Source organism: Cellulosimicrobium sp. NPDC057127, assembly GCF_042670945.1.
Classification (GTDB): domain Bacteria; phylum Actinomycetota; class Actinomycetes; order Actinomycetales; family Cellulomonadaceae; genus Cellulosimicrobium.
Window position 1 is genome coordinate 286,709 of sequence record NZ_JBHUUP010000003.1, and the last position, 41,051, is coordinate 327,759.

At 74.6% G+C, this 41,051-nt stretch carries 41 protein-coding genes (1 of these 41 cut by a window edge); 25 read left to right on the top strand and 16 right to left on the bottom strand.

Features of this window, described 5'->3' with window-relative positions; all coding sequences use genetic code 11:
• The 5 genes in view from ACFTZA_RS04820 to ACFTZA_RS04840 are tightly spaced (each overlapping or abutting the next) and all read right to left on the bottom strand, a layout consistent with a single transcriptional unit that may run on beyond the window.
• Positions 1 to 217, bottom strand: partial view of a DUF58 domain-containing protein gene (locus tag ACFTZA_RS04820; RefSeq protein ID WP_378191341.1) — the start only. Its footprint begins 1,169 nt before the window's first position; only the first 217 of its 1,386 coding nucleotides appear in the window; the start codon lies at positions 215 to 217; its stop codon lies off the left edge, out of view.
• The gene (locus ACFTZA_RS04825; protein WP_378191342.1) at positions 214 to 1,227 is read right to left on the bottom strand and encodes an AAA family ATPase; all 1,014 of its coding nucleotides are present in this window, start codon (positions 1,225 to 1,227) and stop codon (positions 214 to 216) included. The genes ACFTZA_RS04820 and ACFTZA_RS04825 overlap by 4 nt, the downstream gene beginning before the upstream one ends.
• The gene (locus ACFTZA_RS04830) at positions 1,224 to 1,760 is read right to left on the bottom strand and encodes a hypothetical protein (RefSeq protein WP_378191343.1); all 537 of its coding nucleotides are present in this window, start codon (positions 1,758 to 1,760) and stop codon (positions 1,224 to 1,226) included. Before ACFTZA_RS04830 ends, ACFTZA_RS04825 begins: the two co-directional genes overlap by 4 nt.
• Positions 1,757 to 2,488, bottom strand: coding sequence for a DUF4129 domain-containing protein (locus tag ACFTZA_RS04835; protein ID WP_378191345.1), 732 nt, complete (start codon positions 2,486 to 2,488; stop codon positions 1,757 to 1,759). The genes ACFTZA_RS04830 and ACFTZA_RS04835 overlap by 4 nt, the downstream gene beginning before the upstream one ends.
• Complete coding sequence (locus tag ACFTZA_RS04840) at positions 2,485 to 3,648, bottom strand: DUF3866 family protein (protein ID WP_378191347.1); 1,164 nt, start codon at positions 3,646 to 3,648, stop codon at positions 2,485 to 2,487. The genes ACFTZA_RS04835 and ACFTZA_RS04840 overlap by 4 nt, the downstream gene beginning before the upstream one ends.
• Positions 3,649 to 3,683: 35 nt before the next feature.
• On the opposite strand from ACFTZA_RS04840, the gene ACFTZA_RS04845 reads away from it, so the two are divergent.
• The 10 genes from ACFTZA_RS04845 (at position 3,684) to ACFTZA_RS04890 (ending at position 15,716) form a co-directional block, all read left to right on the top strand.
• The gene (locus tag ACFTZA_RS04845; protein ID WP_378191349.1) at positions 3,684 to 4,727 is read left to right on the top strand and encodes a helix-turn-helix transcriptional regulator; all 1,044 of its coding nucleotides are present in this window, start codon (positions 3,684 to 3,686) and stop codon (positions 4,725 to 4,727) included.
• A complete protein-coding gene (locus ACFTZA_RS04850; RefSeq protein WP_378191351.1) occupies positions 4,720 to 5,697 on the top strand; it encodes a helix-turn-helix transcriptional regulator in 978 nt (325 codons plus the stop codon). The genes ACFTZA_RS04845 and ACFTZA_RS04850 overlap by 8 nt, the downstream gene beginning before the upstream one ends.
• A gap of 39 nt (positions 5,698 to 5,736) precedes the next feature.
• Entirely contained in the window at positions 5,737 to 6,063 is a 327-nt protein-coding gene (locus ACFTZA_RS04855; RefSeq protein ID WP_378191353.1) for a hypothetical protein, read from the top strand.
• Between the two features lie 113 nt (positions 6,064 to 6,176).
• Positions 6,177 to 6,482 (top strand): Sec-independent protein translocase subunit TatA, encoded by a 306-nt coding sequence (gene tatA, locus ACFTZA_RS04860; RefSeq protein WP_378191355.1) that lies wholly within the window; start codon positions 6,177 to 6,179, stop codon positions 6,480 to 6,482.
• A gap of 3 nt (positions 6,483 to 6,485) precedes the next feature.
• Positions 6,486 to 7,262 carry a twin-arginine translocase subunit TatC gene (gene tatC / locus ACFTZA_RS04865; protein WP_378191357.1) on the top strand — a complete coding sequence of 259 codons (777 nt, stop codon included), beginning with the start codon at positions 6,486 to 6,488 and terminating at the stop codon, positions 7,260 to 7,262.
• A 43-nt stretch (positions 7,263 to 7,305) separates the two neighbouring features.
• Positions 7,306 to 8,349: a diacylglycerol/lipid kinase family protein gene (locus tag ACFTZA_RS04870; RefSeq protein ID WP_378191359.1), complete on the top strand. Its 1,044-nt coding sequence runs from the start codon at positions 7,306 to 7,308 to the stop codon at positions 8,347 to 8,349.
• Positions 8,350 to 8,384: 35 nt separating this feature from the next.
• Positions 8,385 to 11,312, top strand: coding sequence for a DEAD/DEAH box helicase (locus tag ACFTZA_RS04875; protein WP_378191361.1), 2,928 nt, complete (start codon positions 8,385 to 8,387; stop codon positions 11,310 to 11,312).
• Positions 11,313 to 11,370: 58 nt separating this feature from the next.
• A complete protein-coding gene (locus ACFTZA_RS04880; protein ID WP_378191363.1) occupies positions 11,371 to 13,011 on the top strand; it encodes an amidohydrolase in 1,641 nt (546 codons plus the stop codon).
• Positions 13,012 to 13,353: 342 nt separating this feature from the next.
• On the top strand, positions 13,354 to 14,931 hold the full coding sequence (gene lnt / locus ACFTZA_RS04885; protein WP_378191365.1) for an apolipoprotein N-acyltransferase: 1,578 nt from the start codon (positions 13,354 to 13,356) through the stop codon (positions 14,929 to 14,931).
• Positions 14,928 to 15,716: a polyprenol monophosphomannose synthase gene (locus ACFTZA_RS04890; RefSeq protein ID WP_378191367.1), complete on the top strand. Its 789-nt coding sequence runs from the start codon at positions 14,928 to 14,930 to the stop codon at positions 15,714 to 15,716. The genes lnt and ACFTZA_RS04890 overlap by 4 nt, the downstream gene beginning before the upstream one ends.
• A 109-nt stretch (positions 15,717 to 15,825) precedes the next feature.
• On the opposite strand, the gene ACFTZA_RS04895 is transcribed toward ACFTZA_RS04890, so the two are convergent.
• Entirely contained in the window at positions 15,826 to 16,170 is a 345-nt protein-coding gene (locus ACFTZA_RS04895) for an RNA polymerase-binding protein RbpA (RefSeq protein ID WP_069387551.1), read from the bottom strand.
• Positions 16,171 to 16,542: 372 nt separating this feature from the next.
• On the opposite strand from ACFTZA_RS04895, the gene ACFTZA_RS04900 reads away from it, so the two are divergent.
• The 9 genes from ACFTZA_RS04900 (at position 16,543) to ACFTZA_RS04940 (ending at position 25,898) form a co-directional block, all read left to right on the top strand.
• Positions 16,543 to 17,739, top strand: coding sequence for an LLM class flavin-dependent oxidoreductase (locus ACFTZA_RS04900; RefSeq protein WP_378191369.1), 1,197 nt, complete (start codon positions 16,543 to 16,545; stop codon positions 17,737 to 17,739).
• 57 nt (positions 17,740 to 17,796) lie between these two features.
• Positions 17,797 to 18,435, top strand: coding sequence for an FMN reductase (locus ACFTZA_RS04905; RefSeq protein ID WP_378191371.1), 639 nt, complete (start codon positions 17,797 to 17,799; stop codon positions 18,433 to 18,435).
• A gap of 102 nt (positions 18,436 to 18,537) precedes the next feature.
• Positions 18,538 to 19,215, top strand: a complete 678-nt coding sequence (locus ACFTZA_RS04910; protein ID WP_378191373.1) for an SHOCT domain-containing protein — start codon at positions 18,538 to 18,540, stop codon at positions 19,213 to 19,215.
• 97 nt (positions 19,216 to 19,312) lie between these two features.
• On the top strand, positions 19,313 to 20,332 hold the full coding sequence (locus ACFTZA_RS04915; protein WP_378191376.1) for an LLM class flavin-dependent oxidoreductase: 1,020 nt from the start codon (positions 19,313 to 19,315) through the stop codon (positions 20,330 to 20,332).
• Between the two features lie 149 nt (positions 20,333 to 20,481).
• Entirely contained in the window at positions 20,482 to 21,999 is a 1,518-nt protein-coding gene (gene putP / locus ACFTZA_RS04920) for a sodium/proline symporter PutP (RefSeq protein ID WP_378191378.1), read from the top strand.
• A 41-nt stretch (positions 22,000 to 22,040) separates the two neighbouring features.
• A complete protein-coding gene (locus tag ACFTZA_RS04925) occupies positions 22,041 to 22,556 on the top strand; it encodes a helix-turn-helix transcriptional regulator (RefSeq protein ID WP_378191381.1) in 516 nt (171 codons plus the stop codon).
• A 5-nt stretch (positions 22,557 to 22,561) separates the two neighbouring features.
• Entirely contained in the window at positions 22,562 to 22,972 is a 411-nt protein-coding gene (locus ACFTZA_RS04930) for a VOC family protein (RefSeq protein WP_378191383.1), read from the top strand.
• Between the two features lie 186 nt (positions 22,973 to 23,158).
• Positions 23,159 to 25,567, top strand: coding sequence for an ATP-binding cassette domain-containing protein (locus tag ACFTZA_RS04935; RefSeq protein WP_378191385.1), 2,409 nt, complete (start codon positions 23,159 to 23,161; stop codon positions 25,565 to 25,567).
• A gap of 175 nt (positions 25,568 to 25,742) precedes the next feature.
• On the top strand, positions 25,743 to 25,898 hold the full coding sequence (locus tag ACFTZA_RS04940; RefSeq protein WP_378191387.1) for a hypothetical protein: 156 nt from the start codon (positions 25,743 to 25,745) through the stop codon (positions 25,896 to 25,898).
• A 516-nt stretch (positions 25,899 to 26,414) separates the two neighbouring features.
• Here the strand turns inward: ACFTZA_RS04940 and ACFTZA_RS04945 are convergent.
• Positions 26,415 to 26,816 carry a four-helix bundle copper-binding protein gene (locus ACFTZA_RS04945; protein ID WP_378191389.1) on the bottom strand — a complete coding sequence of 134 codons (402 nt, stop codon included), beginning with the start codon at positions 26,814 to 26,816 and terminating at the stop codon, positions 26,415 to 26,417.
• A gap of 113 nt (positions 26,817 to 26,929) precedes the next feature.
• The gene (locus ACFTZA_RS04950) at positions 26,930 to 27,373 is read right to left on the bottom strand and encodes a MarR family winged helix-turn-helix transcriptional regulator (protein WP_378191391.1); all 444 of its coding nucleotides are present in this window, start codon (positions 27,371 to 27,373) and stop codon (positions 26,930 to 26,932) included.
• 60 nt (positions 27,374 to 27,433) lie between these two features.
• Between ACFTZA_RS04950 and ACFTZA_RS04955 the strand changes: the two genes are divergently transcribed.
• The 5 genes from ACFTZA_RS04955 to ACFTZA_RS04975 all read left to right on the top strand — a co-directional run bounded on the left by ACFTZA_RS04955 (position 27,434) and on the right by ACFTZA_RS04975 (position 32,765).
• The gene (locus ACFTZA_RS04955) at positions 27,434 to 27,808 is read left to right on the top strand and encodes a VOC family protein (protein ID WP_378191393.1); all 375 of its coding nucleotides are present in this window, start codon (positions 27,434 to 27,436) and stop codon (positions 27,806 to 27,808) included.
• A gap of 82 nt (positions 27,809 to 27,890) precedes the next feature.
• Positions 27,891 to 28,094 carry a hypothetical protein gene (locus ACFTZA_RS04960; RefSeq protein ID WP_378191395.1) on the top strand — a complete coding sequence of 68 codons (204 nt, stop codon included), beginning with the start codon at positions 27,891 to 27,893 and terminating at the stop codon, positions 28,092 to 28,094.
• Between the two features lie 811 nt (positions 28,095 to 28,905).
• On the top strand, positions 28,906 to 29,988 hold the full coding sequence (locus ACFTZA_RS04965; protein ID WP_378191397.1) for a tyrosine-type recombinase/integrase: 1,083 nt from the start codon (positions 28,906 to 28,908) through the stop codon (positions 29,986 to 29,988).
• A 10-nt stretch (positions 29,989 to 29,998) separates the two neighbouring features.
• A complete protein-coding gene (locus ACFTZA_RS04970) occupies positions 29,999 to 31,429 on the top strand; it encodes a PQQ-binding-like beta-propeller repeat protein (protein WP_378191399.1) in 1,431 nt (476 codons plus the stop codon).
• Positions 31,430 to 31,511: 82 nt separating this feature from the next.
• Entirely contained in the window at positions 31,512 to 32,765 is a 1,254-nt protein-coding gene (locus tag ACFTZA_RS04975) for a phosphatidylserine/phosphatidylglycerophosphate/cardiolipin synthase family protein (RefSeq protein WP_378191401.1), read from the top strand.
• Between the two features lie 54 nt (positions 32,766 to 32,819).
• Here ACFTZA_RS04975 and ACFTZA_RS04980 read toward each other — a convergent pair whose 3' ends face one another.
• From ACFTZA_RS04980 to ACFTZA_RS05015, 8 genes are all read right to left on the bottom strand, one after another.
• Complete coding sequence (locus ACFTZA_RS04980; RefSeq protein WP_378191403.1) at positions 32,820 to 33,407, bottom strand: MerR family transcriptional regulator; 588 nt, start codon at positions 33,405 to 33,407, stop codon at positions 32,820 to 32,822.
• Positions 33,408 to 33,505: 98 nt separating this feature from the next.
• Positions 33,506 to 33,979: a bifunctional nuclease family protein gene (locus ACFTZA_RS04985; protein ID WP_378191437.1), complete on the bottom strand. Its 474-nt coding sequence runs from the start codon at positions 33,977 to 33,979 to the stop codon at positions 33,506 to 33,508.
• A gap of 91 nt (positions 33,980 to 34,070) precedes the next feature.
• Entirely contained in the window at positions 34,071 to 34,826 is a 756-nt protein-coding gene (locus ACFTZA_RS04990; RefSeq protein ID WP_378191407.1) for a MerR family transcriptional regulator, read from the bottom strand.
• Between the two features lie 2 nt (positions 34,827 to 34,828).
• Complete coding sequence (locus ACFTZA_RS04995; RefSeq protein WP_378191409.1) at positions 34,829 to 35,311, bottom strand: FHA domain-containing protein; 483 nt, start codon at positions 35,309 to 35,311, stop codon at positions 34,829 to 34,831.
• 195 nt (positions 35,312 to 35,506) lie between these two features.
• Positions 35,507 to 36,757, bottom strand: a complete 1,251-nt coding sequence (locus ACFTZA_RS05000) for a DUF881 domain-containing protein (RefSeq protein ID WP_378191411.1) — start codon at positions 36,755 to 36,757, stop codon at positions 35,507 to 35,509.
• A 2-nt stretch (positions 36,758 to 36,759) separates the two neighbouring features.
• A complete protein-coding gene (locus tag ACFTZA_RS05005; protein WP_075828780.1) occupies positions 36,760 to 37,092 on the bottom strand; it encodes a small basic family protein in 333 nt (110 codons plus the stop codon).
• Positions 37,089 to 38,039: a DUF881 domain-containing protein gene (locus tag ACFTZA_RS05010; protein WP_378191415.1), complete on the bottom strand. Its 951-nt coding sequence runs from the start codon at positions 38,037 to 38,039 to the stop codon at positions 37,089 to 37,091. The genes ACFTZA_RS05005 and ACFTZA_RS05010 overlap by 4 nt, the downstream gene beginning before the upstream one ends.
• A complete protein-coding gene (locus ACFTZA_RS05015) occupies positions 38,036 to 38,686 on the bottom strand; it encodes a CDP-alcohol phosphatidyltransferase family protein (protein WP_378191439.1) in 651 nt (216 codons plus the stop codon). Before ACFTZA_RS05015 ends, ACFTZA_RS05010 begins: the two co-directional genes overlap by 4 nt.
• Positions 38,687 to 39,098: 412 nt before the next feature.
• On the opposite strand from ACFTZA_RS05015, the gene ACFTZA_RS05020 reads away from it, so the two are divergent.
• Positions 39,099 to 41,003, top strand: coding sequence for a DEAD/DEAH box helicase (locus ACFTZA_RS05020; protein WP_378191417.1), 1,905 nt, complete (start codon positions 39,099 to 39,101; stop codon positions 41,001 to 41,003).
• Positions 41,004 to 41,051: the final 48 nt, after the last annotated feature.

Sequence of the window (41,051 nt, forward strand, 5' to 3'; positions counted from 1 at the left end):
GCGGCGCGTCGGGGTCGTCGTGCACCTCGGCGGTGACGGGGGCCTCCGGGCGGTGGGTCCATCCCCAGGTGGCGCTGATCAGCGCCGGGACGCCGAGGAGGGCGACGTCGGCTCGGCCGAGGACGAGCCCGACGGCGAGCAGGAGGACGCCGGTGGCGGCGCCGGCCGCGAGCGCCGTGGTGGTGCCCCACGGGGTGGGTGGTGCGGGGGTGCTCATCCGGGGGTGCCGGTGCTGACGGTGGCGGGTCCGGGGACGGTGCTGAGGAGGGTGCGGACGACGGTCTCGGGGTGCAGGTCGGCGGCCCAGGCGGCGGGTGTGGGGGTGAGGCGGTGGGCGAGGACGGGGACGGCGACGCGCTTGACGTCCTCGGGGAGGACGTGGTCGCGGCCGTCGAGGACGGCGACGCTGCGGGCGAGGAGGGCGAGGTTCTGGGAGCCGCGGGGTGAGGCGCCGACCTCGAGGGCGTCGTGGGTGCGGGTGGCGGCGGCGAGGTCGACGCAGTAGCCGAGGACGTCGGGGTCGATGTCGACGGCTTCGACGCCGGCTTGCATGGCGAGGACGGTGGTGGGGTCGACGACCTGGTCGACGGTGGGTTCGTCGTGGCGGCGGGCGATGCGGCGGGCGAGGACGTCGCGTTCGTCGTCGCGGTGGGGGTAGCCGACGGAGAGTCGGACCATGAACCGGTCGAGCTGTGCTTCGGGGAGCGGGTAGGTGCCTTCGTACTCGACGGGGTTGGAGGTGGCGACGACGTGGAAGGGGCGGGGGAGGCGGTGGGTGCGTCCGTCGACGGTGACCTGGCGTTCGGCCATGGCTTCGAGGAGGGCTGACTGGGTCTTGGGTGCGGTGCGGTTGATCTCGTCGGCGAGGAAGAGGCCGGTGAAGACGGGGCCGGGCCGGTACTCGAAGGTGCGGGTGGCGGGGTCGAACACGGTGGAGCCGGTGATGTCGGAGGGCAGGAGGTCGGGGGTGCACTGGAGGCGGGCGAAGTCGAGGCCGAGGGCGCGGGCGAGGCTGCGGGCGGCGAGGGTCTTGGCGAGTCCGGGGACGTCCTCGAGGAGCACGTGGCCGCCGGCGAGGACGGTCGCGAGGGCGAGGGTGAGGGGTTCGCGCATGCCGACGACGGCGGTGGCGACCTCGTCGAGGATGCGACGGCCGTGCTGGGCGACGTCGGTGACGGGCAGGGGGTGCGCGTCTCGGGGGTCGTCGTGGCTCGGGCTCTGGGTCACCGGGTGGTCCCTTCGTGGGGTGGCTGGGTGGCGAGGCGTTCGACGGCGTCGATCCAGGTGTGGAGCTCGTGCTGCGTGGGGAGGCGGCCGTGGGTCGCGTGCGTGTGCAGGCCGTGGGCGACGTGGTGGCCGAGGAGCGGTGCGGCGCGTCGGGCGACGTCGGGGTCGGCGAGGTCGCCGGGGTTCCCGTGGTGTGCGAGGTGGCGTTCGGCGAGGTCGCGGACGCGGCGGGTGGCGCGGCCGTTGGCGCGGCCGTCCTTGCCGACGACGCCCCAGCCGAGCTCGGCGACGTCGCGGCGGGCGCCGTGGCGTTCGGGGTCGGGCAGGTCGGGCCAGGTGTGGTCGGGGGCGTTCGCGGTGCCGAACCACAGGAGGACGGCGCTGAGGCCGGCTGCGCCGAGGGCGAGGGCGTGCGCGGGGGAGGCGCCGACGGTGACGAGTCCTGCGGTGGCGAGCACGACGAGGGTCGCGGCCGGGGCGGCGCGGCGCACGGGTGCGGGCAGGTGGGTGCGGGCGGGCGGGCGACGGCTCATGCGTCGTCGCCCGTGGGGTGGTCGACGGCGGGGTCGACGGTGAGGTCGGCGGCCAGGCGGCGCAGCGCGTCGCGTGCGGCGTCGACGTCGGTGGTGGTGACGGCGGCGCGGGCGAACCGTGCGCGCTGGTACAGGCGGCGCAGGGTGGTGACGGCGTCGGGGTCGGCGGGGGTGCGGCCCAGGAGGGCGACGGTGAACTCGGTGGGCGTCTGGGCGGGGTCGCGGAGCGTCCCGGCGCGCGCTGCGGCGTCCTCGAGGGCGACCCAGGCGGCGACGACGGCGTCGCGCGGTGGGACGCGCGGGGTGAGGTGGCGTTCGGCGTGGTGGACGGCGTCGCGCAGCCGGGCGGTGGTGTCGTCGGGTGCGTGCACGGCGGTGCCGGGGGCGGTGGTGGCGGGAGCGGCGCCCTGGGTGCCGCGGCGCGCGGCGGTGACGAGGGCGCGGGTGAGGAGCAGCACGAGGACGAGGAGGCCGAGGCCGGTGAGGGCGAGCAGGACGTCACCGATGCCGACGCCGCCGGGGTCGGTCGGGGCGAGCGTCTCCGTCGGGGCGGTGGTGGCGACGACGGGCTCGGGCGGGGGGAGGGGGTCGGTGGGGCTGGTGAGGCGCCCGAGCCAGCCGGGAGTGCTCCACGTCCAGGGGGGTGCGGTCGCGGCGGCGGCGAGGACCGCGGTGGTGAGGGCGACGACGAGGACGAGCCGTCGCCGTGCCCCCTGGTCCGTGGTCATGCCCGGGCGAGGCGCTCGGCGTGGACGCCGGCGGCGGCGGCCGTGAGGAACGCGGCGGGGTCGTCGTCGAGCCCACGGCCCATGGTCGACAGGCGCACGGGCGCGGCGCGCAGCGCGTCCAGCAGGGACGCGTCGACGGGGACGTCGACACGGTGGTGGCGCCCGGTGGGCGTGGTGAGGGCGGAGGCCTGCCGGTCGACGAGGTCCGTGAGGGCCGTGCCCCACCCCGGGAGGGCCTCGACGTCGGGCACCGGCTGTGGGGCGACGACGTCCGCGGCGGTGAGGGCGACGCGCCCGTACGCCGTCAGGGAGTGGTGGGACACGCCGCGGTGGCGGTCGCGCGGGTCGGCGCCGGAGACGCGCAGGGACGCGACGGGGCGGCCGCGCAGGACGGCGGCCGCGTTGAGGGCCTCGCCCGCGGCGACGCCGGAGTAGCCCCACCGGGTGCCCGTGCCGAGGTTGCCGGGCCCCTGGGCGACGACCACGAGGTCCGCACCGAGGACGTGGCGCGCGGCGAGGAGGCCGGTGTGCACGGTGACCGCCTCGAGGTCGCCGCCGAACGCCTGGCCGACGGTGACGCACGCGTCGACCCAGCCGGTCTCCCGCAGGGTCGCGACGGTCCGGGAGAACGCGGCGGGCAGGGCGCCCCCGTCGGTCATGACGTACGCGACACGGGGCGCGGGACGGCCCGCGAGCGCCGCGGCGTGGCGGGCGCCGGCGACGACGGCGGGCAGGGCGGAGTGGAGGTCGGCGACGACGACGGGCAGGCCGTGGAGGTCGTCGGCGTAGCGCAGGGTGTCGTGGTGGGGGGACTCCTGCTCGTCGACGCCGAGGACGAGGGCCTGCAGGGGGGTGTAGCGGGCCTTGACGAGGTGGCCGGGTCCGGGGGCGGGGTCGGGAGGCAGGGGTGTGCCGGGGGCGGCGGGGCCGACGACGAGGGCGTAGCCGCCGGTGCCGAGGCCGCGGGCGAGCGCGGAGACGTTGAGCAGGACGCCGTCTCCGGGGGCGGGGGTGCCGACGAGTTCGGTGTAGGCGAGGGCGCGCACGGTGGTGTCGTCGGTGCGTCCGGGCAGGGGTTCGTGGAGGTCGACGGTGAGCTCCTGCGCGCCGGGCCAGGCCCGTCCGTCCGACACCACTGTCCCGGTCCGCCACGTGATCACGCCGCTCACCCTATCGAGCGCTAGCGTGGTGCCCGATGTCCGAAGCCCTGTCCTCCCGTAGCGCGTCGCAGGTGGCGCCGTCGAACCCTGCTGCCCGGTTGCTGAACCTCGTCATCGCGCTGGTGAACACGAACGCGTCGATGACGAAGCAGCAGATCCGCAGGAGCGTGGCGGGGTATGGCGACGCGCCGTCGCCGGACGCGTTCGAGCGCATGTTCGAGCGGGACAAGGACACGTTGCGGGACCTGGGGATCCCGATCGTCACGGTCGACGCGGGCGGGCACGCGGACGAGGTGGGGTACCGCATCGACCAGGACGCGTACGCGTTGCCGCCGGTGGACCTGACGCCCGCGGAGCTGGGGGTGCTGGCGCTGGCGGCGCAGTTCTGGCAGGACAAGACGTTGCGGACGGACATCTCGCGGGCGTTGACGAAGCTGCGTGCGGCCGGTGCGGGGGAGACCGCGATGGACGCGGTGACGGGTCTGGTGCCGCGGGTGCGGGCGGTGGGTGACGCGTACGGGCCGCTGCTGGACGCGATCTCGGAGCGGCGGGTGGTGTCGTTCACGTACCGGGCGGCGAGCACGGGCGAGGTGCGCCCGCGCCGGGTGCAGCCGTGGCGGATCGCGGCGCGGCGGGGCGGGTGGTACCTGGTGGGGTTCGACGTGGACCGGCAGGCGCCGCGGTCGTACCGGTTGAGCCGGGTGGAGGGGCGTGTGCGGGCGACGGGTCCGCGGGACGCGTTCGAGGTGCCGGTCGACGTGGACGTGGACGCGTTCCTGGGCGGGCGGGGCGCGGCCGGGGTGGCGCGCCTGGCGGTCGTGCCCGAGCGGGCGGCGGCGCTGCGGGCGCGCGGCACGGTCGTGGGCTCGGTGCCGGCGGGGGCGGCGGCCGGGTCGAGCGGTGCGGGGCGCGACGTGCTCGAGGTCCCGTTCTCGGTGCGGGCCGCTCTCGCGGAGGAGGTCGTCGGGTACGGCGACGCGGTGCTCGTGCTGGGACCGCCGGAGCTGCGCGACGTCGTGGTGCGGCGTCTGCGGGAGGCCGCCGCGGTCGGCGGGGCGGGGGAGGAGGGCCGTGGCTGAGCGTGCGGACGACCGGCTGGTGCGCCTGCTGGGCATCGTCGCCTACCTCGACGGCGCGGGACCGGTGCCGGTGGACGAGCTCGCCCGCCACTTCGGCGTCAGCGAGCGCCAGGTCCTCGACGACGTCGACGCCCTGTGGGTGTCGGGCACGCCGGGGTACTGGCCGGACGACCTCATCGACTTCGACGCCGACTCGATCGAGCGGGGCGTGGTGCGCCTGACGGAGGCGCGCGGCATGACGCGGCCCCTGCGGCTGGGCACCCGGGAGGCGGTCGCGCTCGTCGCGGCGCTGCGGGCCATGCGGGAGACGGCGGCGGTGCAGGCCGACCCGGGCCGGGCGGGGGTCGTGGAGTCGGCGCTGCGCAAGCTCACCGACGCCACCGGCGAGGCGGCGGCCGCGCTTGACGTGCGCCTGGCGCCCGAGGGCGACCCGCGCGTCGTCGCGGCGATCTCGAGCGCCCTGGCGGCCGGGCACCGCCTGCGCATCCGGTACGTCACCGCCGTGGACGAGGAGTCCGTGCGGGAGGTCGACCCCGTGAGCCTGCACACCCAGGACGAGCACGCGTACCTGCTCGCGTGGTGCCACCGCTCCCAGGGGCGGCGCACGTTCCGCGTCGACCGCGTCCTGGACGCGGTCGAGCTCGGCGTCCCCGTCGAGGGGCACGACGTCGACCCCGACGTCGACTTCGCCCCGGCCGGGGACGCGCCGACGGCCACGATCGTGCTCGCGAGCCCGGCGCGCGCCGTCGCGGAGCAGGTGCCGGTCGAGTCGGTGCGGGACCTGCCGGACGGGTCGTTCGAGGTACGGCTGCGCGTGACCAACCCGGTGTGGCTGCGCCGCCTGCTGCTCGCGCGCGCCCCTCACGTGCTGTCCGTCGAGCCCGCGTCCGTCGCCGACGACGTCCGCGAGGTCGCGAGGGCCGCGCTCGCCGCCTACGCCGACCTGCCCGCCGACCTCCCGGACGCGTGACCCCGCGCCCGCAGCGCCGGAGTCGCTAGGGTGAGCGGCATGTGGTTCTGGGTGTGGACGCTCCTCGTCGCCGGCACGCTCGTGGGCGCGTTCCTCCTCGGCCGGCGCCTGTGGCGCTCGGTGCGCGAGCTCGGCCGCGAGCTGTCGCGCGCGTCGCAGGTCGCGAGCGAGCTCGGCGCGAAGGCCGAGGAGCTCTCCCGCCGCCTCGAGGCCCAGCAGCCGTCGACCGCACCCACCCTGTTCGACGACCCCGTCGAGCTGCGCCACCGCGTCCACGCGCTGCGCGCCGACCACGCCGACCGCCGCGACGAGCGGCGCCGCCGCGACGAGCAGGTGTGGGCCCGGTGGCGCCGGTTCAACGCCTGACCCGCCCGCACGCGCCGAGGCCGCACCCGACGTCCCCACCGCGCCCGGGCGGTCACCTATGATGGGGTGAGAACACCGTCGTCACTGTCGCCAACGAGTAGTAGGTTCCCCTCGTGAACATCCTCCGTCACCCCGCGACGATCGTCGTGCTCATCCTCCTGGTCGTGCTGCTGTTCGGCTCGCGCCGCCTGCCGGACCTCGCACGCAGCGTCGGGCAGTCGCTCAAGATCTTCAAGAAGGAGGTCAAGGAGCTGCGCGACGACGACGACACCCCTCAGAACGGGACGACCAGCTCCACCACGGCGACCGGGACCACCAGCGGCACCACGGCGACAGGCAGCGCCACGACCGGTGGCGCCACGAACGTGTCGGGGAGCACGGCGTCGTCCACCCAGGACGGCACCGGCCCGAAGGTCTAGTCGGTGTCACGCTCGTCCCGTGACCCCGAGGGACGGATGCCGCTGCGCGAGCACCTCGTCGAGGTCCGCAAGCGCCTCGTCCTGTCGGCGATCGGCATCGTGCTCGGCGCCGTCGTCGGGTGGATCGTCTACGACAGCGTCTTCACCGTCCTGCAGGAGCCGCTCCTCGAGGCCGCGGCACGCCGCGACGCGCTGATCGGCCTCAACTTCGACGGGGTCGCCACCGCCGTCGACATGAAGGTCAAGGTCTCCCTCTTCCTCGGGGTGCTGCTGTCGAGCCCGTGGTGGCTCTACCAGCTGTTCGCGTTCATCACCCCGGGCCTGACCAGCGTCGAGAAGCGCTACGCGTTCGGCTTCATCGCGGCCGCGGTGCCGCTCTTCCTCGCCGGCATCGCCCTCGCCTGGTACCTGCTGCCGCGCGCCGTCGCGCTGCTCAACGAGTTCGTCCCCGCCGGCACGTCCAACCTCATCGGCGCCCAGATGTACCTCGGGTTCGTCATGCGGCTCATGCTCGCGTTCGGCATCGCGTTCCTCGTCCCCGTCATCATGGTCGCGCTCAACATGATGGGCGTCGTGCGCGCCTCCACCTGGATCGCGGGGTGGCGCTGGGCCGTCCTCGTGTCGTTCCTGTTCGCCGCGATCATGACGCCCACCCCGGACGTGCTCACCATGTTCTGGGTCGCGCTGCCCATCTGCGCGCTCTACTTCGCCGCCTACGGACTGTCGGTCCTGCACGACCGCCGCGTCGACAAGCGCGACGCCGCACGGCTCGCCTTGTGACCGCCGCGCCCCCCGCGCGCCCACCGCGGCGCGTGGACCTCCCGTGAGCACCGTCGGGCTCGTCGTCAACCCCACCGCAGGCCACGGGCGTGGCGCCGCCGCCGGCGGACGCACCGCCGACGCCCTGCACGCCGCCGGGCACGACGTCCTGCACCTCGGCGCCCCCAGCCACCCCCTCGCCCAGGAGGCCGCCGACGCCGCCGTGCGCGGCGGGAGCGTCGACGCCCTCGTCGTCGTCGGCGGCGACGGCATGGTCCACCTCGGCGTCAACGCCGTCACCGGCACCGGGGTCCCGCTCGGCGTCGTCGCCGTCGGCACCGGCAACGACTTCGCCCACGCCGCCGGCCTGCCCACCGGCGCCGCCACCCCGTGCGTCGACGCCCTCCTCGACGCCGTCACCCGCTCCCGCGTGCGACACCTCGACGCCGTCCGCGTCACCGGACCCCACCTGCCCGCGCCCCGCTGGTACGCCGGCGTGCTGTCCGCGGGCGTCGACGCCGCCGTCAACGCCCACGCCAACGCCGCCGCCTGGCCCCGCGGCCGCGCCCGCTACGCCCGCTCCGCGCTGCGCGAGATCGCCCGCTACCGCCCCTACGGGTACCGCGTCACCCTCCACGGCGCGACCGCCCCCGACGGCGACCCCCCGCCCGACGTCGTCGCCGGCGTCCCCCTGCAGGCCGAGGACGCGCCCACGCCCGGACCCGGCACCGCACCCCTCGTGTGGCAGTCCCCGGGCGCGCTCGTCGCCGTCGCCAACGGCCCCCGCATCGGCGGCGGCATCCGCATCGCCCCCGACGCCGCACTCGACGACGGCCTGCTCGACGTCGTCCTCGCCGGCCCCCTCACCCGGTGGCACGCGGCCACCACCTTCCCCGGCATGTACGCCGGGCGGCACCTGCACCGTCCCGGCGTCGGCACCCTGCGCGCCCGCGCCGTGACGATCGAGGCCACCGACGCCGGCGCACCGCCACCGCACGCCTTCGCCGACGGCGAGCACCTCGGCCCCATGCCGCTGCGCGCCGAGGTGGTCCCCGGCGCCCTCACCGTGCTCCACCCCGACGGCAACCCCGGCGGCGCGGCGCGCTGACCGGCGAGGCGGGCCACGAAACGTAGGCTGACCCCATGACGGCCGCCGACACGCCCGCCGACTCGCCCGCCGCCAGGTACGCGGCGTCCCGCGCCCGCCAGGCCGCGACCCGCACCCGCCTCGCCGAGTTCCGCCGCGTCCTGGACTTCCCCCTCGACGACTTCCAGGAACGCGCCTGCCAGGCCCTGGAGGAAGGACGCGGCGTCCTCGTCGCCGCCCCCACCGGCGCCGGCAAGACCGTCGTCGGCGAGTTCGCCGTCCACCTCGCCCTCGCCACCGGCCGCAAGGCGTTCTACACCACCCCCATCAAGGCGCTGTCCAACCAGAAGTACGCCGACCTCGCGCGCCGCCACGGCGCCGACCACGTCGGCCTCCTCACCGGCGACACCTCCATCAACGCCGACGCGCCCGTCGTCGTCATGACGACCGAGGTGCTGCGCAACATGCTCTACGGCGGCTCCACCGCGCTCGACGGCCTCGGGTACGTCGTCATGGACGAGGTGCACTACCTCGCCGACCGCTTCCGCGGACCGGTGTGGGAAGAGGTCATCATCCACCTGTCCGACGACGTCCAGCTCGTGTCCCTGTCCGCGACCGTGTCGAACGCCGAGGAGTTCGGCGACTGGCTCGAGATGGTCCGCGGCGACACCACCGTCGTCGTCAGCGAGCGCCGCCCCGTCCCGCTGTGGCAGCACGTCCTCGTCGCGGCCGGCGGGTCCCGCGCGGAGCGCGAGCCCGGCCGCCCGGGCCTGGGTGCCGAGCTGCTCGACCTGTACGCCGGGCACGTCGACCCCACCGACCCGGGCGTGAACCCGCCCATCAACCCGGACCTGCTGGCCGCGTTCCGCGCCGCGCCACGCACGGGCACGTCCGGTCCGGGCGGGCGGGGACGCGGCCCGGGCGACCGGGGGTACCGCGGCCGGGGCGGGCGCCGCCCGGGGCCGGACCGGTCGGGGTTCTCCCGCCGCACGCCGTCCCGGTTCTCCGTGGTGGACGCCCTCGACGCCGACGGGCTGCTGCCCGCGATCTACTTCATCTTCTCGCGCGCCGGGTGCGAGGGCGCCGTGACGCAGTGCCTGACGGCAGGGCTGCGCCTGACGACGCCCGAGGAGGAGGCGGAGATCCGGCGGGTCGCGGAGGAGCGCACCGCCGCGATCCCGTCCGAGGACCTCGACGTGCTCGGGTACTGGACGTGGAGCGAGTCGCTGGCGCGGGGCGTCGCCGCGCACCACGCCGGGATGCTGCCGGTGTTCAAGGAGACCGTCGAGGAGCTGTTCTGCCGGGGCCTGATCAAGGCCGTGTTCGCCACGGAGACCCTCGCGCTGGGCATCAACATGCCCGCGCGGTCCGTCGTGCTCGAGCGGCTCGTGAAGTGGGACGGGTCCGCGCACGTCGACGTCACCCCCGGGGAGTACACCCAGCTCACCGGGCGTGCCGGGCGGCGCGGCATCGACGTCGAGGGGCACGCCGTCGTCGTGGACCACGCCGGCCTCGACCCGGTGCACCTCGCCGGCCTGGCGTCCAAGCGCCTGTACCCGCTGCGCTCGAGCTTCCGGCCCACGTACAACATGGCGGTCAACCTCGTCGCGCAGGTGGGGCGCGAGCGGGCGCGCGACGTGCTGGAGACGTCGTTCGCGCAGTTCCAGGCCGACCGCGGCGTCGTCGGGCTCGCGAAGCAGGCGCAGGCGCACGCCGAGGCCCTCGAGGGGTACGCGCAGGCCATGACGTGCGACCTGGGCGACTTCGGCGAGTACGCCGCCCTGCGCCGCCGCATCGCGAACCGCGAGGCCGACCTGTCCCGCGCGGCGAGCCGGTCGCGGCGCGCCGAGACGGTGGCGGCGTTCGAGCGGCTGCGGCCCGGCGACGTCGTCGAGGTGCCGTCCGGGCGCCGCGCCGGGTACGTCGTCGTGCTGGACCCGGGGGAGGGCGCCGGGTTCGACGGCCCCCGCCCGACCGTGCTCACGCAGGACCGCGCCGTGAAGAAGCTCACCGTGGCCGACGCGCCCGGCGGGGTGCGCACGGTCGCGCGCGTCCGGATCCCCAAGACGTTCAACCCGCGCGTGCCCGCCCACCGGCGCGACCTCGCGTCGTCGTTGCGCAACGCGCTCGGCGCGCTCGAGGAGCCGGGCACGCGCCCCGGCCGGGGGCCGCGCGGCCGGTCCGCGGCCGCCGACGACGCCGAGCTCGCGCGCCTGCGCGCGCAGCTGCGCGCCCACCCCTGCCACGGCTGCCCCGACCGGGAGGACCACGCCCGGTGGGCCGAGCGGTGGCAGCGGCTGAAGAAGGAGCACGACCGGCTCGTGGGCCGCGTCGAGGGCCGCACCGGGTCGATCGCGAAGCTGTTCGACCGCACGTGCGACGTCCTGCTCACCCTCGGCTACCTCGAGCACCCCGCCGACGACGGCTCCGAGGGCGGGGCCGGCAGGGCCGGCGGCGACGGCACGGAGCTGCGCGTCACGGACGACGGGCGGTGGCTGCGCCGCCTGTACGCGGAGAACGACCTGCTGCTCGCCGAGTGCCTGCGCCGCGGCGTGTGGGACGACCTCGACGCCCCCGCGCTGGCCGCCGTGGTGTCCACGTGCGTGTACTCCGGGCGCCGCGACGACCCGGCCGAGCCGTACGTGCCCGGCGGCCCGCACGGGCTGCTCGCGCGCGCGCTCGACGCGACGGTGCGCGTGTGGTCCGAGGTGGACGACCTCGAGAGCGAGCACCGTCTCGACGCCACCGGGGAGCTCGACCTGGGCCTGGTGGCCGCCGTGCACCGCTGGGCCGTGGGACGCAGCCTCGACGCCGTGCTGCGCGGCTCGGAGATCGCCGCCGGCGACTTCGTGCGCTGGTGCAAGCAGGTCATCGACGTGCTCGACCAGCTCGCGACCGCCGCCCCCACCCCGGCGCTGCGCCGCACGGCGAACCAGGCGATCGACCGGCTGCGCCGCGGCGTCGTCGCATACTCCAGCCTCTGAGGAATGGACCGGGCGCGGCGGTACGAACCCCGCGAATGTGGCGGTATCGTGAAGGATCGTGACCTCAACCCTCTACCGCGGCGGCGTCGTGCACTCCGCGGCGGACCCGTTCGCCGAAGCACTCCTCGTCGACGACGGCGTCATCGCCTGGATCGGCGCCAACGACACCGCCGACGGGCTCGCCGCCCGCGCCGACCGGGTGATCGACCTCGAGGGCGCGCTCGTGGCGCCCGGCTTCGTCGACGCGCACGTGCACCTGTTCGAGGTCGGCCTCGCCCTGGCGGGTGTCGACCTGTCCGCGAGCGCCGGCGTGACGTCGCTGGAGGCCGCGCTGGGCGCGGTGGCGCGGGCCGCTGCGGCGGCGGGCGGCGACGACGTCGTGCTGGCGTTCGGGTGGGACGAGCGGGCGTGGCCGGAGGGTCGCCCGCCGACGGCTCAGGAGCTGGACGCCGCCGCGGGCGGGCGGCCGGTGTACGCGGCGCGGGTGGACGTGCACTCGGCGGTGGTGTCGTCGGCGTTGGCGCGTCGTGCGGGCCTGGAGGGCCTGGCGGGGTGGCACGCGTCGGGGTGGGTGGTCGGTGCGGCGCACCACGCGGCGCGGGACGTGGCGCGGGAGGTGGCGCCGGCGCGGCGCACGGCGCTGTACCGGTCGGCGCTGGCTGCGGCGGCGGCGCAGGGCATCGTGTCGGTGCACGAGATGAGTGCGCCGCACATCGACACGCGGGCGGGTCTGCGCGAGGTGCTGGACCTCACGCGGGACGCGGCGGGCGGGCTGGCGCACGTCGTGGCGTACCGGGGGGAGCTGTGCGCGACGGGTGACGACGCGCGTGCCCTGGTGGCGGACGTGCCGGGTCTGACGGGGATCGGCGGCGACCTGAACGTCGACGGGTCGATCGGGTCGCGCACGGCGGCGATGCGTCAGCCGTACCGGGACGCGCCGGTGCCGGGGGAGCGGGGGGAGCTGTACCTGACGGCGGAGCAGCTCAGCGCCCACATGGCGGCGGTCGCGGCGGCGGGCACGCAGGGCGGGTTCCACGTGATCGGCGACCGCGCGATGGACGAGCTCGTGCGTGCCCTGGAGGTCGCGGCGCAGGAGCACGGGGCGTCGGTGGTGCGCGCGGCGCGGCACCGGGTCGAGCACGCGCTGTTCGTGGACGCCACGGCGCTGGCGACGATGCTGCTGTACGGGGTGAGCCTGAGCGTCCAGCCGGCGTTCGACGCGGCGTGGGGCGGCCCTGACGGGACGTACGCCGCGCGGGTGGGTCGGACGCGCGCGGAGGGGCTGAGCCCGTTCGCGGACCTGGCGGGCGCGGGCGTGCCGCTGGCGTTCGGGTCGGACGCCCCGGTGACGCGGCTGGACCCGTGGGCGGGGGTGCTGGCCGCGATGTCGCACGTGGACCCGGACCAGCGCATCTCGGCGCGGGCGGCGTTCCGGGCGCACACGCGCGGCGGGTGGCGCATCGCGGGCCTGGACCACACGGGTGCGGGGCAGCTGCGCGTGGGTGCCCCGGCGCACCTGGCGGTGTGGCGGGCGCAGCACCTGGCGGTGCAGGGGCCGCTGGGGCGGGCGACGTCGTCGTGGAGCACCGACGCGCGGGCGGGCACGCCGCTGCTGCCCGAGCTGGGCGGCGACGCGCCGCGCCCGCAGTGCCTGCAGACGGTGCGGGACGGGATCGTCCTGTTCGACACGTTCGACTGATTTCTGCGGGTTGACAGCGCGGGCTGCGCGAGTAGGTTCGACAGCGTGTTCCGGCCCCGGCGGCCGCAGGGGGAACCAGCCACCATCGACGGGCCCTCGGCGTGCCCGCGTCGGGCGTCTGGCGGGCTCGCGCGCTCGATAGAAAACGTGTCTCGCCGGTGGCGGCGTGGCACGGGCCGAAGGGCGCGCGGGCCCGCTGCACCTGGGTGCCCGCGCAGGTCGGTGGCGTAGGGTGCACCCGTGCCCGCCCCCGCACCTCTGACCGACCCGGCCCCGCGGCCGGCCTCGTCGCCCCACCGGCCCTCGACGGGACGTGGCGGGTCGCGTGCGCACTGGCGGCCGGTGTCGCTGCTGAGCGCCGTGGCGGGCGGCCTGGTGACGGACGCGGCGTTCCCCGACCGCGGGTGGTGGCCCGCGGCGTTCGTCGGTGTCGCGCTGCTGCTGTGCGCCCTGCGGCGCGACGACGCCCGGTGGGGCGCGCTCGTCGGGCTCGCGTGGGGTCTGGCGTTCTTCCTGCCCCACCTGTACTGGGCGAACGAGGCGACCGACACGGTGCCGTGGCTGGCGCTGTCGGTGATGGAGGCGTGCTTCGTCGCCGCCCTCGGCGCCGGATGGGTGTGGGCGCGCCGCTGGCCGTGGCTGCGCGGACGCCCCGCGGCGCAGGGTGTCGCGTTCGCGGTGCTGTTCGTCGCCGCGGAGCAGGCGCGCACCGAGGTGCCGTTCGGCGGGTTCCCGTGGGGGCGGCTCGCGTTCTCCCAGGCGGGCTCCCCGCTGGGTCGTGCGGCGTGGCTCGGCGGCGAGGTCCTCGTGTCCCTGCTCGTCGCGCTCGTCGGGTCGCTCCTGGCCGTCGCGGCCGCCGCGCTGTGGCGGACCCGCGGGCGCGCGGCCCGGGTGCGACGCGCGCTCCCGGCGCTGGCCGCCGCGGCCGTGCTCGTCGCCGCGCCGCTGCTCGTGCCGCTGGACGACCGCGCGCAGGCCGGGACGCTCGAGGTGGGGGCCGTGCAGGGCGACGTCGCCGAGCCCGGGCTCGGGTCGTTCGCGAACCGCGCCGAGGTGCTGAACAACCACCTCGACGGCACGCTCGCGCTGCTCGACCAGGTCGAGCCCGGTGAGCTCGACGTCGTGCTGTGGCCCGAGAACGGCTCGGACCTCGACCCGCAGGAGGTGCCCGACGTCGCCGCCGCGATCGACGACGCGGCGCGCGAGGTCGGCGCGCCGGTCCTCGTCGGCGCGCAGGAGTACCCCGCGACCGGCGGGCGGTACAACGTGGCGCTGCTGTGGGAGCCCGGCGTCGGCGTCGTCGACCGGTACGCCAAGCAGCACCCCGCACCGTTCGGGGAGTACATGCCGATGCGGTCCTTCCTGCGGCTCTTCTCCGCCCAGGTGGACCGCGTGACGATCGACATGATCCCCGGCACCGGGACCGGCGTCGTGGAGCTCGACGCCGACCGCCTGGGCCGCACCGTCCCCCTCGGTGTCGTCATCTGCTTCGAGGTCGCCTACGAGGAGCTCGTGCGCGACGCCGTGACGTCCGGCGCGGAGGTCCTCGTCGTCCCGACCAACAACGCGTCCTTCGGGTACACGGCCGAGTCCACGCAGCAGCTCGCGATGTCGCGGCTGCGCGCCGTCACCACGGGCCGCGCCACCGTGCAGGTCTCCACCGTCGGGGTCAGCGGCGTCATCGCCCCCGACGGCGAGGTCCTGCAGAGCACCGGCCTGTTCACCGCCGACCAGCTCGTCGCGTCCCTGCCGCTGCGCACCGACCTCACGCCCGCGGTGCGGGCCGGCGCCGCGCCCGCGGTCGTCGTCGGGGTGCTCGCCGTCGCGCTGCTGGCCGTCGGCGTCGTCGCCGGCGTCCGCGAGCGCCGCGGCCGGGCGGCCGGTTCGGGGGCCCGCACCGTGGACGGGGAGCAGGGGTGAGCGTCGCACCCGGGCGGGTCCTCGTCGTCGTTCCCACGTACGACGAGGCGCTGACACTGCCGGGCACGCTCGAGCGGTTGCGGGCGGCCGTGCCGGACGCCGACGTGCTCGTGGTCGACGACGCGTCGCCGGACGGCACCGGCGACCTGGCCGACGCCGTGGCGGCGAGCGACCCGGCGGTGCACGTGCTGCACCGCACGGGCAAGGACGGGCTCGGCGCGGCGTACGTCGCGGGGTTCGGCTGGGCGCTGGGGCGCGGGTACGACGTCGTGGTGGAGATGGACGCGGACGGCTCGCACCAGCCGGAGCAGCTGCCGCGGCTCCTGGCGGCGCTCGCCGTGCCGGGGCCGGGCGGCGTGCTGCCCGTCCTGGTCATCGGGTCGCGGTGGGTGCCGGGCGGGCAGGTGGAGAACTGGCCGTGGCACCGCGAGCTCCTCTCGCGCGGCGGCAACGCGTACGTGCGGTTCGCGCTGGGGCTGCGCCTGGGGGACGCGACGGCGGGCTTCCGCGCCTACCGGGCGAGCGCGCTGCGGGCCCTGGACCTCGCGACGGTCGCGTCCCACGGGTACTGCTTCCAGGTCGACATGGCGTGGCGCGTCGCGCGCGCGGGGGGCGGCGTGGTGGAGGTGCCGATCACGTTCGTCGAGCGCACGGCGGGCCGGTCGAAGATGAGCCGGGCGATCGTGACCGAGGCGTTGTGGAGGGTCACGGCGTGGGGCGTGCGGCGCCGGGTGGAGCAGGTGCGCGCGCTCGGGTGCCCGCGGCCGCGCGCCCGGGTGCGCTAGGGCTCCGAGGCCCGTGGTGCCGTGGTGCCGGTCCCCGGTGACGACGACGGCCCGGCCCCCGGGGAGGGGGCCGGGCCGTCGCGAGGGCCGCGGGCTGTCGCGGCCGGGGTCAGGCGCTGCGGCGCAGCTTGCCGGCGCGCAGCAGGTCGAGGCGCTCGTCGAGCAGCTCCTCGAGCTCGGAGATGGTGCGGCGCTCGAGCAGCATGTCCCAGTGGGTGCGGGCGGGCTTGCCGGCCTTGGGCTCGGGGCGCTCGGCGTCGCGCAGGAGCGCCTCGGCGCCGCAGCGGCACTCCCACACCGGGGGGACCTCGGCGTCGGTCGAGAACGGCAAGATGATGGTGTGGCCGTTGGGGCAGTCGTAGTGCGCCTGGAAGCGGGGCGCGAAGTCGACGCCCTCGTCCGACTCCATGCTCTTCGCACCGATGCTCATGCCACGCAGCGAACGGTCGGCCATGGTGTCCTCCAGAGGATCGTCGGGGTCGTGGGGGCGCCCCGAGGGGTGCGAGGGTGCCCGGTCTACGAGTACGCAACGCCTGGTCGTGATGGGGTGTTCCGACGCGGGGTGAAGGTCCCGTGAACGTGACGGCGCGCACCGCTGGTGGGTCCGCGCACCGTCCGCCGGGTCCGCCACGGTGCGTCGCGGACCTCAGGCTCCCGGGTTTCGGGGGTGCACGCAAATCGTCGGGGCGTGAGATCCGCCGCTGCGCCCGGCGCGCCACGGCGTGCGGGAACAATCCCCGGGGGTGCACGGTTGACGGCCCTGTACATGCAAACGCATGAACATCGGTACAGGCATCGCACCGGCCCGAGACACTGGGAGCACACCATGCAGTTCGGCATCTTCACCGTCGGCGACGTCACGACGGACCCCACGACGGGCCGGACCCCGGACGACACCGAGCGCGTGCGCGCGATGCTCACCATCGCCCGGCACGCCGACGAGGCCGGCCTGGACGTCTTCGCCACGGGGGAGCACCACAACCCGCCGTTCGTGCCGTCCTCGCCCACGACGATGCTCGGCTACCTCGCCGGTGTGACGAAGAACATCGTCCTGTCGACGTCCACGACGCTCATCACGACCAACGACCCGGTGCGCCTCGCCGAGGAGTACGCGATGCTCCAGGTGATCTCCGGCGGCCGGATGGACCTCATGATGGGCCGCGGCAACACCGGCCCCGTGTACCCGTGGTTCGGGCAGGACATCCGCAACGGCATCCCGCTCGCGGTCGAGAACTACGCGCTGCTGCGCCGCCTGTGGACCGAGGACGTCGTGGACTGGGAAGGCACGTTCCGCACCCCGCTGCAGGGCTTCACCTCCACGCCGCGCCCCCTCGACGGCGTGCCGCCGTTCGTGTGGCACGGCTCGATCCGCAGCCCCGAGATCGCCGAGCAGGCCGCCTACTACGGCGACGGGTTCTTCCACAACAACATCTTCTGGCCCATGAGCCACACGAAGCAGATGGTGCAGTTCTACCGCCAGCGCTTCGAGCACCACGGCCACGGCCCCGCGGACACCGCGATCGTCGGCCTCGGCGGCCAGGTGTTCATGCGCAAGGACTCCCAGAAGGCGTGGGACGAGTTCCGGCCCTACTTCGACAACGCGCCCGTGTACGGGCACGGCCCGTCCATGGAGGACTTCACGCGCGAGACGCCGCTGACGGTCGGGTCGCCGCAGCAGGTCATCGACCGGTACGGCGCGATGCGCGAGCACGTCGGGGACTACCAGCGCCAGCTGTTCCTCATCGACCACGCCGGCCTGCCGCTCAAGACGGTCCTCGAGCAGATCGACCTCCTCGCGGGCGAGGTCGTGCCGGTCCTGCGCCGCGAGGCCGAGGCCGCGCGCCCCGCGCACGTCCCGGCCGGCCCGCCGAGCCACGCCGAGCGCGTCGCCGCAGCCCGTGCCGCCGGCACCGCACCGGCCGGCCACGTCGGCCCGGCCGAGGACCGCTGGACCGGGCGCACCGCCGAGGACGACCCGGCCGAGCCGGAGCCCGCCCGCGCCGGCGCGTCGTTCGGCCTCTGAGGCCACACGACCCACCCACCCACGCACACCTCTCGAGCAGCACCCGCAGGAGCACCCATGACCGGAACCACCCGCACCGCGGACCGCAGCCTCGTCGTCGTCTCGGCAGGCCTGTCCAAGCCGTCGTCCACCCGTCTCCTCGCCGACCGCCTCGCCGAGGCCACCGTCCGCGGCATCGAGGAGCACGGGCTGGCCGTCGACGTCGAGACCGTCGAGCTGCGCGACCACGCGCACGCCGTCGTCGACGCGATGCTCACCGGGTTCCCCACCGGCGACCTCGCCGGCGTCCTGGAGCGCCTGTACGCGGCCGACGGGATCGTCGTCGCGACCCCGCTGTTCACCACCACCTACTCGGGGCTGCTGAAGTCGTTCGTCGACGTGCTCGACAAGGACGCGCTCACCGGCACGCCGGTGCTGCTCGGCGCGACCGGCGGCACCTCCCGCCACTCGCTCGCGCTCGAGTACTCGCTGCGGCCCCTGTTCACCTACCTGCGGGCCGACGTCGCCACGACGTCCGTGTTCGCCGCGACCGACGACTGGGCCGCCGGCGAGAGCGACGCCGGGGGCGGGCTGCCGCGCCGCATCGACCGCGCCGGGCGCGAGCTCGCCGCCATGGTCGCCCGGCGCGAGAGCACCGGCCCGGCCGACCCGTTCGCCGCCACCCCGGACTTCGAGAGCCTCCTCGGCGGCCTCTGAGCCGGCCACGCACGCCCCGGGTACCGGCCGACGCCCTTGCGGCCGGTGACCGGGGCGGCGAGGATGCGAGCACGCACCCGCCGCCGCACCCGGGAGGCCCCCGTGGACGCCACCGCAGCACCCGACGACGCACCGGCGCCCGCGCCCGGGGCTCCCCGGCGCCGCACGGCCGGCGTCGCGCCCCACCGCGAGCCCCGCGCCGACGCGCCCGACCGGTTCGCCGCGACACCCCGGTACCCGGCGATGTTCCACGTCGCCGGCGGCCGCCTCGTGTGGGACGGCACCCGGCTGCGGCACGTGCGCGGCGACGGCACCCTCGCCGCGACCGCCGGACGGCCCGTCGTCACGGTCACCGGCCCCGGCCCCGCCGGACCCACGGTCGTCGTCACGTGGCCCACCGGGCACCACACCCCTCCCGCCGCGAGCGCCCGCCCGTCACGCGCCGTCCTGCTCGACCGGTCCGCCGACCGGTTCCGGCAGTTCGCCCGGGCGCTCGCGGACACCCACCCGGGCGCGCTCGTGCTCGACGACCGCACCGTCGCGTCCGCGCGGGTGCCGCGCCTGCGCCCCGGCACGCCCGGCAGCGCCGCCCGGCCCGGTGTCTTCGCCCGCGCGGTGTGGCGCGGACCCACCGACCCCGGCGAGACCACGAGCCGGCGACCGGGGACGAGCGGGGGAGCGGACCTCGTCGACCGGCTCGAGCGCCTCGCCGCCCTGCACCGCGACGGCGCGCTCACCGACGACGAGTACGCGCGCGCCAAGGCCCACCTGCTCGGCTGAGCCCGCCGGTGCCGGCCGCGCGTCGCACCTGTTCGTCGGTGGGCGGCCGCGTCGCCGTACAGGAACACCAGGCCCTGGTCCCGGTGTTGCCGCCACCGTGAAGACCATCGGGTTCCTGTCCTTCGGCCACTGGGCGCCCTCGCCCGGCTCGCAGGTGCGCGACGCGCACGACGCGCTGCACCAGTCGATCGAGCTCGCCGTCGCCGCGGAGGAGCTCGGTGCCGACGGCGCCTACTACCGGGTGCACCACTTCGCCCGCCAGCTCGCGTCCCCGTTCCCGCTGCTCGCCGCGGTCGCCGCCCGCACGCACCGCATCGAGATCGGCACCGGCGTCATCGACATGCGCTACGAGAACCCGCTGTACATGGCCGAGGACGCGGGCGCCGCCGACCTCATCTCCGGCGGGCGCCTCCAGCTCGGCATCTCGCGCGGGTCACCCGAGCAGGTGGTCGGCGGGTACCGGCACTTCGGGCACGACCCGCTGCCGGGGGAGAGCGACGCCGACATGGCGCGCCGGCACACCGCCCGGTTCCTCGAGGTCGTCGAGGGCGAGGCGTTCGCCGAGCCCAACCCGCGGCCCATGTTCCCCAACCCTCCGGGGCTGCTGCGCGTCGAGCCGCACTCGCCCGGCCTGCGCGAACGCCTCTGGTGGGGCGCCGGCACCCGCGCCACCGCCGAGTGGACCGCCCACCAGGGCATGAACCTCATGAGCTCCACCCTGCTGTCCGAGGACACCGGAGTCCCGTTCCACGTGCTCCAGGCCGAGCAGATCCAGCGCTTCCGCGACACGTGGGCCACCCAGGGACACGCCTTCGAGCCCCGCGTGTCCGTGTCCCGCGCGATCTTCCCGATCGTCTCCGACCTCGACCGCGCCTACTTCGGTCGCGAGACCGCCGACACCGACCAGGTCGGCGTCCTCGAAGGCGTCCGCGCCCGCTTTGGCAAGACCTACGCCGGCGAACCCGACCACCTCGCCGACGAGCTCGCGCAGGACGAGGCCGTCGCCGCCGCCGACACCCTCCTGCTCACCGTCCCCAACATGCTCGGCGTCGACTACAACGCCCACGTGCTCGAGTCCGTGCTGCGCCACGTCGCCCCCGCCCTCGGCTGGCGCTGAGCACCCCACCGGCACCCCACCGGCACCCCACCGACACCCCACCGACACCCCACCGCACCACGCCGCACGCCCGCCCACCGGGCGCGCCCGGCGCCGCCGTGTAGCGTGCACAGGAGAACTGCTGCCGACGCCGCCCGCAGGAGGTCGCCATGTCGGACCGGGGCTACCAGCTCGCCGCCATCGTCATCTACCTCCTCGCGATGCTCGGCATCGGCTACTACGCCTACCGCCGCACCAAGAACCTCGACGGGTACATGCTCGCCAACCGCGGCCTGCGCCCCAGCGTCGCCGCGCTGTCCGCCAACGCCTCCGACATGTCCGGCTGGCTCCTGCTCGGCCTGCCCGGCGCCATCTACGCCGCCGGCCTCATCGAGGCCTGGATCGCCATCGGCCTCATCGTCGGCGCCTGGCTCAACTGGCGCTTCGTCGCCCCACGCCTGCGCGCCTACTCCGAGATCTCCTCCAACGCCATCACCATCCCCAGCTTCTTCTCCAAGCGGCTCAAGGGCAACAGCCGCCCCCTGCGCATCGCCGCCGCGCTCGTCATCCTCGTGTTCTTCACCTTCTACGTCTCCAGCGGCATGGTCGCCGCCGGGAAGTTCTTCGAGTCCTCCTTCGGCTGGCCCTACCTCACCGGCCTCCTCGTCGTCGGCGCCATCACCCTCGGCTACACCCTCTTCGGCGGCTTCCTCGGCGCCACCCTCACCGATGTCGCCCAAGGCCTCCTCATGCTCACCGCCCTCATCGCCGTCCCCGTCGTCGCCGTCACCACCCTCGGCGGCATCGGCACCGTCGTCGACCAGGCCCAGGCCGCCAACCACGACGCGTTCAACCTCTTCACCGGACTCGACGACGGCGCAGCGCTCTGGGCCGTCACCCTCGTGTCCACCGCCGCCTGGGGCCTCGGCTACTTCGGCCAACCCCACATCATCGTCCGCTTCATGGCCCTGCGCTCACCCCGCGAAGCCACCGTCGCCCGCCGCATCAGCCTCGCCTGGATGCTCCTCACCGCCACCGGCGCCGTCGCCACCGCCCTCATCGGCATCGCCTACTTCGCCGACGACCCCGCCCTGCCCCTCGGCGACCCCGAGACCGTCTTCCTCGTCCTCAGCCAGATCCTCTTCCACCCCTTCATCGCCGGACTCGTCCTCGCCGCCGTCCTCGCCGCCATCATGTCCACCATGTCCAGCCAGCTCGTCGTGTGCTCCTCCGCCCTCGTCGAAGACCTGTACAACATCGCCGGCCGCCGCTCCTCGGAGAAGACCGAGCTCCTCCTCGGACGCGCCGGCGTCCTCGCCGTCGCCGTCGTCGCCGCCGTCCTCGCCCTCGACGACGACTCCGCCATCCTCGACCTCGTCGCCTTCGCCTGGGCCGGGTTCGGCGCCGCCTTCGGCCCCGTCGTCCTCCTCAGCCTCTACTGGCGACGCCTCACCCCCGCCGGCGCCCTCGCCGGACTCGTCACCGGCGCCGTCACCGTCCTCGTCTGGGGCAACGTCCCGGCGCTCGCGGACGCGATGTACGAGATCGTGCCCGGCTTCCTGCTGAACCTGCTCGTCGCCGTCGTGGTCAGCCGGGCGACCGCACGCCCCGACCCGGAGATCGACGCCGAGTTCGACCGGATGGAGGCCGAGCTCGCCCGTCCCGGCGCACCCACCGGTTCGGCATGAGGCCTGGGCGTGCGACGTCGGACCTGGCAGCATCGGACGACATGGCGGGCGGCGGCACCACGGCGGGGGAGAGCGGCACGGTCGAGGGTCCGGCCCGGGACGCTGCGGCGCCGGGCGCCCTGTCGTCGCAGCGGCTGCGCGACCTCGCGCTGCTGCGCCGGGTCCGGGACCGCATGGACCGCGAGTACGCCCAGCCGCTCGACGTCGAGGCGCTGGCCCGAGGCGTGCACATGTCGGCCGGTCACCTCAGCCGCCAGTTCAAGGCCGCCTACGGCGAGTCGCCGTACTCCTACCTCATGACGCGGCGCATCGAGCGGGCGATGGCGCTCCTGCGCCGTGGCGACCTGTCCGTCACCGACGTCTGCTTCGCCGTCGGCTGCCAGTCGCTGGGCACGTTCAGCACCCGTTTCACCGAGCTCGTCGGCATGCCGCCGAGCGAGTACGGGCGCCGGGCCCGGACCGCGCGAGCCGGCGAGCTGCCGTCGTGCGTGACCAAGCAGGCCACGCGACCGGTCAGGAATCGAGAAGCGCCGGCCGTGGGCGTCCACCTAGCGTGAACGGCATGGACATCACCATCCACACCACGTTCCTCCCGCACACCGACCCCGAGGCGTCGCTGGCCTTCTACCGCGACCTCCTCGGCCTCGAGCTGACCATGGACGTCGGCGAGGGCGCGATGCGCTGGCTGACGTTCGTCGCGCCGTCCCAGCGCGACGTGCGGCTCGTCCTCACCCCGCCCGCCGCCGACCCCGGTGTCACCGACGCCGAGCGCCGCGCCGTCCTCGAGCTCATGGCCAAGGGCGCCTACCAGTCGATCATCCTCGCGACGAAGGACCTCGACGACACGTTCGAGCGGCTCCAGGCCGCCGACGCCGAGGTCGTCTCCGAACCGACGGAGCAGCCCTGGGGCGTGCGGGACTGCGCGTTCCGCGACCCCGCGGGCAACATGGTGCGCATCGACGAGGTCCGGTGACGCCCGTGTGCGTCACCGGCAGACCGCCCCCCGCCGAGCCGGCCGACGGTGCGATCATGAGCCCCACGGGTGGTTCGCCGATGAGTTCACGACCCGCCGCCGGTCGACCCGCAAGGACCGACGGCCCCGCGCCACGGACCGGGCGCCCCGGCGCCCCCGCACCCACCAGCCGAAGGAGTCGCCAGGGTGACCGCCACGCAGACCTCGAGCACCGCCACGCCGTCGCAGGCGCGCCCGGAGCCCGCCGCTGACACGCACGACGTCATCCGCGTCCACGGCGCGCGCGAGAACAACCTGAAGGACGTCAGCGTCGAGATCCCCAAGCGGCGCCTGACCGTGTTCACCGGCGTGTCCGGCTCGGGCAAGAGCTCGCTGGTGTTCGACACCATCGCCGCCGAGTCCCAGCGCATGATCAACGAGACCTACAGCGCGTTCCTCCAAGGATTCATGCCGTCGCTCGAACGACCCGACGTCGACGTGCTCGAGGGCCTGACGACCGCGATCGTCGTCGACCAGGAACGCCTGGGCGCCAACCCGCGCTCCACCGTCGGCACCGTCACCGACGCCAACGCCATCCTGCGCGTGCTGTTCAGCCGCTTCGGCGACCCGCAGATCGGACCGCCCCCCGCGTTCTCCTTCAACATCCCCGCACGCAAGGCCAGCGGCGTCATGACGTCCGCCACCGGGGAGAAGACGATCGTGCGCGAGGCGATCTACCACGGCGGCATGTGCCCCCGCTGCGAAGGGCGCGGCAGCGTGTCCGACCTCGACCTCACCGCGATCTACGACGAGTCGAAGTCGCTGCTCGACGGCGCCATCACCGTCCCCGGGTACACCGCCGACGGCTGGATGGTCGCCACGTTCGTCGAGTCCGGGTTCTTCCCGCCCGACAAGCCCGTCCGCGAGTTCACCGACCGCCAGCTCCACGACCTGCTGTACAAGGAGCCGACGAAGATCAAGGCCAAGGGCATCAACGTCACCTACGAAGGCCTGATCCCCAAGATCCAAAAGGCGATGTTCTCCAAGGACGTCGACTCCCTGCAGCCGCACGTGCGCGCCTTCGTCGAACGCGCCGCCACGTTCGCCACCTGCCCCGACTGCGGCGGCACCCGCCTGTCGGAGTCCGCGCGCTCCTCCCGGATCCGCGGCGTCAACATCGCCGACCTGTGCGCCATGCAGATCACCGACCTCGCCGCCTGGATCCGCGAGATCCGGACCAACCCCGACGACCCCTCGATCGTCCCCGTCGTCCAGGCGCTCGACGACAACCTCGCCTCCTTCGTCGAGCTCGGCCTCGGCTACCTCAGCCTCGACCGACCGTCCGGCACCCTGTCCGGGGGAGAAGCACAACGCATCAAGATGCTGCGCCACCTCGGGTCCTCCCTGACCGACGTCACCTACGTCTTCGACGAACCGACCATCGGCCTGCACCCGCACGACATCGACCGCATGAACGACCTCCTCGTGCGCCTGCGCGACAAGGGCAACACCGTCCTCGTCGTCGAGCACAAGCCCGAGGCCATCGTCGTCGCCGACCACGTCGTCGACCTCGGACCCGGCGCCGGCACCGCCGGGGGAGAGGTCACCTACCAGGGCACCGTCGACGGCCTGCGCACCAGCGGCACCGTCACCGGACGCCACCTCGACGACCGCGCGTCCCTCCGGACCAGCGTGCGCCAGCCCTCCGGGACCCTCGAGGTCCGCGGCGCCTCCTCGCACAACCTCCAGGACGTCGACGTCGACGTACCCCTCGGCGTCCTCGTCGTCATCACCGGCGTCGCCGGCTCCGGCAAGAGCTCCCTCGTCGAAGGATCGATCTCCCGACGCGACGACGTCGTCACCATCGACCAGAGCGCCGTCAAAGGCTCACGACGCAGCAACCCCGCCACCTACACCGGCCTGCTCGACCCGATCCGCAAGGCGTTCGCCAAGGCCAACGGCGTCAAGCCCGCCCTGTTCAGCGCCAACTCCGAAGGCGCGTGCCCCACCTGCAAGGGCGCCGGCGTCATCTACACCGAGCTCGGCTTCATGGAGACCGTCTCCACACCCTGCGAGGAGTGCGGCGGCACCCGGTTCCAGGCCGAGGTGCTCGACTACCGCCTCGGCGACCTCAACATCGCCCAGGTCCTCGACCTGCCCGTCGCCAAGGCCCGCACGTTCTTCGCCGACGGCCCCGCCAGGACACCCGCCGCCGCCGCGATCCTCGCCCGGCTCGACGACGTCGGCCTCGGCTACGTCAGCCTCGGCCAACCCCTCACCACCCTGTCCGGGGGAGAGCGCCAACGCCTCAAGCTCGCCACCCACCTGGGGGAGAAGGGCGGCGTGCTCGTCCTCGACGAACCCACCACCGGCCTCCACCTCGCCGACGTCTCCAACCTCCTCGGCCTCCTCGACCGCATCGTCGACTCCGGCAAGTCCGTCATCGTCATCGAGCACCACCAGGCCGTCATGGCCCACGCCGACTGGATCATCGACCTCGGCCCCGGCGCCGGGCACGACGGCGGACGCGTCGTCTTCGAAGGCCCACCCGCGGACCTCGTGGCCGCCCGCTCCACCCTCACCGGCAAGCACCTCGCGGCGTACGTCGGGGCGTGAACGACAGGGTGTGGGACGCACACGGCGCGTCCGTGCCGGATGGAGATCGGCGCGATGCGGACGCCGGGCGAGCGGGCGAACTCGGACCGTGGCTCATCGCCGCCGTGTCCCTGCTGCTCCTCGCCGTGGGGAGCCTCGCCGTGGCCGCAGTCGTTCGCGTCCCGTCCCGTCGTGGGTGTTCCTCGGCGCGCTCGGCCTCGTCGCGCTGTTCGCCGTCACGTCGGGAGTCCTCGCGTTCCTGGACTCGCGCGCTGGCGGACGTTCCTTCTTCCGCTCGCTGTGGGAATCGGTCCGAGCGATCCTCGGGTTCTTCTTCTCCTTCACCGTCTGACCTCGGGCATCGCAGTCGTTTCTCGGCGCACGAGCAGACGGCGGATCGCAACCCCACGGACGGGCGGCGAGGACCGCGCCCGCGAGAAGCCGGCGGCGCACCTGACGACCGGTGCGGCGCGAACACGGCGCATACTGACTCCTGGCGCACGACCCGACCGCGCCGGCCGGTTCCGAGCGAGGAGAGATTGCCGTGACGCGAATGGCTCGAGGCTCGAGGACGAGGACATTCGGGCTGAACCTACCCGTCGGCCCGGGCCAGAGCGACGTCCCTCGGCTCCTCGAGCATGTCGCCTCCACGCTCCGGGACATGAACGTGAAGGACGAGGACGTCCTCGGCATCGCGTTCCAGTACGGGGAGGTGGACGAGGAGGGGGAACTGTTGCCCGGTTTCATCGTCACCGTCACGGATACCGCAGAGCTCTCCTGAGACCGCTGGAGCTCTCCTGAGTTCGGCGAGCGACCTCGCCGACGACGACGCGCAGGAACTGACGGCGGGGGAGCGCCCGGAGCGCCGTCAGGCGATCGACGCGAGCAGCGCCCGGCACGCCTCCTCGCACTCCCGGCACGCCTCCGCGCACACCCGGCAGTGCTCGTGCATCCCGGCGTGCTGCTCGCACTCCGCAGCACACGCACCGCAGGCCACCACGCACGCCTGCAGCTGCCCCCGCGTGACCGCCGCGTCGTAGCCGGTGTGCCGCGACAGCACCGCCAGCGTCGTCGCGCAGATGTCCGCACAGTTCAGGTCCGTCGTGATGCACCGACGCAGGTCGGCCACCATGTCCTCCGCCAGGCACGCGTCCGCGCACGCCGTACACGTCTGAGCGCACGCCGCCAACGCCTCCAGCGCACGCGTCAGCAGATCGTGGTCCAGGTCGACGTCGCCCGGGTACGAACGAAGCATCGCGTCAGCCTTCATCAGGGAACCTCCAGGGCTCGGCGGCGCCCGCTGCACCGCGTGTCCCTCGACGCTACGAGCGACCCCGCCCGGTCGCACCCGCGGCCCGCTGCCACCGCCACACCCGCACCGCGTCAGCCCCCCGCACCCTCCAACGCCTGAGCGCACTCCACCAGGTCGCGCCGCAGACGGTCCAGACCAGCGGGGGAGAGGCGATCGACCATCGCCCGCTCCACCCGCGCCACCGCGGCGCTCGCGGACTCCAGAGCGGCACGACCGGCCGGGGTGAGCTCGGTCGGCAGCGCACGACCGTGGGGGGCGCTCGCCGGCCGCGTGAGCAGACCGCGCTCCTCGAGACCCCGCAGCAGAGCGTGCATGGACTGCCGGGTGACGAACGCGGCGCGCGCCAGCTCCGCACCGGACAGGCCCGGCCGGTGCCCCAGGATCTCCAGGCACGCGTACTGGGGGACCGTCAGCGACAGGGGCCGCAGCGCCGCGTCCATCGCGGTCCGCAGCGCCGCGGCGGTCCGCTTGAGCGCGTAGCCGACCGAGCTGTCGAGCTGCACCTGCACGTACATGTCAGAAGTCTGACATAGTCTCCGGATGTCAGCGTTCTGACATCTAAAGGAGGAGAGAACATGCCCACCGTCACCGGACCCGACTTCGTCGCCCTGCAGGTGCGCGACGTCGCAGCGTCGGCCGCGTTCTACGAGCAACACCTCGGCCTGAGCCGCGCCGCGGCGAGCCCGCCCGGCGCCGTCGTCTTCGACACCACGCCCATCGCGTTCGCCGTGCGCGAGCCGCTGCCAGGTGTCGACCTGGACTCCGTCACGCCGCGGCCCGGCGCCGGCGTCGCCCTGTGGCTGCACGCCGACGACGCCCGAGGGCTCCACGACGACCTGGTCGCCGCCGGCGTGCCGGTCCTGGCCGCACCCGTCGACGGGCCGTTCGGACGCACGTTCACGTTCGGCGACCCGGACGGCTACGCCGTCACCGTCCACGACCGCGCCTGAGCACGGAGCCACCGGATCCGTGCGCCACGCGGTCACGGGTCCGGTGGCTCAGCCGACGGGTGCGCTGTGCCAGTCTGGGGGCATGTCGCACGAGAGACAGGACTTCTTCACGCCCGGCAGCACCGGACAGCTCGTCGCCGCGTCCATCGTCGCGCTCTGCGGCGCGTTCCTGCTCACGACCGCCGTCGTCGACGCGAACACCCTGCGCGCCGTGGTCGCCGGCCTGCAGACCGCCGCCGGGACCTACCTCGTCGTCTGGCACCTGCGACGGAGGAACGGTCGGTAGCACGCGCCTTACGGACCGTTCAAGGCGCGCCGATAATGTACATTATGTCATTACGCGCTCCGGAAGCGCCTCGCGCGCATCACGGCGACGCGGCGCTCCCTCCCCTCCGACATGACCGTTCGCGGGCATCCGACGGCACCTGGGCGCACCGGGTGGCGAGCCTGGGCGCACGGGACGCCCGACGGCACCGCCGCCGGCGGCGTGCAGCGCCCGCGCGCTGACCGGCACCTCGACGACAGGCCGCCGGACACCGGACGGTCAGCAACGACACGCTCGGCGCTCAGCACGTCGAACGGCAGACCGCGCCGCATCCTGCGTGCGACGCTCGGCGTCCTCGTCATGCTGCCGACCGTCGCCGTGTGCGTCGTCGCGGCGCTCGTGACCGGGCTCGTCGTGGCGACGGCCGCAGCGGGCACCTGGGCCTGGCGCACGCTGTCCCCCGCGGCGCGCCGCGTCCTTCGCCGGGACGCACGAGACCGCCGGGAGCTACGCACCTCCGGGTCCTCGACGGTCGGGCACGTCGCGGCACGCGTGTCCCGCCGGACCGGTCGCACCTCCACCACGTAGACTCGCAGAACCGGACATAGGCACCAAACCATTGTGTTTAGGTCAACAGCGTTGTGAGATGCGCGATCGACACCGCGGCACGACGCGACGGCCACACACGGCTCGACTCCTCGTGCGACGCCGCTCCCCTGCTGTCCGCGACGGTCGCCGACGACCTCGCGCACCCGCTCTGACCTGCGGTGTCGGTGCCGACTCCTAGGCTCACGGTGTCCGGGCCGGGTCGGTCGAGAGGAGAGAGCACGAGATGGTCGCGCCGCCGCACCTCGAGCGCATCACCGTCGGCGAGGCCGCCGACCGCTACCTCGCGTCGGTCGCCACCCAGACCCTGCGCGGCGTCCTGTCGCCGACGACGCAGCGCAGCTATGACCGTGACGTGCGTGAGTTCGCGCGCCTCGTCGGTCCCGTGCGCGTCCTGGACGACATCACGGGCGACGACGTCGACGACGTGCTCGTGCGCTACCAGGTCACGCCCGACCGCCGGTACACCGACGCCGCTCGCAAGCCGGGCGGCGCGGGCCGGTCCGCGGCCACCGCGAACCGCTTCCGCCAGTCCGTGACGCGCTTCTTCGCCCACGCCGCGCGCGCCGGCTGGGTGCAGGCCGACCCGATGCAGTGGGCCGCTCCCCCGGCTCGACTGCGCGACGGGCTGCGCGTCGCGCGCACCGCGCTGTCCGCGGGCTCGGCGGCCTCGCTGCTCGCCGCCACCACGGCCGACGCCCCACCGGACGCCGCCGCACGCCGCGACCACGACCTGCGCCTGCGCGACACCCTCGTCGTCGCGCTGCTGCTCGTCCTCGGGCCACGCGTCTCCGAGCTCGTGCGGGCCGACGTGGACGACTTCTCCCGCGAACCCGGCGAGACGCGGTGGCGCATCCACGGCAAGGGCGGTCAGGTGCGCACGGTCGCCCTCTCTCCCCCGCTCGCGAACGCCCTCGAGGACTACCTCGCGCGCCTGCGACCCGTCCTGCTCGCCCGCCGCCCCGACGACCCGGACTCCGGGCGCGCCCTGCTGCTGTCCTGGCGCGGACGGCGCGTCGACGCCCAGGCGGTGCGGAGCCTGCTGCGCCGCTGCGTGGACCGCATGCCGGCCCAGTACCGGCGCGAGGCCACACCGCACGCCCTGCGCCACACCACCGCGACCCTGCTCGCGGCCGACGGGTGGGACGTGAAGGTCGTCGCCGAGCTGCTGGGGCACGCGTCCATCGCCACGACGGGCGTCTACCTGGACCGCATCGAGGGCGAGCTCGCCGCGGCGATCCGGTCGCACCCCCTCAGCGGCGCCCTGTCCGGCGGCGCACCACCCCACGGCCTCAGCACGGCGGAGTAGTGTGCCCCGCATGGGCGCGGACCGGCGCGACGGCACGCTGCGGCGGGTCGAGCTCGTCGAGACCGACGAGCTCGAGACCGACGACGCCGCCGTCGCGAGCACCCCTCTCGCACCAGGGGCCGCACCACGTGAGGCGCGGACCGGCCGCACCCGACGACGCACCGTCACGGTGCTGGTCTGCGTCGCGGCGCTCGCGGTCACGTTCGTCGTGAGCAGCCTGTGGCAGGGGTGGTCGGACCGGACCGCGCTGCTCGGCTCGACGGGAGGGGTCTCGTCGCTGGCCACGCCGCCGGCGGCCCGGTGGACCGTGACCGCGACCGGACCGGACGCGTGGGCGGTCGGCGAGGCGCTCGTCGTGCTGCACGACGACGGTCTCGCGGCGTTCTCCCCGCGCGACGGTGCTGCGCTGTGGACCGTCGGCCTCGGCGCAGGGGCTCGCTGCGGCACGACGGACACCGACGCGGCGCCCCGGGCGTCCGGGCTCGTGTGCCTCACCGGCGCCGGTAACGACCCCGTGGCCGTGGCGGTCGGCGAGGACGGGACGGTGTCGTCCCGCACGGCACTGGGCTCCGACCTGGGGCAGGCCACGGTCGTCCCGGGCGGGGTGCTGCGCTGGCACCGGGCGGGCGGCGCGCTGTCCGTCGCGGTGCAGGACGCGGGCGACGGGTCGGTGCTGTGGCGGTCGACGGTGGCGCCGGACGACGTGGCGGTCGAGGGACTGTGCCGGCCGCAGGTGTCCGGCACCGCGGCGGCGACCGTCGAGCACGGCCTGGTGGTGGTGCGCGGGTGCCGGGTGAGTGCGGTGTTCGCTCCGGACGGGTCCCGGCTGGACGACCCGGACGAGCCGGTGACGGTGCAGGTGCTGCCCGCCGGGGACGGCCGGTTCCTGCGCACCACGACCGCGTCGTCGTCGGGCGCGGTCGAGGTGACGCAGCTCGTCGCCTCCGACGGCACCGTCGAGCGCATCGTGCCCGGCAGGCCGCTCGTCCCGCTCGCGACGGACGGCACCGCCGACCCGACACGGTTGCTGTCCGTGCCGAGCGGGGTGCAGGCGCTCGACCCGTCGGGGACCGAACGATGGACGCTGAGCGGCACCGTGTCCCGGGTGCTCGTGGTCGCGGCGGGCACGGCCGTGCTCGACCTCGGCTACGTCGTGCAGGGCGTCGACCTCGCGTCGGGCCGCGTCACGTGGTCGTTCGCGCGCGAGAGCCTCGGCACGGTCGACACGGTCGCGGGGGCGTTCACCGACGGCGACGTCGCGACGCTCGCCCTGTCCACCCTCGACGACGACGGCCCCGGCCGGCTCGTCACGCTCGACCTCGACGACGGCGACGTCCTGTGGGACGAGCCGTACGCCGGTGACCCGACCGGGCTGCGCGCGCTCGGCGGGCACCTGGTCCACGTCGACCCGGTCGCCGGACGGATGGTCGTTCTCGGCTGAGGCGGCTGTGGCGACGCAGGTCACGCGCGCGGGACCGCCGCGTCTCCCTGGCGCGACGCACGCCTGCCGCTACGGTGAGCACGTGCGAATCTTCACCGACGAGTCGTGGCGCGCGGCGCGTCGCCTGCTGGTGCGCGGGTGCGTGGCGGCTGCCGCCGTCCCGGTGACCCTCGCGGGAGCGCTCGTCGTCGCGGACGCCGTCCGCCGCCGCCGCAACACCGTCGAGGCGACGTTCCCACGCTCGCAGCCGGACGCCGTCGAGGTCGCCGGAACCACGACCACGGTGTACACGTTCGGCGAGGACGTGTACCGGTCGATGCTCGCCGCGATCCGCGGGGCCCGGCGCTACGTCCTGCTGGAGACGTACATCTGGAAGAGCGACGAGGTCGGCGCCGAGTTCAAGCAGGCGCTGATCGACGCGAGCGAGCGGGGTGTCGAGGTCTTCGTCATCTACGACGGCTTCGCGAACCTCGTCGTCCCGCACTCCTTCTTCGACTTCCCGGACGCCGTCCACGTCATCCGCTACCCCGTCTTCCGTCCGGGCGTGCTGTTCCTCAACGTGCGCAAGTCCGGACGCGACCACCGCAAGATCCTCGTGGTCGACGACGAGGTCGGCTTCGTCGGCGGCTACAACATCGGGTCCCTGTACGCCACGCAGTGGCGCGACACGCACGTGCGGCTCGAGGGCCCGAGCGTGTGGGAGCTGCGTAACGCGTTCGTCGACTTCTGGAACACGAACCGGGCACCCGACCAGCCGGTGCTGGCCGACCCGGGCTCCGTCCACTGGGAGCCGCGGCTGCGCGCGGCACGGAACGCGCCGGCGCACCTGGTGTTCCCGATCCGCAACATCTACCTCGACGCGATCGACCGTGCCAGCTCGCACGTGCTCATCACCCAGGCCTACTTCATCCCCGACCGTGAGATCCTTGCGGCGCTCCTCGCGGCGGCAGCGCGGGGCGTCGACGTGCGCGTCCTGGTCCCGGAACGGTCGAACCACGTGCTCGCCGACTGGCTCTCGCGCGGCCTGTACGAGGCGCTGCTGCGGGGCGGCGTGCGCATCCACCTGTTCAAGAGCGCGATGGTGCACGCCAAGACGGCGACGATCGACGGACGCTGGACCACGATCGGCACCGCGAACATCGACCGCCTGTCGCTGACCGGGAACTACGAGGTCAACCTCGAGATCACCGACCCGCAGGTGGCCGAGCAGATGGAGAAGGTGTTCGAGGTCGACCTGACGAACTCCCGCGAGCTCACGCTCGAGGAGTGGGACTCGCGGCACGTCGCGGCCAAGCTGGGCGAGGTCATCCTCTCCCCGCTGTGGCCGCTGCTGTGACGGTCGCTCAGCGCTCCCCCGCTCGGACGAGGCAGGCCTGCGGTCGCTGAGGCCTCAGCTCGCGGAGCGTGCGCGGCGCCGCTGGGCGAGCTCGTCGCCCGGTCCGGTGTCGACGTCGGTCTCGTCGTCGAGCGACTCGGTGGGCAGCTCGGACAGGGTGCCCTCGACCTCGCGCCACACGCGTCCGACAGCGATGCCGAAGACGCCCTGCCCGCCCTGGACGAGGTCGACGACCTCGTCGGGCGACGTGCACTCGTACACGCTGGCCCCGTCGCTCATCAAGGTGATCTGCGCCAGGTCCTCGACGCCGCGCTCGCGCAGGTGCGCAACGGCGGTGCGGATCTGCTGCAGGGAGACGCCGGTGTCGAGCAGGCGCTTGACGACCTTGAGCACGAGGATGTCGCGGAAGCTGTAGAGGCGGTGGGAGCCGGATCCGCTCGCCGGTCGCACGGTCGGCTCGACGAGCCCGGTGCGGGCCCAGTAGTCGAGCTGGCGGTAGGTGATGCCGGCCGCGCGGCACGCCGTCGGCCCGCGGTACCCGGTGCTCAGGTCCTGCTCCGTGATGTCCTCCCCGAAGAGGAGGCCCTGCGCACCCTGCGGGATCGCCCCGGAGCCGACGCTCGCCTCACCGCTGCTGTTCACTGTGGCCTCCTGGGATCATGTCGTCGTCCACGCTATGGGCGCCGGAGGGGGTCGTCAACGACCGACGGCCGGACGCGTCGCGCGTGTCGCGGGCGTGGTCACTCGTCGGTGGTGAAGTCCTCCGGTGTCACGTTCTCGAGGAAGTCGCGGAACCGCTCGACCTCTTCCTGCTGGGCCACGTCCACGACCTCGACGCCCGCCGTGGCGACGACCTCGGCCGAGCACAGGACCGGGCTGCCGGTGCGGACGGCGACGGCGATGGCGTCGGACGCGCGCGAGTCGAGGCGGCGGCCGTTGCTGAGGACGAGCTCGGCGAAGAACACGCCGCCGTCGAGCGCGACGATCTCGGCACGCTCGAGACGCACGCCGACCGCGTCGAGCACGTCGCGCAGCAGGTCGTGCGTCATGGGGCGGGGTGTGGGGAGCCCGGCCTGCGCCATGGCGATGGCGCTCGCCTCGCGCGGGCCGATGACGATGGGCACGACGAGGTCGGAGGCGCCGTCGAGCAGCAGCACCACGATCTCCTGGTCGCGCTGCTGCTGACGTACGCCCAGGACCTCCACGGGCACCATCGGCACGTCCTCGCTCACCCGTCCACGGTACGCCGGGCCGCGTCGTCCGGCAGCGGCTGGAGCGCCCTCGCCGGGGCCGCCCCGTGGCGCCTCACCGCGTGAGGTCGTCGACGCCCTGACGCACGAACACGGTGTGCAGGCGTGCGCACAGCTCGCCGATCTCGGTCGCGAGCGTGTCGGCGTGCGCGCGTGCCGAGGCGGTCTGCTGGCTGCGCCAGGGTGCGACGACCTGCTGCACGAGGCTCACGTGCCGGTCGGCCGCGGTGCGCAGCGTGCGCAGGTGACGGGGCTCGATGCCGTGCTCGGCGAGGCCGGCGGCGAGGACGACGACGTCGAGCGCGTGGGCGTCGAGCTGGCCGCCGGTCGTCGGCCGCAGCACGCCGGCCTCCACGAGCCCGTCGACGAGCGAGCGGTCGACCCCGCCCGCCGCGGCGAGGGCCTCCACGGTGTAGCGGCGGCGCGCCGAGGCGGCACCGGCGTCACCGTCCGCGGTCGCGAGGCGTGGCACGGGCGCCTCGGTCTCGGTGCCGGTGTCGAGGGCGGCGAGGCGGTCCTTGATGACCTTCAGGGGCAGGTAGTGGTCGCGCTGCTCGACGAGCACGTACCGCAGCCGCTCGACGTCCGCGGGACTGTACTGCCGGTACCCCGCGGGGGTTCGCACGGTCTCGATCAGCCCCTGCTCCTCCAGGAACCGCAGCTTGGAGTGGCTGACGTGGGGGAACTCCGTGCGCAGAGCGCGCAGCACGTCCGAGATGCGCATGGTCGCGCGCCGGGAGATGCCCTGCGGCCACGGCTCCGGGCCGTCCCCCTCCCCGGGCTCGGGGACGTGGGCGGCGCTCGTCGGCATGCTCACGGCTGCGGGGCCGGGCCGTCCGTCGCGGGGCCGGCGTACGGGCTGGCGTGGAACGTGAGCCGGTACTTGCCGATCTGCACCTCGTCGCCCGTGGCGAGCGCCGCGGCGTCGATGCGGCTGCGGTTGACGTACGTGCCGTTCAGCGAGCCGACGTCGCGGACGACGAACCGGTCGTCCTCGCGCACGAACTCCGCGTGCTTGCGCGAGACCGTCACGTCGTCCAGGAAGATGTCGGCGTGCTCGGAGCGACCGGCGACCGTGCGCTGGGCGTCGAGCAGGAAGCGCGAGCCCTGGCCGGGGCCGCGCTGCATGATGAGCAGCGCGGAGTGACGCGGCAGCGCGGCCACCGCGGCGTGTTCCTCGGGGCTCAGCCCGCCGGGCTGCACGCCTTCCTCGGCGGGGGCCTCGATGCGGCCGAAGCTGATCGTCGTGTCGCCCACCGCCCGGTTCGGCATCTCAGGACCGCCTGGGACTGTCATCACGCCTCCTCGGGGCTGTCGGCACGTCGTGCGCTGACCTGGGTCGTCACGCGTCGGGAGCGTCCGCTCCCCGCCGAAAAACTACTACATGCGCAGGTCATGCGGTGCACACGACGCGGTCATCCCAACCTACCGGCTGTGGCTGCGGACCGGTAGCGCCGCTGCCGGTGCAGAGCCTGCCGTCGTGGGGGCGGATCACTGCGTCGCGGGCACCGGTGTCGCGTACTCGGGCGCGCTGGGCTCGCGCGTGGCGGTGACCGCGACCTCGTCGTGCCGGCTGATGGAGGTCCGTGCGCCGTCGGACCGCAGGCTCGCCATCGCGCCGCCCGGGATCTCGAGCGCCGTCTCGAGCGTCGAGGGGTCGCCGATCACGGTCCACCGGTAGGGCGACACGATGGTCTGCCCGTCGACGACGACGCCGTCCCCGGTGTCCTCGAAGTAGCTGCTGGCCACGAGGCGCACCCCGTTGACCTCCATCGCCTCCGCCCCGGCGTTGCGCAGCTCCTCCAGGACGTTGAAGAGCAGGAACCCGTCGAGCGGCGCCGATCCCTCGACCACCTCGATCTGCACGCCGGGCCCCTGTGCGGGCAGACGGCCCGAGAGGATGCCCTGGGTCTGCTGCTGCTCGCGCGCGACCTCGAGCGCCGCCCGCTCCCGGCCGCTGCCCGACCGCAGCTCGTCGCGCGTCGCACGCAGGGACGCGACCTGGTCCTCGAGCTCGCCGGAGCGCTGCGTGACGTCGTCGAGCAGCCGCACGAGGTCGGTCTGGCGCAGGCTGGACAGCTGGTCCTCCTGCGTCTGGGTGACCTGGACGACCAGCGCGAACCCGAGCAGGGCGCACAGCACGCCGACGACGATCTGAGAACGCTGCGCGCGCGGGCGCAGCGCCCGGCCCAGCGCCCGCAGCCCTCCGGGCTCGGGCAGCGTGGGCGCGCCGTGGCGACCGTGGGGCACGGCCGGGCGCGACGGCGTCTGCTCCCCCGCCGGCTCGTCGGTGCCCGTCGCGCCGCCGGGACCGCTCTCGTCAAGGTCGCCGTCCGGCGGGACGTCGTGCTGGTGGACGTCGTCGGAGGACCGGTCGGGCGACGTGTCCGACACGGGCGCCTGCGGTTCGGGCTCGCCGGTACGTACCGCGCCCGTGCTCGTCGTGCGCGCCTCCCCGTCCGCGGGGTCGCCCTCCGCGGGCTCCCCTTCCTCGGGGTCGCGCTGCTCGGGGTCGCTGTCCGTGCCCGGCGCCGTGTCCGTGCGCGCGAGCGCGTCGGTGCCGTGCGCCGCGGGTGCGTCCTCCCCGGGCGCCGCGTCCTGGGCCGGCGCGGGCGGGTCGGTGTCGTGCGCGACGCCCGCGGGCTCGGGGGCGCTCGCGGAGGGTGCGTCGGCGGGCGTCTCGCGGGCGGTGCCGGAGGTGTCCTCGGGCTCGGGTGGCGGGGCGGCGGGTGTGCGGGTCACGGCTACGCCTTGAAGATGTGGCGGCGGATCGCGGCCGCGTTGGAGAAGATGCGGATGCCGAGGACGACGACGACGGCGGTCGAGAGCTGGCTGCCGACGCCGAGCTGGTCGCCGAGGAAGACGATCAGGGCGGCGACGACGACGTTCGACAGGAACGAGACGAGGAAGACCTTGTCGTCGAAGAGTCCGTCGAGCATGGCGCGCAGGCCGCCGGACAGCGCGTCGAGCGCGGCCACGACAGCGATGGGCAGGTAGGGCTGCAGCGAGACGGGCACGGTGGGCTGCAGCACGAGCCCGGCGACGACGCCCACCACCAGTCCGACGACTGCGATCATTCGAGGCTCTCCTGCCGTTCCACACGGGTTCCGTTGCCGTCCCCGAGGTCCGGCTCCTCGTCGGAGGGACCGCTCCCACCGGGGTTCGCGTCGGAGTCTACGGGCGCGCCGGCGACCTCGGCGAAGTACAGGGTGGGGCTGGGCCGGCCGGGGATCTCGAGCCGGCTCTGCGCCGTGACGCTGGAGTCGATGCCGAACTCCGAGCTGAGCAGCCGCAGGTAGTCCGACGCGCCGGAGCGCACGAGCGCGGTGCGCAGCGTGTCACCGTCCCCGATCGCCTCGACGTGGTACGGCGGCACGAGAGGCTGGAGGTCGACGAGGATCGCGTCGCCCGCGGCGCGGATCGCGGACAGCCCGGTCAGGCGCTGGTCGTTGATCGCGATCGCCTCGGCACCGCCGGACCACAGGGCGTTGACGACGCGTTGCAGGTCGCCGTCCTGGACGAGCGAGTCGGAGGCGTCGTCGCCCTCGAGCCCGGCGTCGGCGTCGTCGAGGGTCACCACGACGCCCGGCCCCTCGACCGCGCGCGAGCCGGTGAGGACGCCTTCCTGCTGGATGTCGGCCAGGACCCGTCCGCTCGCCGCGCCGAGCGCCGCGTCCTGGAGCTGCACGATCTCGGCTGACAGATCCCGACCGCGCGCCGCGAGCTCGTCCGCGTCGGCCTGACGGTCGGTGATCTCCTCTTCGAGCGTCTGGCGTGCGGCGAGCACGGCGGGCTGCGGCGCTCGCAGGTCCACGGCGGCCGCCGCGGTCACCACCCCGAGGACGACTGCCAGGGCGCCGAGCGCCACCGCACCGGCCCGGCGTCGACGGTGGGGCCCCTGGGTGGCGCGGCGCGCCGCGGCGTCGGCGTACCCGGGGTCGAGCGGGCGGTGCATGACCTCGTTGAGCAGGGTCATGGACGCGTCGACCGGGGGGCGGCGCGGGGGTGTGGCGTCGTCCGTCATCGGGCGTCCTCCTGGCCGGGACCGGGGGTCGTGCGCGGTCGGTGCTCGGGGGTCGGCGGGGTCTCGGGGGCAAATGGGGCGTCGGCGGCGAGCGCGCGGGCCTGCACGACGTACTGCGCACCGGCCAGCCAGTACAGGGCGATGCCCCACCACGTGAACGCCCACCCGGTGACGGCGGCGACGTCGCCGAGCCACCCCGGGGCGCCCGCGAGGAGCAGCAGCGGGAACGCGTACAGCAGCGCGAAGGTGCCGGCCTTGCCGGCGAGGCTCACGGGCAGCGGACCGTAGCCGTGCCGGGCGAGCCACGGCAGCAGGGAGGCGAGCAGCAGGTCTCTCGCGACGATGACGACGAGGAGCCACACCGGCACGACGCCGCGCCACGCGAGCCCGAGAAGGGTGACGAGGATGAACAGGCGGTCGGCGGCGGGGTCGAGCACCTGGCCGAGGCGGCTGACCTGGTCCAGGCGGCGTGCCAGCACCCCGTCGACCCAGTCGGACGCCCCGGACACGGCGAGCACGACGAGCGCCCACACGTCCTCGCCGCGGACGATCAGCACGGCGAACACGGGGACGAGGAGCAGCCGCGCGAGGCTGATGACGTTGGGCACGGTCAGCACGCGGGAGCTGACCTGCTGCCCAGATGCCACGCTCACCGTCCGTGCTCCGTCCTCCCGCACCGCGGGGCCCGCGGCAGGCGCCGCGCCCGCCCATCCTACGTACCCGCCCGGGAGGTCCGGAGGCCCTTTTAGGGCGCCTGCGGACCGTGCGCCCGAAATCACCCGGTGCGTCCTGGCCTGCCGGCATCGCGGCGTCACGCCTCGGTGAGGCACGTCACCGGTGCCGCCGATCGGCCGACGGTCGCGCTCCGGTAAGATGGTGTGAACCTGTGGAGTTCGTCGCTCGTCCCGCGTGTTCTGTGAGAGTGGCCGGTCCCCCCCGCCCTCGGCTGATCCAGCCGACGGTGTCCGGCCAGGTGTGTTCGGGAGTGCGACCTGCGGAGAACCGGCCCGGTGACCGCACGCCACTCCTCATCCCGAACGAAACGGTCCTCACCCCACCATGACTGCTGACGTCGTCGCGCCCTCGCGCGCCCTCGACACCACCTCCACCTCCACCCCGTCGGACGCGACCACCACGGTCCTCGCCGGCGACCAGGAGCCGACGTTCGCGTCCCTCGGCCTGCCCGGCCCGCTCGAGCGCGCCGTCGCCGACCTCGGATTCGTCACCCCCTCGGCCATCCAGGCCCAGGCCATCCCCGCGCTGCTCGCCGGCCGCGACATCACGGGCGTCGCCCAGACCGGCACGGGCAAGACGGCGGCCTTCGGGCTCCCGCTGCTCGCGGCGATCGACCCCGCGCAGCGCCACGTCCAGGCCCTCGTCCTGACCCCGACGCGCGAGCTCGCGATGCAGGTCGCCGACGCGATCGAGTCGTTCGCGTCCCACCTGCCCAAGGTCGACGTCGTCGCCGTCTACGGCGGCTCCCCGTACCAGCCGCAGCAGCGGGCGCTCGCCGCCGGCGCACAGGTCGTCGTCGGCACCCCGGGCCGCGTCATCGACCACCTGGAGCGCGGCACGCTCAAGCTCGACGACGTGCGCTTCCTCGTGCTCGACGAGGCCGACGAGATGCTCCGCATGGGCTTCGCGGAGGACGTCGAGTCGATCTTCTCCCGCGCCCCGCGCGAGCGTCAGGTCGCCCTGTTCTCCGCGACGATGCCCGCACCGATCCGCCGCGTCGCGGCCGAGCACCTCGTCGACCCGGTCGAGATCGCCGTCGCCCGCCAGTCCTCCACGGTGACCAGCGTGCGCCAGACGTACGCCGTCGTCCCGTTCCGGCACAAGACCGGCTCGCTCGTGCGCGTCCTCGCCACCTCCGACGCCGACGCCGCGATCGTGTTCACCCGCACCCGCGGCGCTGCCGAGGAGGTCGGGTCGGCCCTCGTCGAGCGCGGCATCTCCGCCGCGACGATCTCCGGCGACGTCGCCCAGAAGGAGCGCGAGAAGATCGTCGAGCGCCTGCGCTCCGGCGCGCTCGACGTGCTCGTCGCGACCGACGTCGCCGCCCGCGGCCTCGACGTCGACCGCATCGGCCTCGTCGTCAACTTCGACCTGCCCGGTGAGCCGGAGGCGTACGTGCACCGCATCGGGCGCACCGGCCGCGCCGGCCGCACCGGCGAGGCCCTGAGCTTCGTCACGCCGCACGAGCGCGGCCGCCTGCGCGGGATCGAGCGCACCACCCGCACGCCGCTGCAGGAGGTGGAGATCCCCTCCCCCGCCGACGTGTCCGCCCACAAGGTGCGGCGCCTGCTCGAGCAGGTCCCCGCACGCCGCGAGGCCGGACGCCTGTCGATGTACGCCGACATGGTGCGCACCTTCGTTGCCGAGAACGACGTCGACCCCGTCGAGCTCGCCGCCGCCATGGCTGCGCTCGCCGTCGGTGACGACGGCCCGCGGGCGCGCGAGGAGCAGGAGCGGTTCGAGGCCGAGCGGCAGCAGGCCCGCGAGCAGGCGCGTGCGCGCCGCGACGAGCGCTCCGGCGAGCGTCCCGGACGCGGGGAGCGGGCGTCGGGTCGGCGTGAGGGCGACGGGACGCGTGGCGGCCGCCGCGACGCCGTCGGGACCCGGTACCGCCTGTCGGTCGGGTACACGCACGGCGCGCAGCCGGGCGGCATCGTCGGTGCCCTGACGAACGAGGCGGGCCTGAACGGGTCGGACGTCGGCAAGATCGACATCTTCCCGTCGTTCTCCCTGGTCGACATCGCGGCACCGCTGGACGAGGCGACGCTGGACCGCATCTCGCGGGCCCGCGTGGCCGGGAAGTTCCTGCGCATCCGGCTCGACGAGGGCGCCCCCGCAGCGCGCAAGGGTCCGCGCGCCGGGTCCGACCGTCCGCGCGGTGGCCACGGCCCCGCCGGCCGCCACGACGAGCGCGGCGAGCGCAAGCCGCGTCAGCGCGCCGCGTACTGACGGGTGCGCACGACCTGACGCACGAGGCCCCCTGCCACGGCAGGGGGC

Coding starts and splice junctions, on each gene's coding strand:
- ACFTZA_RS04990 (WP_378191407.1), bottom strand. CDS start 34,826: ATGCCGACGAGCGCCGCCCACGTCCCCGAGCCCGGGGAGGGGGACGGC.
- ACFTZA_RS04845 (WP_378191349.1), top strand. CDS start 3,684: ATGTCCGAAGCCCTGTCCTCCCGTAGCGCGTCGCAGGTGGCGCCGTCG.
- ACFTZA_RS04945 (WP_378191389.1), bottom strand. CDS start 26,816: ATGAAGGCTGACGCGATGCTTCGTTCGTACCCGGGCGACGTCGACCTG.
- ACFTZA_RS04895 (WP_069387551.1), bottom strand. CDS start 16,170: ATGGCCGACCGTTCGCTGCGTGGCATGAGCATCGGTGCGAAGAGCATG.
- putP (WP_378191378.1), top strand. CDS start 20,482: ATGTCGGACCGGGGCTACCAGCTCGCCGCCATCGTCATCTACCTCCTC.
- ACFTZA_RS04965 (WP_378191397.1), top strand. CDS start 28,906: ATGGTCGCGCCGCCGCACCTCGAGCGCATCACCGTCGGCGAGGCCGCC.
- ACFTZA_RS04835 (WP_378191345.1), bottom strand. CDS start 2,488: ATGACCACGGACCAGGGGGCACGGCGACGGCTCGTCCTCGTCGTCGCC.
- ACFTZA_RS04995 (WP_378191409.1), bottom strand. CDS start 35,311: ATGACAGTCCCAGGCGGTCCTGAGATGCCGAACCGGGCGGTGGGCGAC.
- ACFTZA_RS04875 (WP_378191361.1), top strand. CDS start 8,385: ATGACGGCCGCCGACACGCCCGCCGACTCGCCCGCCGCCAGGTACGCG.
- ACFTZA_RS04930 (WP_378191383.1), top strand. CDS start 22,562: ATGGACATCACCATCCACACCACGTTCCTCCCGCACACCGACCCCGAG.
- ACFTZA_RS05020 (WP_378191417.1), top strand. CDS start 39,099: ATGACTGCTGACGTCGTCGCGCCCTCGCGCGCCCTCGACACCACCTCC.
- ACFTZA_RS04960 (WP_378191395.1), top strand. CDS start 27,891: ATGTCGCACGAGAGACAGGACTTCTTCACGCCCGGCAGCACCGGACAG.
- ACFTZA_RS04970 (WP_378191399.1), top strand. CDS start 29,999: ATGGGCGCGGACCGGCGCGACGGCACGCTGCGGCGGGTCGAGCTCGTC.
- ACFTZA_RS04905 (WP_378191371.1), top strand. CDS start 17,797: ATGACCGGAACCACCCGCACCGCGGACCGCAGCCTCGTCGTCGTCTCG.
- ACFTZA_RS04855 (WP_378191353.1), top strand. CDS start 5,737: ATGTGGTTCTGGGTGTGGACGCTCCTCGTCGCCGGCACGCTCGTGGGC.
- ACFTZA_RS04925 (WP_378191381.1), top strand. CDS start 22,041: ATGGCGGGCGGCGGCACCACGGCGGGGGAGAGCGGCACGGTCGAGGGT.
- ACFTZA_RS04950 (WP_378191391.1), bottom strand. CDS start 27,373: ATGTACGTGCAGGTGCAGCTCGACAGCTCGGTCGGCTACGCGCTCAAG.
- ACFTZA_RS04900 (WP_378191369.1), top strand. CDS start 16,543: ATGCAGTTCGGCATCTTCACCGTCGGCGACGTCACGACGGACCCCACG.
- ACFTZA_RS04955 (WP_378191393.1), top strand. CDS start 27,434: ATGCCCACCGTCACCGGACCCGACTTCGTCGCCCTGCAGGTGCGCGAC.
- ACFTZA_RS05010 (WP_378191415.1), bottom strand. CDS start 38,039: ATGACGGACGACGCCACACCCCCGCGCCGCCCCCCGGTCGACGCGTCC.
- ACFTZA_RS04985 (WP_378191437.1), bottom strand. CDS start 33,979: ATGGTGCCCGTGGAGGTCCTGGGCGTACGTCAGCAGCAGCGCGACCAG.
- ACFTZA_RS05005 (WP_075828780.1), bottom strand. CDS start 37,092: ATGATCGCAGTCGTCGGACTGGTGGTGGGCGTCGTCGCCGGGCTCGTG.
- ACFTZA_RS04830 (WP_378191343.1), bottom strand. CDS start 1,760: ATGAGCCGTCGCCCGCCCGCCCGCACCCACCTGCCCGCACCCGTGCGC.